Origin of the sequence: Thalassospira profundimaris (assembly GCF_003326795.1) — a bacterium.
Classification (GTDB): domain Bacteria; phylum Pseudomonadota; class Alphaproteobacteria; order Rhodospirillales; family Thalassospiraceae; genus Thalassospira; species Thalassospira profundimaris_C.
In genome coordinates this window covers 57098-114768 of sequence record NZ_JPWI01000012.1, presented here as the reverse complement: position 1 = coordinate 114768, position 57671 = coordinate 57098, and the positions used below count along the sequence as shown (strand labels likewise).

Sequence of the window (57671 nt, the reverse complement as noted above, 5' to 3'; positions counted from 1 at the left end):
CAAGCACTCCGGCCATCGAAGACCGTGCGGTCTATATTTCCGCCAGTGCCGGGAATGCCGATGATTACTATGTCAGCGCCTTTAACGCGTCGGGCAAGATCCTGTTTGAACAGGCTCTGCCGGGGCGTGGTCATGATATCGGTTTGCGCCCGAACCATGTTGATGTGGCAGCGGTCGAACGTCGCCCGGGTCTTTACGGCCTGATCCTTGATCGTCATACCGGCGAAGTCCGCGCCAAGCTGCATTGCCCGGAAGATCGCCGGTTTTATGGTCATGCGATTTATTCCAACGATGGACGTTTTCTTTACATCACCGAAAACGATTTTGATCATGCGCGTGGCGTTGTTTCGGTCTGGGATGCCAAGGATGGCTATCGCCGGGTGGCCGAATTTGACAGTTATGGCACCGGCCCGCATGAATTGCATCTGATGCCCGGTGGCGAACAGCTTGTGATTGCCAATGGCGGGCTTCACACCCATCCCGATTTCGACGGTCGTACGCCGCTTAACATTGATTCCATGGAACCCAACCTGTCGATCATTGATCGCCGCACCGGCGAGCTGATCCATCAGACGGCGCTCAAACATGACTGGCATCAATTGTCGATCCGCCACCTTGATGTCTCAGCCAATGGCACGATTGCCGCAGGCTTCCAGTATCAGGGCGAGATTAATGATCAGGTCCCGCTTGTCGGTGTCTGGCAACCGGGCAAGGAAATCCGCCCGATCGAGGCACCTGACAATGTGCAATATCGCATGCGCCAATATTGCGGGTCTGTGCGCTTTGATGCGTCTGGTCAGGTCTTTGGCATTTCCTGCCCGCGTGGCGGGCTTGTCACATTCTGGGATGCTAAAACCAATGACTTCCTGACCCATATCGCGGCCCCGGATGGCTGTGGTCTTGCGGCAACGGACCGCCCCGGCGAATTTGTCGGCACCAGCGGCCTTGGTAATGGCTGGCGCATGGATGCGATTCGCCGTAAGCGCGTTGAATTGCCCGACGCTTCTCATAAATCGCTGCATTGGGACAATCATTTGCGGCGCATAAGCACCTGATATCCCGATCCTTGAAACCCGATAAAACCCGCACATATGTTGTGGATTCTATGCTTTCCAGGGCTTTAAAACCGCAGAAAACCGGCAGATTAACCAACTGTTTTTGTAGGGATAATTTGGCAACACCGTCATCAACCAAAAATCTTGCGCAAATGAGAACGATTTTCACTTGCGTTCCAATTTTCCCTCGCCTATAACAGGTCTCGACACAGCCCGCGAATGCAACCCATTCGCATTTTGTCCCCAAAATGGCTTGTCTCTCAACCTACGGGTCCTCTCTCCCCGTAGGCCTCTCAAGGTGGTAAAGCGGTGGTTATCGATGCGGGAAACGATAACCGCCGCTTTCTCTTTTCCGGATATCTTTATCTTTGGCAAACGGCACGCAATAGCGCCACGCCCCTGAACCTGTAAGGTTGCAGGGTGATCGCCGTTCTAGCTGCCTTGTGACAGTTTCATGCCTGCGGTTTGCAGCGCATTCTTGTAAAGCTGATAATTCTCGCGGGCATCTTCCTTGGGGGCGACGATACAGACGGTCGCAGCACAGATACCCTTGCGGTCATAGACCGGTGCCGCAAAGCAATGGGTGAAGGTATCAACGATGCTGTCAAACGAGAAAAACCGATCAATATGCGCCTTGCGGATTTCCGCGATATAGGCGTCAACATCCATCCGGGTGCCATCAGGAAGAATGAAATCTTCTTCGGGGATCAGGTCCCGAATTTCATCGTCACTCAGATGGCCCAGCAACAAGCGGCCCGATGCGGTCCAGGGAATGGATGTGCGTTGCCCGACATCGGCCTTGATGCGAAACGGACGGCTGCCTTCGCGCTGCAGGGCGACGGTGTACTTGCCGCCATCAAGCATACAGAACTGCGACGTTTCCTTGGTGCTGGCGGTGATTTCATCAAGCACCGTGGCGGCCTGACGGGTCAGGTCGAAATAGTCGCTATAGGCCAGTCCGAGGAAATAGACACGACGCCCGAGGAAAACCGATCCGTTCGCATCGGTAACCTCAAGCATACCGTGATCCAGCAAAGTGCCGATCAGGTCATAGATCGTAGATGTTGGCGCACCAAGCGCCTGGGCGATTTCAGCGGGACGCTGGGAGGTTCTGACATCACGCAGATGATCAAGAATATCAAACGCACGATCAATGCCGCGCGCACGTTTACGTGTCTGACCTTCTTTCATAACCCCCATCGCCCCGCTTAAATCATGTCTTATTATTCAACTAGCTTATGCCTTACGAAAGGCAATGCAGTCGACCTCAACTTTGCAATCAACCACCATTGAGGATTGAACACATGCACGCGCCGGGGGATTTTCGCCAAAATATTCTTCGAAAACGCCGTTGAAGCTCCAGAAATCCCGGGCATCGTCAAGCCATACGCCGATGCGCATGATATCGGCCTTGTCATAGCCGGCATCCTCGACAATCTTCAGCATGTTCTCGATCGCGATGTGCGATTGCTGGACAATCCCGGTGCCGACGACTTCGCCGTCACGCATCGGTGTCTGTCCTGAGACATAAAGCCAGCCGTCGGCTTCTGTGGCCTTGGCAAATGGCAGTGTTTTCTGCCCGCTGCCTTTGCCTTCGCCAACGCCATGTCTTTTAATGCTCATAAATGATCTCCTGATTCAGATTTCGGAATTTGCAAGGAAGCCCTGCAGTCGTTCGGTTTTGGGCGCACCAAAAATCTCGTCGGGGGTGCCTTCTTCGTGAATGCGCCCCTGATGCATGAAAACGACCTTGGTCGAAACGTCGCGCGCAAAGCGCATTTCATGCGTCACCAGCAACATGGTCATCCCCTCAACCGCCAGATCGCGCACCACGGCAAGAACCTCGGCAACCAGTTCGGGATCAAGGGCGGATGTTACTTCGTCAAACAGCATGATCTGCGGGTTCATGGCGATGGCGCGTGCAATTGCGACACGTTGCTGCTGCCCGCCGGAAAGCTGACCGGGATAATGATCGCTGCGTGCAGCCATGCCCACACGTTCAAGCCACTTTTGGGCAACTTCACGTGCTTCGTCCTTTGGCATGTTTTTGGTCTTGATCAGACCCAGCATCACGTTTCGGATGGCCGTCATATGCGGAAACAGATTGAACTGCTGGAACGCCATGCCGGTCATCGAACGCTGGCGGGCCACTTCGCGTTCCGGCAAACGGCGGCGTTGCCCGGCACCATCTTCGCGATAGCCGATTTTTTGACCGGCAAGCTCGATCGACCCTTTTTCGAAGTCTTCAAGCAGGTTCACACAGCGCAGAAGTGTTGTTTTGCCAGAACCGGAAGACCCGATCAGGGAAACAACGTCGCCCTGCTGCATCGTAAGATCGATACCTTTGAGAACCTCGAGTTCACCAAAACTCTTGTGAAGACCGGAAATAGTCAGAATTGGGGACATGATAGCCTCATTAAGGGATCGAAATGCGACGCTCGACAGCACGGCCGGCTTGCTCGATCACGAAGTTCAAAAGGAAATAGACAAAGCCTGCGAACAGATAGAATTCGAGACTGAGATATGTACGCGCAATCACCTGCTGGGTAGCCAGCAACAGCTCGACCACACCGATGATCGACAGCAATGTCGATGCCTTGACGATCTCGGTTGCGGTATTCACCCAGGTTGGCAAAATCTGGCGCAAGGCCTGTGGCAGCAGGACATAGACAAAGGTCTGCATAAAGGTCAGGCCGATTGATTTGGCCGCCTCGGTCTGTCCGACCGCAATCGCCGACAACGCCCCGCGCACAATTTCACCGACATGGGACGAACAAAACAGCGTCAGCGCCAGCACCCCTGCCTGAAATGCTGTCAGGTCAACACCGACCACCGACAGAACGTAAAAGCAGGCAAGGATCAGAACGAAAACAGGCGTCCCGCGCAGAAAGTCGATATAGAGCCGCACGATAAAGCGCAGCCAGCGCTGCCCGTATGTCATTGCCAAACCAACAAACACGCCCAGAATGGTGCCAAGCACAACCGACGAGACCGATATCAGAATTGTGTCGCCAAGCCCGTCCAGCAGGTTCATCCGGGCATTCCACAACTCTGTAAAGAAAAGAGAGAAATTCACCTGAAACCCTTTCAACGAGGAACAGCAAGACGCTGTTCAAGACGGCGCAACAGCCACGCGATCACATAGCAAGCCACGACATAAATCATCGACGCCACCATCCAGGTTTCAATCACCCGGAAGCTTTCGACATTGATCTTGCGGGCATAGAAAGTCAGATCGGGCACCGCAATTGCCGCCGCCAGCGAGGTATCCTTGAACAGGGAAATGAAGTTGTTCGAAAGCGATGGCAAAACGTTACGGAACATCACCGGAATGATGATGTTGGTCTTGATCTTGAATTCGGTCAGACCAATCGCCAGTCCGGCTTCACGCAAGCCTTTTGGCAAGGCAACAAGCCCCGACCGGAATACCTCGGCCAGATAGGCACCGGCATAAATCGACAGCGTGAAGATAAAGGATGAAATCTTGTCGAGTGCGATGCCCAATTGCGGCAGGGCAAAATAGCAAAACAGGATCAGCACAAGGATCGGGGTATTGCGGATTGCGGAGACATATCCCCCCGCAATCCAGCGCAAAATCTTGTGGCGGGACAGCATCCCGAAAGCAGCAAGAAGACCAATCAAGCAGCCGATCGCAATCGACACAATGGCAAGAAACAGTCCCAGACCAAGTCCCTGAGCCAGAAGTTCCCAATTGCGCCAGATGACGTCAAAATTGAAATCGTAATTCAAAACAGTTCTTTCAGGATGCTGAACGCGTTACTTGTACTCGACAGGGAAGCCGATTTTCGGCACGGCCAGTTCTTCACCGAACCAGGTCTTGAAGCTTTCAGCATAGAACGGGAACTCAACGCCGGTCATGCCTTCATGAAGAACGGTGTTAACAAAGTTCAGCCAACGCTGATCACCCGGTTTAACGCCACAGGAATAGCTCTGCGGGTTCCAGGCGTAACCTGCATCCTCGTAACGGCCCGGGTTCTGAACCATGAACCAGCGCAAGGCCGACTGATCGGTTGCGGCGGCTTCTGCACGGCCTGAATTCAGGGCCTGATACATCAGATCAACGCTGTCATACTGGTCGACTTCTGCTTCCGGCAGGGCCGCATGGACCATTTCTTCGGCATAGACGTTCTGAAGAACCGCCACGGTCACATCATCACCGGCTGCTTTCAGCGCGTCATAGTCGGCATAGTCGCCATTTGCCATCAAAAGCAGGCCAACGCCTTCGCGATAGTAAGGAATGGTGAATTCGATCTGCTGGGCACGTTCGGCGGTGACGGTCATGAACTGGCAGGACAGGTCAACCTTGTCGGTTACCAGGTTCGGAATACGGGCATCACCAGACTGCTGAACATACTGGATTTTATCCGGGTCACCGAACAGCGCCTTTGCGACAAGACGGCCCATGTCAACGTCAAAACCCTTGAGCGTGTTGTCGCTGTCCATGAAGTGCCAGGGCGGGTTGGTCGAACCGGTCCCCAGAACAAGATAACCACGATCAAGCACTTCCTGAAGCTTGCTTGCTTCCTGTGCCATGGCAGAACCGGCAGCAGCCGTCATCACCGTCGCAACGGCGAGCGTTTTAATAAAAGTCATCTTTTGTCTCCGCGTTTTAATGAGCCACACATGCTGGGTAGTTTCTTAAATTCCGTTATAGCGGAATTGATACCGTTGTTTCGGATTTAAACTAGCAGCGTTTTTTAACGGGAGTCAATTTCGTTTTGCCCCGCCCGCGCCTTCCCGTGAAAATCTCGGACATACAGACAAAGAAAATGCCGCCGTCTGCATCCACAGACTGGCGGCATTTTCCTTTATTCATCCCTGTTCGAACCAGTCTCTGAAACCGGTAGAAATCAGAGGATTACAGCATCTGACTATCTCGCTTTGCGCAAGGCGACCAGAAGCCTCAGACTGTTGATCGTGACCAGAACGGTCGCACCGGTATCGGCCAGAACCGCCAGCCACAATCCCGTCAACCCCGTGATCGAGGTCACCAGAAAGACTGCCTTAAGCCCCAGCGCAATCGTGATGTTCTCGCGAATGACACGGCGTGCCGCACGCGATAGCTTGACCAGATTGACCACATCGCCAAGACGATCCTTGACCGCAACCGCATCGGCGGCCTCAAGTGCGATATCCGTTCCCCCACCAATCGCGATCCCGACATCAGCAACCTTTAGCGCCGGGGCATCATTAATCCCGTCACCAACCATCGCCACCGGGCCAGAGCGTTTGGGATCGTCGCGCAGGGCCGAAAGCGCGTTAAGCTTGTCTTCGGGCATCAATTCCGCACGGTAATCCATGCCCAGTTCAGCAGCCATCCGCCTGGCAACACGGGTGGCATCCCCGGTCAACATTACAGGTGTAATGTTAAGCCTGTTAAGGTCGGCAAGGGCGGCCTTGGCATCCGGGCGCGCCACATCACGCAGCGCCAGAGCACCAATGACCATACCATCCTTGAGGATCACGACCGCCGTGCTGCCTTCTTCCTCTTGCGCTGCAAGCCAGTCAGCAATCTCGCCATCAGGCGTTACGCCAAGACGGGTTGCCGCCCCCACCTGATAGATCACACCGTCAATCTTGCCTTCCACCCCTGCTCCGGCAATGGTTCTGGCATTGTCGATCACCGGCAGTTCAAGGTTCCGGTTTTCCGCGGCCTGCACCACAGCACGGGCCAGAGGATGGGACGTCACGGTTTCAAGTGCCGCAGCAATGGTCAGAAGACCGTTCTCGCCATACCCATCCGTGGTCTTGATCGCCGCAAGTTTCGGTTTGCCTTCGGTCAGGGTCCCGGTCTTGTCAAACGCCATGGTGCGAACCGCCCCGATCAGCTCAAGCCCGGCACCGCCCTTGACCAGAAGTCCGATCCGGGTGGCACGCGCCAATGCGGATGTCACCGCCGCCGGAGTCGAAATCACCAGCGCACAGGGGCAACCGATCAGCAATAATGCCAAACCACGATAAATCCACTCATCCCATGACTGGCCAAACACAACCGGCGGAATAACAACTGTCGCCGCCGCCAGCGCCATGATGATCGGGGTATAGATGCGGGCAAATTTGGCAACAAACCGTTCTACCGGTGCCTTGTGTTTTTCGCTTTGCTCGACCAGTTCGATCACGCGATCAAGCATGGTTTGCCCGGCTGCGCGGGTCACTGCCATCCGAACCGGACTGTCGGTGACGATGGCACCGGCAAAGACTTCGTCACCTTCCTTGCGATAGACCGGAACAGACTCCCCCGTCAGGTGGCTGTTGTCGACCTCGGCCGCGCCGGAGGCAATCACCCCATCAGCCGGAATACGTTCACCCGGACGGATTTCGACGAGATCGTTTTGCGCCAGTTGTGCGGGGGAAACGGTTTCGAAGCCGCCATCACGCACCAGACGTGCCTGTTCAGGTGCCAGCTTCATCAGGGCCTTGACGCCACTTCGCGCCCGCCCGGCCGCAACACCTTCAAGCCGTTCACCGATGGCAAACAGCAAAACAACCATCCCGGCTTCAAGACTTTCGCCAATGGCCACGGCCCCGATAACCGCAACCGACATCAAAAGTTCGATCGAGAAGATGGCCCCACTTTGTGCAAGCCGCAGCGCCTTCTTCATCACCGGCACAGCCGCAAGGATCGAGGCAATTGACATCGCATAGGGTGACGTTGCCGGCACCAGCGCACCGGTCGCCCCGCCCAGCAGCAGGAAGATAGCGGCAAAGGCGATTTCGTCATTCTCTGAAGACCATGGCGCATACCAGCGCGCTTTTTGCGCGTCGACCGGATTGCCATCCTGACCGAGAGGGCCTTGGTCCTGGCCGGACTTGGCATCGGAGCAACTGCTTGCCCCGCAGCAAGAAGCTTTTGCCAAAGTGTCCATGCTGCCCGGAACCGGCTTTTCCTGTGCCGGATAGCCAAGTTTGGTCAGCATGGTTGTGATGCTGTTGCGGCTGTCGGTGTGGGCATCATCAATGCCCAGAGTTACGGTTTCGCGCATCATCGACACATCCACGCAAGACACACCGTCAACTTTGCCCAGTGCGGTTTCGATCTTTGCCACGCAGGAGCCGCAATCCATACCAGAAACCTGCCAGTGGTAATGACTTACAGCGCCACCCTTTTTAGCAACGATATCGCGCAAGACTGCATCTTCGTCCGCATTGACCGGAAGGGACACAGAGATCCCCTGACCGTCACCGGTAATGCCGTGATCGGGAACTGCCTTGTTCAAGGCATCTATCAGGCTTTCCCGACACCGTCCGCAATTGCCGATCGCCGGAATATCGTCCCATTTTGCAACGAAGGACATTTAGTCACCTCATAAAGATCAAATTTCTGTTCATATGTTATATTCAAACTAGGATTCATATGTTGGTCTGTCAAGAATATTCAAATGATGATTTGAATATCAAAATCGCACATGCCCGTTGCCCGGCTTTGACACCAACATAGACACTGGTAAACCCAGTCAAACAGCTGAACTACAAACGAAAAAGATCAGTCGTGGGTGACATGCGCAAAAACATCGCGCACCACGCGCGAAATATGCTCGTCATCAATCTGATAAAAAATATGCCGTCCGCGCCGCTCGGACGCCAGAATCCGCTGATCGCGTAAATGACGCAGATGATGGCTGCAAAGCGATTGCGACATGTTGGTCGCATCTGCCAGTTCGCTCACCGTTTGCGGTTTTTCCATACAGCGCAGAACCAGTTGCAAGCGCCCGGCATCCCCCAGAAGCGAAAAGATTTTTGCTGCCGCCTCGATATGGGGCAAAGACAAATCCGCTCCCACCGCGCGCGATGCATCGCGCGTTACGGCCTCACCCTGTTCGGTGCTCAGGCCAAGACGGGCCGCAGTGTCGCATTCCTGACAGTCATTTTCTGCGCGCGATGACACGGGCTTGGCGATCGGGGAACTGGTTTTGCTTTCTGACATGGCCTTTATTTTCCATGCCTGCCCGGCCATGGCAAGGGGAACGATCCACTTATGCCAGCATTCTTACACCGAATGCCCCCGAATACGGTTTTCACATTGACTCATTTCGATAATTTATTCATGTTTTACATGAATTTTGTAAATCAATTCGAGAATACCCACATTCAGGAGCCCCACAAATGACGACCGCAACTAAACCTGATACCCTTCAAAACGTGCGTCGCCTCAGTACCGTTCTGTATTGGGGATGTGCGCTTGCCATCATCTTCCAGTTTCTTGTCGTTCCGATCATCTGGTATGTGCCGGGCTGGATTGAAACCAGCAGCAGTCAGATGACCGTCAGCATTGCCGATCTTCATGCTCTTTCCGGCTGGCAGAAATACGCCACCATGCTGGTCATGATGATCCCTTCCCTGATCATGGCTTACGGGCTCAATCATCTGCGCAAGATGTTCAGGGCCTTTTCCCGTGACATCATTTTCCAGCCCGCGCCAATCAGGCACCTTAAGGTCTTTGGTGTCGCGCTTTTGGTGCAAACACTGGCAAAACCGCTGACCGGGGCTGTGACATCGGTTCTGGCGACCTTCCATCGTCCGGCGGGTGAAAGAATGTTGTCGATCGGGCTTGGTAATGCCGAGGCCAGCACCCTTTTCCTTGGCGCTCTGATTATTGTGATTGCCTGGGTTCTTGGCGAAGCAGCCCGGATCGACGATGAAAACCGGAGCTTTGTCTGATGGGGATTGTTGTCCGACTTGATGTGATGCTTGCCACCCGCAAGATGAAGTCCAAGGATCTTGCCGCCCGGATCGGCATCAGCGAACAGAATCTGTCGCTTTTGAAATCGGGCAAGGTACGCGGCGTGCGGTTTGAAACCCTTGCCGCGATCTGCAAGGAACTGGAATGCCAACCCGGCGACCTTCTGGAATTTGAAGACGACACCTGAACCCTACACAGCGCAGCAAGCGCACGGCATATTCCCCTCGCCCCTGATCCAACCATGCAGTTTCCGACGTAAGTCGATTAATGAAACAGCATGGTTGGATACCTGGTGACGTACGAACTTTTCACTCTATTGCTTAATGCGCTGATCTGCCTTGGCCTGCCATGGATTTATAACTACGCCTATGCCAAGCAACCCGGTGTTGGTGGCAAACGCCTTATGGGCAATCGCGATATGTTGCCCGAACGTACCGGCATTGCCGCGCGTGGCCTTCGCGCCCATCAGAACCAGCTTGAAAATCTGGTTCCCTTTGCGATTATCGTCTTTAGTGCACACGCCATCGACATTTCCAACACGGTCACAATTATTTGCGCCACCCTTTTCCTGATCGCCCGGATTGCACATGCCGGGTTTTACATTGCCGGTATTACCCGACTGCCGGGCGTCAATGGCGTACGATCCATCGCCTATTTCATCAGCCTGTTCTCGATGCTGGTCTATGCCGCCCAATTGTTTTGGCATTAGAGCCTAACCCGTACTTGCCGCCTGAAGAATGTTTTGCCTAAATGACATCAAGCGATGGCAACATGTCGCACAAACAGCAAAACACTTCAGGAGAGGACGCAATAGATGTCAAAGAAGATCGCCCTGGTCACCGGTGCTGCACGCGGAATTGGACTGGCCACCGCCAAACTGTTTATCGCCCAAGGCTGGCAAGTCGCGATGATCGACCGTGACGGGGATGAATTGCTCAGTGCCTCTGCCGATCTTTCCGATGCCAAACCGTTTATCTTTGATGTCTCGGTTCCCGAACAGGTCGATCAAATGATCGCCGATGTGCTTGCGGCATTCGGCCAGATTGATGCGGTGGTCAATAATGCCGGGGTTGCCGACTTCCTGCCGGTCGAAGAAACCAGCTTTGCCACCTGGCGCCGGATCATGGAAACCAACCTTGATGGCGTCTTCCTTGTCTCTCAGGCCGCTATTCCGGCGTTGAAGCAAACCAAGGGGGCGATTGTCAATATCGGCTCGATCTCGGGCCTTCGCGCATCAACCCTTCGTGTGGCCTATGGCACATCAAAGGCCGCAGTCATTCACATGACCAAACAACAGGCCGCCGAACTTGGCGAATATGGCATTCGCGCCAACTGCGTCTGTCCCGGCCCGGTCAAAACCAAACTCGCCATGGCGGTACATTCGCCTGAAATCATCTCGGCCTATCTTGATGCTATGCCGCTTGGCCGATACGGCACCGAAAATGAAATCGCCGAAGTCATCCATTTCCTGTGCTCGGACAAGGCAAGCTTCGTGACCGGTCAGATCGTTGCCGCAGATGGCGGGTTCGAGACAACCGGTGTCGGCCTGCCTGCGCTCCGCCGAAAGTAAGAGCATGAAACCATGCGCCCGCTTCGCCTGATCATCGCATTGACCGCAACATTGGCCCTGTCATCCTGCTTGACCTTCAACTGGCAACGCAGTGTCCAACAGGTCCTGTCAAATGCGTGTAACTCCACAGGCGATTGCGGGTCGGATGGGCCAGAGACCAAATAGATAAACCGAGCAGCTTAAATGCTACCGATATACAAATCCCGATCAACGGCCGTGCGATAAGCGTTCTTGAAGCCCCGAACACCCCATTCGCGATCATCCAGATCGTCGAAACGCTGGCTAAGGCTTAATTTCCAACCACTAAAATCAGCATTGACATATGTTCGGTGCGGCAAAAATGAAGACATGAGCAACACACTTCCGGCGCTGATAACCGGCACGGTTGCTTCCGCCTCTTCAAAGACAGAAGCGTCCAGAACATAAGCCGAGCCTGTTTGCTCCCCTTTGAGCAGGCCTTCTTTGTGGCGACCAGACAAGACCTCGACACCGTGTGCCTCTGGGCCAGAGTCAGCAAGGTTCACCCAGCAGATTACGCTTCGGTGGGAGGATCCCATTGATGGATAGTCTTGATGGTAGGGAAGTCCGTATCCATTACCCGTCATGTTATTTGACGTATAGTGGCTCACCAGCGGCCCACATTTTACCGCAGTGGAAATGCCTGCAACTTTTGATATAGCTTCGACAAATTCTTCCGAGCAAAAAATACTCGCCACGAACGGGTGATCCGCGAACCTCTTAATCAGTTCCCGATTTAACTGAGCATCATCCGTGAACTTAGGCAAGAATTGCTGATTAAACAATTCTTTGGCCTCAGAAATCTTGTTCTGAACAAAAGGCAATTCCAGAACGGCCCAGCCATTGGAATCAAACGCATTCATATCGGTGTTCAATTGATCCCCCATCCTTATGCCCTTACCAAGGTATAATTATATTCTGTAAAGTAGTTTTGAACCCGCTTACGGGACTCGACCTTAAAACCATACTCCAAGATGGTCTCAAGCGCTTTGACACTGTCAGGCTCCACCTCGGAAACTTCGAAGAAAATCCGCTTCAGTTTCGGAGAACTGAGCGTTTCCTTCATCCCCTCGATCAAAGCCTTTTCGGCTCCGTCAACGTCAATCTTGATGTCCGTAGGTTGAACGTTTTCCAAGCGGCAGAATTCATCCATCGTCAGAGTAAGAACTCGCTGTTCATACTCTGGTTCGAATACGAGCTTACCGTCGCGGGCTTTACTTTGCCCCAAAATCTTCTCGTGAGCCGCAGCTTCAAAGCGACGGATGAACATTGTGTCCACGGCAAACCTGTTCGACAAACCGATATTTACTGCATTGAACTTTTTGGCAACTTTTGAAAAGTTCAAATATCCATTGGTATTGAGAATATTGAAATTGGTTACTTCAGGTTCAAAGCAATAGGTTTTCTTTCCTCGAATAGCTGCATAAATCGCGAAAACACCTGTGCTAGCGCCAACATCAAAATAAACACCATCGTCATCAATCGCTTCGATAAAATCGAGCAGTTCGGGTTCAATATATTCTTGCCCATAGGATTGCCACAAAGCACGCAGGTTTGGTGTGTAAAACTTGATCTCATGACCTCTGACTGAGGCGGTGTTTATCGCCAGATCCTCGGATATCCCGAGTACTCTTTCAAATGTCTCACTACCGACGAAAGTTTCGAGATCAACCTTCTCCACCAGAGGCTCAAGAACCTCACCATTTTTTGTGCGGTATTCGAATTCTTCGATGACGGCGATTTCGCGCTCTGAGGGAACACTAATTGCGGCTTTACGCTTTTCTCTCTCTAGGCTTTTGAGTTCAAGCTCAAGACGCTCGATCTCCTTACGCAACTCGTCGATTTTGACTTCGTTATTCATTTTTGTTCCCTGCACTAACTAGCTAGCATACAACCATCGAAGTATTATCAACAAAAACAGCATAAAAGATTCTGATGTTGTCTTAGTTGATAATAAGCATGTTTATGCAATGTGAAACATCGTTGCTACCCTGATTTGCACTGACGCATGAAATAATCAGGCTGATAAACTATCCAATATTAAATTTCGCACCAATGACTAAGATCAATTGCCTAAACTAAAGATTCATTCCCACTCGATGGTTTCCGGTGGGCTTGAAGTGAGGTCGTAGGTCGCGCCGTTAATGCCGTTGAATTGTTTGATGACGCGGCTTGGGGCTACGACCAAATAGTTATGCCAGACACGCATAAAAGCGTGCGGTCATTCCATCACCAACGATCAAGGCTCACGGCATATAGTCCATAGCCGATCAGACAAACTTTATACCCGGTGCCTGTTGCTATTCTGTGCAATAGACACGCGCAAACAATTCCATGATGTTATCGATATAAACCTTACGAGGATGGCGATTATCTTCGTCAAATGGATCGGGATAGACCTCCTTGACCAGCTCATATGACGGAAAATAATAAACCTGATCGTGTTTCTGGCTTATGAGATCATCGAGTGCAATGCGTAAAATGGATTTCGACACTGTATTTGCCGAAATACAATTGATGTCACGGAATGTCGCCATTAACGGAATGGGCGACAATGTAAAGATTATTTTACAGCCCGGTATATAACGATCCCGCAACTCGACGATCTTTTGCAAATTTTCGCGATTTTCGTCTACGGTCGTTAGCCTGAACCCGTGTCGGTCGCCGTCAAAATTGTCCTTCGGGATAGAACGCCAGAATGCTCTTCCGGAAGCCTTGTCAAACCACACTTCGGAAAGGCCCACGGTAATGATCAGCGTTTCCGTTTTCATCAGAAGCTTTTCTGTCGCTTCCCTGACATTCTCGTCTGGCAGCACAATTTCTTTGTTCTCCCCAAACCACAGGCCTTCCTCAAGGCTCTTGTTCTCAAGGGCCCATTCAAGTTGCTCAAGGATCGCAAAGGTGTTTACCAGTCCCTCTCCAAACCGGATGATATGGGAATTAAGACTGAGCTTCTTGCCGAGAACATTGTAGCCGTTGCTGATCAGCCACTTGGAGATATTTTGCGCAAAGCAACTGCCAAAGGCGGTCACAACTGTTGACTTGTCGATGAATGCTGCGGGCGGTTCATAGCCTTTGATAATGAACCGCTTAAAGGCACTGTTTGCATCCAGCATCTTTTTCGAAGGAATAAAGTTCGTCGACTGACCGCGATACCAGCTCCCGTTGAAGGTCTGGAGATCTTCATCCGACTTTACTCTGATGATGCCATCGCTTGCCGCATGAAATGAAAAGTCCTCATCCGTCATATGACTTCTCGCACCCTGTAATGTTTCCCGATTACACGTAACCCAGCTTACTCCAACCGGCTTAAAACTGTGTTTCGCCCGCAAATTCGTCCAAACAGGGTACCGCGCATTCCCAAGCAAGCCTAGTCACACCAACCTATTGCGAGGTAAGTGAACAAGTCGTTGTCACGGGCAGCCTATCATTGGGCCGCAAATTCTTGTTACTGCCTGTTCACAGCCGAACGGATATTCAAAACAAAAACGGCGCATCCACTGGACGCGCCGTTTGGTGTTTCCGATATCGGAAAACTTATTCCCACTCGATGGTTCCCGGTGGTTTGGATGTGAAGTCATAGGTGACACGGTTGATGCCATTGACTTCATTGATGATGCGGTTGGCGATGCGGCCAAGCAGTTCCGGCGGGAACGCATAGAAGTCTGCGGTCATGCCATCGGTCGAGGTCACGGCACGAAGCGCACAAGCATAGTCATAGGTACGACCATCGCCCATCACACCAACGGTGCGAACCGGCAGCAGCACGGCAAATGCCTGCCAGATGGCGTCATAAAGACCGGCATTGCGGATTTCTTCGAGATAGATCGCATCAGCCTTGCGCAGAATATCAAGCTTTTCGCGCGTGATCGGCTGGCCCGGAATACGGATCGCAAGACCCGGTCCAGGGAACGGATGACGACCAACAAAGCTGTCAGGCAGGCCAAGTTCACGACCAAGGTCACGGACCTCGTCCTTGAACAGTTCACGAAGCGGTTCCACCAGCTTCATGTTCATGCGTTCCGGAAGACCACCAACATTGTGGTGTGATTTGATGGTGACCGACGGGCCTCCGGTGAAGGACACACTTTCGATCACATCCGGATAAAGCGTTCCCTGTGCCAGGAAGTCTGCACCACCAATTTTCTTGGCTTCTTCTTCAAAGGTTTCGATGAAGAGGCGGCCAATGGTTTTGCGTTTTACTTCCGGATCGGTTTCGCCTTCGATGGCACCGATAAAGGTATCGGACGCATCAACATGGACCAGCGGGATGTTGTAATGGTCACGGAACAGCGAAACGACCTGATCTGCCTCGCCCGAGCGCATGAAACCATGATCAACAAACACGCAGGTCAGCTGATCGCCAATCGCTTCGTGGATCAGAACCGCGGTGACGGAGCTGTCAACACCGCCCGACAGACCACAGATGACCTTGCCGTCACCGACCTGTTTGCGGATTTTCTCAATCGCGTCGTCCTTATAGGCATTCATCGTCCAGTCGCCAGAGCAACCGGCAACGCCATGCGTAAAGTTCTTAAGGAGCTGCGCGCCATGCGGGGTATGGACCACTTCCGGGTGGAACTGAACCGCATAGAATTTCTTTTCGTCATTGGCGATGGCGGCAAACGGTGCGCCTTCGGATTTGCCAACTACGCGGAAACCATCAGGAAGCGCATCAACGCGGTCGCCGTGGCTCATCCAGACCTGTTCGCGTGCACCAGCCGCCCACACACCGGTGAACAGCGCGCAATCTTCGATCACGTCGACAAAGGCACGACCGAATTCACGATGATCGGATGTCGCGACCTTGCCGCCAAGCTGGTTGACCATGGTCTGCTGACCATAGCAAATACCCAGAACAGGCACGCCCAGCTCAAACACCTTGGTCGGTGCTGACGGTGCCTTGTCCCAATGGACAGACGCCGGGCCACCCGAAAGGATCACGGCCTTGGGGGCATATTCATCAAGGAACGCATCCGAGATGTTATTAAAAGGATGGATCTCGCTATAGACACCGCTTTCACGCACGCGACGTGCAATCAGCTGGGTGACCTGGGATCCGAAATCAATAATCAGCACGCGATCAGTCATCGGGCCGTATCTCCGTCGAAGATGGGGTTGCGCCGTACATACGCCAAACCATCGAGATGGGCAACCCGGCGCAGGTGGTCACCCAACGATGCATTCAAAAAACTTTTGCCCTTAGCCCAGGCATTTGGAGGAGATTGCGGCGTTTTTGCGCGCAATTCCCCCTGAAAACCCCACAATTGGTCCCTTTTTCCTTCGCAATGGGCGCGCATTATCCCAATCAACGGAACGCGGGAAACAACGCGTCCGACCATGAGCAACGCACTTTTGATCAATGCAAGGGACACGAAATCATGAGCACTTCCAAAGGTAGTAAAATCGCACTCGCTGTCGCTGGTCTTATTCTGGTTGCCGGTACAGCAACCGCAATCGCAATGACCCAGAAGGACGGCGGTTCCGCCCTGCCGATCTTTGGCACTGAAGAAAGCGCACCGGCCGAGAAGTCCGAAACCATGACCCCGGCCGAACCGAGTGCCGAAATCGGCGAAAGCCTGAAGACCGGCCCGGATGCCCAGGATGACGACATTCCGGGCATGAACAATCTTGAGAATTCCGAAGGTTTGGACAAGCCGACTACCATCTTTGATGGCGCGACCGAAAAAGCCGAGTAACCGGTTTTCCGTCGATATCGGGCCAACACCCGAAAGGCCGTGGCACCGGCAATTTGCAGAAGAGTCCATCAACGCAATATTGCGTTCACGGTGAAACAAAACTGGCCCTGCGAGGATCGCTCGCAGGGCCTTTTTCTTTGCAGGCAGATTAAGGGCAGCAAAGGTTTTGGTCTGGTTTCCATATGCCTTGGCCGCCATTGCCATTACTTTACCTTGCCTTTGGCCGTACGTTCGAACACCGCCACAAAGAACCCGTCCGTGCCATGAACATTTGGCGACAGGCGCAGCCAGGGCTTGTCCTTGCCGCCCGGAACCGGAACGGATTTCGGTGCATCGGGCCAGATTTCGCTGATCGGAACCGGTCGGAAATCCTTGCGATCGCGCATAAAGGTTTCAATCAGGCGTTCGTTTTCTTCGGGCATGATCGAGCAGGTCGCATAAATCAGACGACCGCCCTTGGTGACCTTTGCGGCACCGGCCTTAAGGATCTTGCTCTGCTGACCCATAAGGGTGCGCAGGTCGCGCTGACCGATACGCCAGCGCAAAGCCGGGTTACGACGCAACGTTCCAAGACCGGAACAGGGCACATCCAGCAACACGCGGTCAAAGAAACCGGATTTGTTACGCAACCAGCTGTCACGTTCATCGGCAATGATGCGCTGCTGGATGCAATCGCCCGCACCGGCGCGGCGTGCACGCTTGCGGGCATTATCCAGTCGGCCACCATGGGTATCACAGGCAAGAATACGCCCCTTGCCGCGCATGTCTGCCGCAAGACCAAGCGTTTTGCCGCCACCGCCGGCACACATATCAAGCACGGTCATGCCCGGTTTGGCATCGACCAGCTTGACGCAAATCTGTGATGCTTCGTCCTGAATTTCGATCAGGCCGTCTTTATAGGCCGCCGTGACCAGCATATTCAGACCAAGTGGCAGACGCAGACCATTGGGTGCAAACGGGGTACGCTCGATATCCTTGATGCCGTCTGCTTTAAGCGACTTGATGGCATCTTCGACCGTGCCGCGCAGACGGTTGACGCGAAGATCAAGTTTGGCCGGCTGGTTATAGGCCGCCATCTCCGCCGTAAGGTTTTCGTGATGAAGCTTCATCAGTTCGGCATAAAGCCATTTCGGCAGCTCGGTTTTAACCGCACCGGGCTGGGCATCATGATCAAGGGTCTTGTCAGACAGCTTGTTGATCAGGTGCTTTTCATTCGGGTGCAGGGTTTCCGGGCAGAATTGCTCGCCACAGAACCGATCGGCGATTTCGGCAGTTTTCAGGCCATCATGCAACACCAGATCAGCGATCATGCGTGCGCGGCCATCCTGAAACTCGTATCCGACTTCTGCCAGCCACCAGCCCAGACGGGCCTGATGACGGATCAGGTTATAGAAACGTTCGCTGATTTCACGGCGATCGCCACCGCCGATATAACGGCGTGATCCGAAATAACCGGACACAACGCGGTCTGCGTCGTCTCGGGTATGGGTCCAACCGTCGTAAAGTTCAATGACGGCCGCGATACGTGCACCGGGTTTCAAAGCGAATTTCCAACCTGTTTTGCGGGTGTTACTGCTGCTTCGGATATGGGAAGCGCAAACACGCCTTGCGATAAATACGATAAAAAAGACGATGACGGCAGGAAAGCCTGCCGTCACCCGAATTCTTGCGCCGCTCTTATCATGGCTTGGTCCATTCGCCAACAGCGTCAAACGCAAGGCAGCCAAGCCAATCAAGAAGCGAAGCGTTCCGTCTAGCTGCCCGGACGATAGTTCGGGGCTTCGCGGGTGATGGTCACATCATGGGCGTGGCTTTCGCGCAGGCCCGCATTGGTGATGCGAACAAACTCGGCACGTTCACGGAAATCGGCAAGCGTTGCCGAACCGGTATAACCCATGGACGCCTTAAGACCGCCGACCAGCTGATGAATGATCTGGCCTGCCGGACCTTTGTAAGGAACGCGGCCTTCGATGCCTTCGGGAACCAGTTTCAGGTTATCCTGAACATCCTGCTGGAAGTAACGGTCAGCCGAGCCACGTGCCATCGCACCAACCGACCCCATACCACGATAGGATTTGTACGAACGGCCCTGATACAGGATGACTTCGCCCGGTGCTTCGTCCGTACCGGCCAGAAGCGAGCCAACCATGCAGGTGCTCGCACCCGCTGCCATTGCCTTGGCGATGTCCCCCGAGAACTTGATCCCGCCATCTGCGATAATCGGAATATCAAGGGTATGGGCCATTTCGGCACAATCCATCACAGCCGTAAGCTGCGGAACGCCAACACCGGCAACAATACGGGTGGTGCAAATCGAGCCCGGACCGATACCGACCTTGACGGCATCTGCACCGGCTTCGGCCAATGCCTTTACCGCAGCAGCGGTTGCAACGTTACCTGCAATGATCTGGGTGTCGCCGACTTTTGACTTGATCTGTTCAACCGCCTTGATCACGCCAGCCGAGTGGCCATGGGCAGTATCAATGACCAGAATATCAACACCGGCTTCGACCAGAGCCGTAGCACGTTCAAAGCCTGCTTCGCCAACGCCGGTTGCCGCAGCAACACGCAGGCGACCGCTTTCGTCCTTACAGGCATTCGGGTGCAGCTTGGCTTTCTCGATGTCCTTGACCGTAATCAGGCCGGTGCAACGATAGGCGTCGTCAACAACCAGAAGCTTTTCGATACGGTGCTGATGCAGAAGTTTCTTGGCTTCGGCGGTGTCGACATTCTCGGTTACCGTTACCAGACCTTCGTGGGTCATCAGTTCGGAAACCGGCTGTGCGCGGTTCGAAGCGAAACGAACATCACGGTTGGTCAGAATACCGACCAGTTTGTTCGAACCACGTTCAACAACCGGAATACCGGAAATGTGGTTCACATCCATAAGATCAAGCGCATCTGCCAGCGTCTGGTCCGGGTGGATGGTGATCGGGTTAACAACCATGCCCGATTCGAATTTCTTTACACGGCGAACTTCTTCGGCCTGCTGAGCGATATCGAGGTTCTTGTGAATAACCCCCATGCCGCCATGCTGCGCCATTACAATCGCCATTGCACTTTCGGTTACGGTATCCATAGCCGAGGAAAGCAGCGGGATTTTCAGGTCAATCTTCTTGGTAATGCGGGTATTGGTCTGCACCTGAGCAGGCAGCACTTCGGATGCTGCGGGTTTGATCAAAACGTCGTCAAACGTCAGGGCTTCTACAATGCGGGTCATCTGGCCACCTCGTTAATCTGAGTTGGCGCGGAATTTATACATGTTATGCCCCAAATGCCAAGTTTTCCGCGCCCATAACAGCCCTGTGATTTTATTGATGCTTTATTTTGCGCATTCCGTTAGAAACTGGTCGATGGGACTGCTGTCAGGCTGGTCAGTCACATTGTTCTGATTAAACAATAGCCATCACCCCGAATTTCCAGACATAAAATCCGGTTTCGCCATGCGCACAAGACTTGCGCGGAACCTCAACTATGCCTGCTTGGCGGTTTCTTTCGCACGGTCATCAAGAACCTGGCTGATAAAGTTCCGAACGTCACCATCAAGTGATTCTGCACGCCCTAACAGGCCTGTCGCCTCGTTATGCAGCGTGACCAGAACTTCACGGGAATCATTCGTTCCCGAAGCAACATGTCCGACACTGGTGACAATATCACGCATGCGGCAGACAGCTTGCTCGATACGATTGCTGATCTCGTTCACCGCGTCGGTTTGCTCACGCGTTGCGTTGGCAACAAGGCGCGCACCATCATCGATTTCGTTAATCTTTTCACTGATATCTCGAACAAAGGCCACCGCTTCGCGGGTCATTTCCTGCATCTCGCCGATTTCACGAATGACTTCTTCGGCGGCATGACTGGACTGATTGGCAAGGTTTTTGACCTCGGACGCAACAACCGCAAATCCCTTGCCAGCTTCGCCTGCGCGCGCAGCCTCGATCGTTGCATTCAGCGCCAGAAGGTTCGTTTGTTCGGCAACATCGGTAATCAATTCGACAACGCCGGTTACGCGTGTTGCCAATGCATCAAGACGTTCCATATGTTCGGCGGCTGAACGGGCCCGTTCGACTGCGGTTTCAGACAAGGTCGCCGAACCGTCAATCTGGCTCCCGATTTGCTGGATCGACCCACTGAACTGCTCGGTAGCCGTTGCTATCCCGTCAAGTGCAGCACTGCTTTCTTCGGCCGCCTTTCGCATCTCGGCAGCCTGATCGGCAATTCTGGTGACATTTTGCGACAGGAAGTCTGAATTTGAACTCAGGCTTCGCGCACTGTTGGACAAATCACCAACAACAAGTTTGAGATCATCACCAATCCGCCCTGCACTGCTGCGGAACGTTTTGGTCTGAACATCCATAATCTCGAGTGCGCTATTGACCTTCTCGGCATAGCCGACCAGATCACCGCGCAATCCGCGCGGAACGATCTTGCGGTAATAGTCGCCTCTCGACGCACAGTTCATTGCCGCTGCGGCTTCCTTGGTAAAGGCCTCGGTCAGATCAAGCAGCTGGTTGACCGCATTTTGCATGTTTGCAAGCTTGCCGCGCTTTTGACGATTGGAAATGCGGGCATCCATGTTGCCATCTGCAGCAGCAAGAACGGTATCGCACAATTCATCAAGATAACGCTGCTGGCGATAGATGGTCAGCCCCCCCGACACACAGCAAACCGTCAGCAATCCGCCAAGCACCGGGATCGCATAGGCCATGAGTTCAGGAACTGCGAACACAGACGAAACTGTCAAAAGCCCAAGGCACCAGCACACCGCCAGCACCAATCGCAGGTTAGAGAGTGAAAACAAATTGATCATAATCGATGCCTGCTTCCCCCAAAAGCTTGCCGACCATCGCGGTTCCCCGCGCCATTCCATCTTTGCGATTTCGTTCTTTTGCTTCTTCTTCGCAAAGGGCCGCATATAGCGGAATGACTTTTTCAATTGCATCGCGTCGCGGAACACGACGGTTGGAATGATACCCGATGATTTTGCCCTGCGGCCCGAAGGTCGGCGTCACGTTGGCCAGAACCCAGTAATGGTCGCCGTTCGAGCAACGATTGATGACATAGGCAAAGATCTCGCGCCCGGCCTCGATGGTCTGCCACAACAACGAAAAGACACATCTTGGCATATCGGGATGGCGGATAATGCTGTGGGGCTGACCAAGGATATCTCGTTCGTGATATCCAGCCACCCGCAGAAACACATCATTCGCATAAGTGATCCGACCTTTAAGATCGGTTTTTGACACAATAATTTCGTCTTCGTCGAAATGACGTTCGACGCCGGTCAAGAACAGACTGTCTTGTTTCATCAGACACACCCCACTCTAAGGACCGTCCCCGAACGGCCCCTATTTCCCACAATCATTACGTTGCAGATTTAACTGCAACTATAACCTGTAAAGTCTGCGAGCTGGTTTGATGTAGCGCAAGCGAAAACGATTATTTGATTTTCCCGTTTCAATATCGAATGACGGCAAAATCAGTACCTATTCAACAGGTGACCATCCATCACCTTCGCCAACTTCAGCATTCTTGATATCGTCTTCGGCATTGTTCTGACCACGGAAACCGGTTGCGATCAGATAGGCCTCCGGGCTTTCGGGACGCGATGCCGGTGGCTTGGCATGTTTGGTGACACGGAAGTTCTTTTTCACACGATCAAGAAGATCGTTTTCCGTGCCGCCCTTGAACACCTTGGCAATAAAGATGCCGCCCGGCGCCAGAACTTCTTCGGCAAACAAAAGCGCATGTTCAACCAGATCAATGATCCGGATGTGATCGGTCTGACGATGCCCGGTGGTTTCGGGCGACATGTCGGAAATCACCGCATCAACCGGGCCATCAAGGGCGCGTTTGATCATGTTGGGTGCTTCGGGATCAAGGAAGTCGGCCTGCAAACAGGTCGCCCCCGACAGGCCTTCCCATTCGAGAATATCAAGACCAACAACCTGACCACGCCCCTGTTTGGAGCCGACCATGTCAATGGCGACCTGCGTCCAGCCACCTGGTGCGGCACCAAGGTCAACAATACGCATGCCCGGACGGAGCAAGTCGAACTGGTTGTTGATTTCAATCAGCTTGAAAGCCGCACGCGACCGATAGCCAAGGCGCTTGGCTTCCTGAACGTAAGGATCATTGAGCTGACGATCAAGCCAGCGCGTCGATGACAGTTTCCGTCCCTTGGCACTTTTGACACGTGTACGCAGACCACGCCGCGCACCGGTATCAATGGCTGCAATGGCCGAACCCTTGCGGCGGCGCTGCCCGCCTTTTCCGCTGCGATTTTCGCTCATGATCTTTCCTGAACTGAATTCTGTTTTGGCCAATGACCTGTCGGGACGTTCTCGTCTGACCGATCAGGATGTGGCCGGAATATGCGACACTGTATGACGGCGTGCGTCGCACGGGTCAATAGCATGACCATCCGCACGCATCAAATCGACCAAAATACCTTCGCGCAGGCCCCGATCAGCGACCTTGAGTGTCGCCAAAGGCCAGATATCGCGAATCGCGGCGAAAATCGCAGCGCCCGCATCCATCAATTCTGCACGCTGATTACCGATGCAGGGATGGCCCTTGCGTTTGTCGGCTTCCATCCGGAGCAGAAGCTCGGTCACGCGTTCGGCATCATCAAAGCGCAATTCCGATCCGTCGACCTTGTGACGCTCATAACGTTCAAGACCAAGCGCAATGCCGCAGAACGTCGTTACAGTGCCCGACGTACCGACCATCTGCACCTTGTCGTCATCAAGCATGTCAGTGCAGCAATTGCGCTTGGCAAATTCTTCAAGACGCTGACGGATTTCGGTACGCATGGCCTCAAACCGTTCGCGCCGTTCCTCAACCGAGGCATAGCGTTCGGTCAGGCACAAGACACCGCAAGGCATCGAAAGCGTTTCAATGCACTGGGTCTTCCCCGTGCTATCGACCTTGATCCAGCATATTTCCGTACTGCCACCGCCAATATCAAACACCACGGCATAGGGGCGCTCATCAAGAAGGGCCGAGCAGGCCTGAAGTGCCAGACGGCTTTCTTCATCGGGATTGATGATATCAAGGGTAATGCCGGTTTCGTCCTGAACACGACGGACGAATTCGTCCCGGTTATTGGCCGTGCGGCAGGCCTCGGTCGCAACAGCACGCAACCGTGCGCCCGGATGGCGACGCAATTTCTTGGCACAGACACGCAGCGCATCAATCGCGCGTTCCATCGCCGCTTCGCACAGATATCCCTTTTCGCGCACGCCCTCTCCCAGCCGGACAACGCGTGAAAACGCATCAATCACCTTGAACCCGTCATTACACGGACGCGCAACCAGAAGCCGGCAGTTCGAACTGCCAAGATCAATCGCCGCATAAAGCGGGGCGGTGATGCAATCGACCATGCGCGCAGGTTTGCCGCGCTCGCCGGGCACCTGAACGGCCTGGCCGGGTTTTGGCATTGCGGGTTTCTCGGGCACATCAAGCACCGCATGGTCACCCATGGCAGCGCCGCCTGCGGGGCTTTCTGCCCTGTGCGAGTTGCTATGGGGATCAACCTGCTTCACCTTCTGAGAACCTGCCTTTTGTTATCTGCCTAATCTGTATCGGGGATCATCAAGACATTTATATGACGATCCTGCGAATCAGCTATATGAGTGTAACGACAATCCCCGACAAGGCAAATCCCGTATGCAGTAATCGCATGGTTGAACAAATCGAAACAAAAAAGGGGTTGCCAAAACCGGGCGGGTTTAATACATAGCGCCCCACGCCATGACACATCGCGTGTCGGGTGGACCAAGTTTTCTTGGGGAATAGGTTAATGGTAGACCCGCGGACTCTGACTCCGCTAGTCCTGGTTCGAGTCCAGGTTCCCCAGCCAACTTTGCCGGACGTCGCAATGGCCCGAACATTGCGCATGACATGCGGTCCGGGATATAAATAACGCACAGCAAGATACTGCTGGGGAATAGGTTAATGGTAGACCCGCGGACTCTGACTCCGCTAGTCCTGGTTCGAGTCCAGGTTCCCCAGCCACTCTGCCCTTCCTAGACACATCCCTTGATATCCTGACATTCTCACGCTGGCGTTTGCGCATGAACAGCTGTTCATTGTAAAGCTTGGGGGTTATTGCATTTTTCAGGAGACGGAAGATGGATCGCGTCACAGGCGGCTGCCTTTGCGGCAAGGTTCGGATTGAGGCAACCAGTACCCCCTACCGGGTGGGGTTGTGCCATTGCCTGGATTGCCGCAAGCACCATGGTGCGCTGTTTCATGCCTCTGCCATTTTTCCGCAAAACGCAGTAACCGTCACCGGCAACACCAGTTCATTTGAAGGACGGCATTTTTGTCCGACCTGCGGCTCGTCGATTTACGGCCACAGTGACGACGAGATCGAAATCAATCTGGGTATCTTTGACGCGCCAGACCAGTTTGCCCCGACATATGAACTCTGGACCATCCGGCGTGAAGGATGGCTCCCCTCCTTCCCGCTCAAGCACAGCTACGAAAAAGACCGGCCATCGTCGCGCCGTAACGAGGATTAGGGTGCAGGTAGTCTAGCTGCACAAATGACAGGGCGGTGATGACTGATCAGACTTGCCACCCGCCGGTTCCGCCAGATCTGTTACAAACCGGATGCCTGCATCTGTAATCAGGATGTCGACCGGTATGTCATATTGGTGTGGTTTGATGTCCTCGATGCCGGTCGCCTCGAACCCGATCCCGACCACCAAAGGCTTGCGGGGCATGATCGCAAGAGTGCGGTCAAAAAAACCACCACCATAACCCAACCGGTACCCTGCCCGGTCGAACCCGACCAGTGGCGCCAACAGTACATGAACAGGAACTTCGTCACTGTTTTGCGGTTCGGGAATCCTGGCATATCCCGGTGCCATTTCACTGTCACGCGTCCAGTTATGAAATACCATCGGCTTGTCCTTGCCCGATACCACTGGCAAGGCAGCATTGCCGCCGCTATCAAGATGGCTTTCAATAACCGGGCGCAGATCAATCTCGTTCTGGATTGGCCAGTAGAAGCCGACAGTGGCCTTGGGGCGCTCTAAAAGGAAAGCCTTGAAACTGGATCGTACCAGGTCCGAAAGATGCCGGTGCGTTTCCGCATCCAGTGTCGCGCGCCAATCGAGCAACACCCGCCTGATGGCTTGTCGCCACTCGGACTGGCTTTTTTCATCCTCGGATGACGGTGGGGCGGGAAGATCAAGGCTCATGGACGTTACACACTGTTTTCGGGTTTCTCGGAACGGAAAGCCTACAGCAAAACCCCATAAACGCATAACGCGCCGGGAGCCCGGCGCGTTAACGGTTGTCAGCAAAAAAGCTGCAAGCCAGATAGAAAATTAGAGAATGGCGAGTTCTTCTGCCGACATGCGGCCATTGCGACCTTCAATCAGCTCAAACTGAATCTTCTGCCCTTCATCAAGTCCCTGCAGACCAGCACGCTGAACAGCGGTGATGTGCACGAATGCATCTTTTCCGCCTTCGTCCGGGGTGATGAAGCCATAACCCTTGGTCGCATTGAACCACTTAACCGTTCCGGTAGCCATATCCGTAGTCGTCCTTAGTTTAGTAAGCGCACCCCCGAAGAAGGAGATGCTAGAAAGAGTCCCTGCACCACACCCATAAAGAGCACAATTACTTTCAACTTGAAGGCAACCATGCACATGAAAGATGCACTGCATCGTTTCAACAATTACGCGAATTTCGGGCTTAGTGCAATGGATTCATGTATGAAGTTCGATTTTCGGCATCGGATATTCGCTGTCGATCATGTAATTTCCTATGGTTGAAAATTCAAAACCACTCAACACCCATAGATAAAACCGCGGCAACCGGGAATGTCCATAATGGCTCCAGCCTGCGACACTCGTTTGGAAAAATCTGCCCCATCCATTCCAGGCCCATGATCAATAGGACATGAACTGAAGCAGCAATTGATGACTTCCGGGAAGATTTTCAACACGTTCACGTTCGGTGTCCATGCGCCTGTCAAAGCTCGACAGAAAGCTGCGATTTTCCGGCGTATCATGGCATTGCAATGTCAGCACAACGACATGAACCGGCGGGAATGGCATTTGCTCGATAAGCGGGTCTTCGTCAAACAATCCGGCATGCGCAACAAGTACGTCAATCCTCCCAACCCTGACCAGTTCAGCGCCCTGCCTGATGGTACGTAACCCATACCATTCAATCGGTTGAGCAAAGGGCATTTCGAGCTTTGGCAAGGTTGCAAGATATCCTACCGTAATCACATTGCGATCCAGCAAGCTATCTCCGGTCCGTCCGAATATTACCAGTTCGAACAGAACATCATGTCGGGAAATGATCGTTCCTTCGAGCGCCCGGTATCCTTCGGCGACAATACAATCAAGGTTTCCCTGATTATAAAGGCTCATCATCCGGTCGAACGGCATACCATCATGCCAGTCCATATCTGGCGACGCCACCAGGACATTGTAAAACCGGGCTTGCTGCGAGGACAATGTCGAAAGCCATGTCGGCGTTACATGCACGACATTTCCGACCCTGATATGCGCGCGGTTTGCGCCTGACGGCGCAGGTTCTGACGCCATCGTGGTTGTGATCGAGAACACACCACAAACAATGACCACAATTGTCAAAGCAACAGTGCGGAACGACAAGATCAACACCATGACACCACCATGAAGGTAAACTCCCGACAGGGATAACATGTGGCATTCTATATCTTTCAGTTCAAGAAGCCGTTATCTCGTAATGCCTTAACGGCCTCTTTAAAAATGAATGTCTGATTTTGTCATGATTTGTTCGACGGTTTCACGTGACATTGCCCTACAATTAGATGGATTATGGAACAATGAATCCAGAATGCGTCGAAACGGCGCATGCACGAGCGCAAAAACATCAGATCATAAGATGCAATAAAGACGAACCGGGACACCGAAAATACTGAATGGGAACGACTTTCGGATCGGAATAGATCAAGTGACAGCGACAACCAAGATCGCAAACCCGCGTGATATCGCGCATACTGTCATGGCGCTGATAAATGAACTTAACCTGCAGCCAACGCCACAGGTTTATCACGTGTTTTATAGCTACGTTTCAGATGAAATTCCCGAACTGTGCCAGCTCCTCAAGGTCCTGATCAAAAACACACAGGAACTCGATGAAGAAACCGTTTTTCGGATTTATCACAAATATCTTGGCTCACATGCGATGGAACAGCACATCAATCAGGGTGTCGAAGGTCTGCAGGCCGCCGTCGAACGTGTCGAGGAAGCAGTTCATTCCGTGATGCGGGATACAGAACTGTTCTGTGATGAATTTGACAGCGCATCCCAAAAGCTTTCATCCGATGATATCACCCTTGATGATGCACGCTCTGTCAGCCGCGATCTTTCGGGGACATCTCAAAAGGCACGAGAATGCTATGGATCATTCAATGGCAGTCTTGACGAATATCACAAGGAAGTGCGCCGGGTACGTAACGAACTTGAACTGGTGCGGCGCGATGCCCTGACCGATACACTGACCGGCATTGCCAACCGCAAGAATTTCGACAATTCGCTGCGTGATGCCGTGACCACCACAATGGAAACCGGGGCACCATTATCGTTACTGATGATCGATATCGATCATTTCAAAGAGTTCAATGACAATTTCGGACATCGGGCTGGTGACGGGGTTCTGAAAGCCGTCGCCCGGGTTCTCGTCAGTTCGACCAAAGGGGCGGACACCGTTGCGCGCTATGGCGGCGAGGAATTCGCCGTGATTTTGCCCAATACCACGAAAGAGAATTCTGAAAAGCTGGCAAACAAACTCCGGGAAAACGTCTCGACACAGCGCATTATAAACAAGAAAACAGGCAAGGATTTCGGTAAGTTAACCGTTTCTATTGGCTTGACGTCCTACCAACTAGGGGAGAATATACTTGAGTTTGTTGACCGCGCAGACAAAGCCCTTTATCTCGCGAAACAGGATGGCAGGAACACCTGCGTTCCGCAGTAATTCAGTGGTATAAGGCATCAATGCAGTCGTTTCCGGCGACAAAATCTCTGACACAAGAGAAAACCGGAACGAAGAACAAGCAGGTAGACATCGAGCCAACACACGTGTCCTGACAAGTCGAAATGACAGGTTCGAGCCACTTACAATCGACCCTGTAATGCACAACATAGAAGTGCAAAGGCTTTGCGGGGCGGAGCAACCGAATGAAGACACCTAAGACCGAACGCAAGATCGAGCTTGAACACAAGATCTTCAAAACGTTCGACGAATGCCACTTCCAGAAGTCTGATATCTCAGACGAAGCTCTCTTTGTCCTTAAAATGGCAGAGGGATCTGTCGTTTCATTGCCTTTGCGCGCCATTTGCCGCGAATTCGACATTGACCCTGATTCCAAGGATGGCGACCTCATCAGCCTGATCGACCAGGCCCTGAATTTCGTTAGTGTGTTGCGCCCCGGCGACAATCTGCCACTGGAAGTTCTAACTGGCGAAGCATCATGGGAAGTCGACGAGGAAAATCAGGCAATCGCCTATAACCGTATCACCATGCAGCTCGTGACCTGGATGTCAGGAAGTGAAGAACTCATTACTGACCCGGACGAGCTGATGCAGATCGCCGAAGATCCGAACACCAAGAAAAAGATCAACCAGGCCTTTGACGAGGTTGCCGAGAAACTCGGGTTTGGCAAGGAAAACCGCGAGGAAGTCGTCAATCTTGTCCATCAGGTTGCCGACGAGTTGTCCTATATCGAAACGCTGCGCGTACGGTATCGCAAAATCCTGACGGTCGATCGCAAGATGCAGGAACTTCGCCGCATCTATGCCCATGAAAAAGGCGTTCTTGAGACCGTCACGCAGGCCATCCGGCTGCTGGATGACGCCAAAAGGAAGTTCGAAAACACCTTTGACGAGCTTGATGCCAATACCGGTGAAATCATGTCGGTTCTGCGTAACTTCACGTCACAGCGCCAATATATCCGTAGCAAGCGAGACGATCTTTACAAGCGCCTGCGCGCCTGGCAACCGCTGATTATTCAGTGGGAAGAACTTGAACTTGAACGTGGCCCGCAGGCGGTGCGCCTGGTCAAGGATACATACCAGTTCCTTGCACCACGCTTCATGAAGGTCAAGGAATGGCTGCTGATCACCAAGATGCAGGACGGCGTGTCGGAACAACACAGCTTCAAAAATGAAGATGAACGCATGGGCGCGCTCAAAGGCAAAATGATGCAGTGGTAAACACCACCCTCATCCTGCCCGGCGAATGTATAAAAGGCGCGAACTTACCGTTCGCGCCTTTTATCCTTGAAGCATGTCGCAGGAATACCGGGAAAACTTCGGATCAGTCACCACTCATGGTGATTTTCAACGCCACATGATCGTCAATCACCGTGATTGATTTTGCGGACTGCGCGGGCACCGGGACTTTCCGATCAATACAATAGGCAATCATCGCCGCAGCAAGTTCCGCCCCCGATGTCGGCACAATGGTCTTTCCACCCTCGTCCGAGGTAATCGTCATGCGGGCGATAACGTCCTTTGATCTTTGAATTTCAAAACTGCTGATATGCCCGGCTGGCAATGCTTTGCCAGTCCTTCGACCATGCGCCAAAAGTGCCTTGATCAATTCGCCATCTTCAAAAACGATACAGCGTATCTCGCGCATAGCCAAATATCCCACAACAGTTGTTTGATTACATATGATTACACTGCATCCAAAAAACAAACTTCAACTTTGTCTTATGGATGCCAGTCAATATCTGAGACCAAACAGGAAGCTGTTCTCAACTGCTCGCAAGCCAGACACCGACCCCGATCATCAGGGTACCGGCGACCCGGTTCAAGACCCGGACATTGCCGCTTTTTTCAAGGAAACGACGTAAGGAGCGGCCGCCAGTTGCATAAAGCGTCATGCAAATCAGTTCGGTCACCAGAATGATCGCGACCAGAACCGAAAGCTGCGGGGCAATGGCATGCTGCAGGCTGATGAAGGGAGGCAACAGAGAAATCATGAACGCCCAACCCTTCGGATTGGCAATTGCCGTAACAAAGCCCTGCGTGATCAGACTGCCTGCCGTTGCGGTTTTCGCCCCTTCGACTTCGGCCGAAAGGGCCATGCGCCCGCGTGAACGCCACATCTGGATACCAAGCCAGGCCAGATAGGCCCCGCCAACATACTTGAAGACAGCAAATACCGCCGGATATTGCAACATCACGGTGGCAACCCCCAGTGCGGATGCCACGACAACAATGCCAACGCCGACCAGTTCACCTGCCATCATCCAAAGCGTACGGCGCAATCCGATGGTCATGCCAAGTGTTAACGCAAGGGTCATGCACATACCCGGCGTGATTGACACAAAAAATGCCGTCGGGATAAAGGCCCCGATCAAGGACAGACTGACCATGAATAGTTCCTGTGGCTGCAGTGGTGCGCGATTCTGATGGTCATTCTGTGGGGCACGACCAGATCAGGACAAAACCACTACCCGATATCCGAAATTCCGACCAGCATCTTTTTGGTATAGCGGAAATACCAACATATGCGCGCGCAGCGATCATCGAAAACCGGCATCAGCACCTTGAAAACAGGCCGATATCGTAGCTGTTTTCGGCACCCTCGCTAAATTCCACCCTAAAAAGACACGAAAAGGTACAAAAATTACTTGACCCGAACCGGTCGTCCGACGAAATTGGGGCATCGCCAGCGATGACTGGCACCAAAGCCAATTGATGAAGACCGATGACCGCAGACATTTGCAACATTGATGCATATGCCGACCGCGCCGAAGCAAAAGCTTTCGGTGGCGTTGTGCTGTCTGCCCTAAACCTTCTACTCGGTCTTATTGGTCTCGCAGCCCTAGGCTCGCTACGACTTACTCGCCCCTGAGCGAAACATGACGGCCCGGATCACAGGACATATAGTCGATCCATTTGCCGCAGCTCAGGGGAATAAAGTCGCGCCAGACGGCCCGCACTCCTTCCAGACAGAATTTATATACCGGGCAATGCCCGTTTGATCAGGAAACAAGACAATGGCTAGTGCAAACGACAATCGCGTCATCATTTTCGACACCACCCTGCGTGACGGGGAACAATCCCCGGGTGCATCGATGACGCTTGATGAGAAGCTGCGCGTTGCGCACGCTCTGGCAGAATTGAAGGTCGATGTTATCGAAGCGGGCTTTGCCATTGCATCAAATGGTGATTTCCAGTCCGTCAACGAAATTGCCAAACAGGTCAAAGGCCCGACCATCTGTTCGTTGGCCCGTGCAGCCAAAGGCGACATTGAACGTGCTGCCGAAGCACTGGAACCAGCCGAAAACAAACGCATCCACACTTTCATCTCCACCAGCCCGCTGCATATGAAATACAAATTGCAGATGGAACCGGAACGCGTTCTGGAAAAAGTCATTGAAAGTGTCACGCTGGCACGCAAATTCACCGATGACGTCGAATGGTCGGCAGAAGACGGTTCGCGCACCGAACATGACTTCCTGTGCCGCTGTGTCGAAGCTGCCATTGATGCAGGCGCAACCACGATCAACATCCCGGATACTGTTGGCTACACCACACCGACCGAATATGCCGATCTGATGACCATGCTGTTTAACCGCGTGCCGAACATCGACAAGGCAATCCTGTCGGTTCATTGCCATAACGATTTGGGCATGGCTGTTGCCAACTCTATCTCGGCAGTCAATGCCGGTGCCCGTCAGATTGAATGCACCATCAACGGCCTGGGCGAACGTGCCGGCAATGCCGCACTCGAAGAAATTGTGATGGCAATCAATACCCGCAATGATGCCTTCCCCTTCACCACGGGCATCGACACCACCAAGATCATGAATGCATCGCGTCTGGTTTCGGCCGTGTCGGGCTTTGTGGTTCAGCCGAACAAGGCGATTGTTGGTGCCAATGCCTTCGCCCACGAAAGCGGCATCCATCAGGACGGTTTCCTGAAAAACTCCGAGACCTATGAAATCATGAAGCCGGAAACCATTGGCCTGAACAAATCAAGCCTGGTTATGGGCAAGCATTCCGGTCGCCATGCCTTCCGCGAGAAGCTCAAGGAATTGGGCTTTGCCGATCTGGGGGACAATGCGATTGAAGACGCTTTTGCCCGCTTCAAGGATCTGGCCGACAAAAAGAAAGAAGTCTATGACGACGATATCGTTGCACTGGTCGATGACGGCATGCGCGATAACGAACATATCAAGTTTGTTGGTCTGACGGTTACCTGTGGCTCCAAGGGTCCGCAGACAGCCGAACTGGAACTGAGCGTTGATGGCGAAGTTCGCTCCGCCAAAACCACCGGCGACGGGCCCATTGATGCGACTTTCAATGCAATCAAGGCAATCTATCCGCATGACTGGCGTCTGAAACTCTATCAGGTGCATGCTGTGACCGAGGGCACCGATGCCCAGGGCACCGTAACGGTCAAGCTTGATGGCGAGGACCGCACGGTGGTTGGCAATGCATCGGATACCGATACCGTTGTCGCATCCTGCATGGCCTATGTGACCGCCGTAAACAAACTGATCGAGAAAAGCAAAAAAACCGCCCCTGATGCCATGGCATCCTGATCAGGTTTCTTGAACTTCTTAATGTAAAGGGGCGGCCTTCGGGTCGCCCTTTTTAATTGACTGTGCCGTGCGCGATCCAAATGACCTATTTGAACTGGTCAACCAGATGATCGATAAACAATCGCACACGTTTGGGAAGCTGGCGGCGGCTTGGCATCACGATATAAAGGGCAAGAGCCTCCAGCTCGACCGGGCATGTGATCTGAACCAACTTACCCTTGGCAACATCATCCGCACAGCCACTGATGGGCAGGATTGCCGCAAGCGCGCCCTTGGCGGCAAGACTGCGCGCCAGTTCAAAATTCCCGGTACGAATTGGCGGCTCGGACAATTCAAGCCCCGGATCACTTACCGATTGCAGGACATTGGCATGATCCAGAATGGGCAAGGCGGGCGTTGTCCCCTTTGACCACATATCGTCCGGAAACGTTCCCGGACGGGCAAAAAGCCCCATCGGTTCAAACCGCAGGCGCCGCGCAATCAAGCCATCGCGGCCCGGATGACGCCCGCGCAAGGCAATGTCATAGTTCTCGCCCACCAGATCAACAGTCTGGTCACTGACATTGACCACAAATCTGACATCCGGGTAATTGGCGCGAAATGATGTGATCTGCTCAGCCAAAAGCATTTTGGGATAATCGACCGGCACCGAGATCCGGATTTGTCCGGATGGCACTGCATATTGGGACAGATCCGCCTCGCCTTCCTGCAACAGGGCAACGGCCGCACGGCAATGATCAAGATAGCGTTGCCCGTCATCGGTCAAGGACACCTGTCGCGTGGTTCGATGCAACAGGCGCACGGCAAGATGCTCCTCCAATGCTGCGACGCGCGCCGTCACCGTAGAACGCGGGACCGATAACCGGCGCGCCGCAGCGGCAAAGCTGCCTGCGTCTGCAACCTCGATGAATGTCTGGATTTGTGAAAAGTTCATCGCGATATTTCACCTCAACCGCGATCCATTGTCCATTTTTTTCAGTTTATTCATCCAACATTATCCGTCTTTATTGGATGAACACTTCATTTGTAAGGTGCCGCATCATTTGTTTCGATCCAAAGAGGTGCCTGATGAAAAGACGTGACTTCATGTTATCCGGCCTTGGTGGCCTTGGCGGCATTGCCGCAGCGGCAACGATTGCCCACACAGCGGGGGCCAACACCCCGTCACGGGCACCAGCCGCCCCACGCCTTGCAATTTCCTGGCTGGGTGGTGCAACCATGCTGATCAAGTTTGACGACTTTACGATCCTGACCGACCCGACCTTTGGCGAGGGTAAGGAAGCCTATTTCATGCCCGATCCGAATGCGATGTTCGACCTGAAAACCGGACCCACGCCACGTTTTCATGCCCGGAACACACCATTCCCCGGCGTTGATGTTTCGTCCATCGACTTGATGATGCTCAGTCACCTGCACGAGGACCATTTCGATCAGAAAGCCGAGGCAACGATCCCCAAAACACTTTCTACCATCTTGCCGCCGGCGGACGCAGACAAGCTGGGCACCAAGGGATTTACCAACCAGATCCCCCTTGATTGGGGCGTCAGCAAAACGATCGCGACCGACAATGGAAAGATCAGTATCAGGGCGATCCCTGCCCATCATTCAGCCAATCCGCAAGTCAGTGCCATGCTTGGCAAGGGAAACGGCTATTGGCTGCGGTTTGAATCCGGCAACTGGAAAAAAGACGTCTACTGGACCGGCGATACATTCGCCACAGAGGAAGTGCTTGCGAGCATTCGCCGCATTGGACAGCCCGATATTCTGATCCCGCATATGGGTGCGGTTGGCGCCACCGGCCCGCTTGGCCTGATCAGCATGGGCGCAAAGGAGGTTCTTGAACTGGCAGGCCTGCTGGGGAACCCGAACGTTCTTCCGATCCATCATTCAACCTTCCCGCTTTACCTTGAGCCGGCTTCACATCTGATTGCGCAAGCGGACGTCGCGCATGACCGAATTGATCTGATCGCCGAGGGCAGCACCATCGAATATATCTAACCCTTGGTCGAACACCCACACCCCTTTCGTGTAAATAGCCCCCAACCACCCGATGTGGTAGGATTACGGATATTTGCGAAAGGGGTTTGACCATGACCGGACCAAACACGCCTGACCGTACCGCAACGATTTTCCTTATTGTTGGTATGATGCTGTGCCTGACCTTTGGCATTGTGTTGATCCCGGCACACTCGGCTGCACAAACGCCTGCGGCAGTGTCGGTTACGATCCCGTCCCTTCCCTATCCGCTAAGCGGTCTGCGCAAGCGCCTGATTGATCAGGGCAAAGCGGTCCCCGATGTCGATGTCACCCTGCAATCCAGCATTCCGGCGCAATATTACGGCCCATCCGAAGACATGCCGGGTTCTGCAAACAAACACGCTGCAATCGTTGCTCTTCCCGATTGCGACGACCACTTTCCGCTAGACTGGATAACAACTTTGCAAACGGCGGGGATCAGTGTTCTTCTGATCTCGCCGGGGCAAGCCCATCCGGCACAGGATTATTGTGGTGGGGGACAGCTTCAAAACCCCAAACACGGTTTGTCATTCTGGGCGTTTGATGCGCTCAGTGCGCTTGACTATCTTGCCAGCCAAAAAGATATCGACCCGGATCGCATTGCCGTTTTCGGTTATGGCTACGGTGCGGGTGCGGCACAACTCGCAATCTATCGCGATGGCCATGCCAAACATTACACCAACCGGTTTCGCACGCTGATCGGGTTGCGTCCGCAATGCATGTCGGAAATGAACAATTTCGTCCCCAGTCTTTTGATCGGGGTCAGAAACGATCCGTTCAATCCACCTTCCTGGTGTAAATGGCGGATGGATCGCGACCTGACAGATGACCGGGCGCCGGTGCGCTTCGAGATGGTCGAAAGCGGCGAAATAATTGAAAAACAAGCGACTCGCAAAGAGCTGAAAATAGAAACAGGGTCTCCAACAATCGCACTTGTGACCAATTTCCTTGCTGAAACCGGATTTACAGAAAAACAGCGACAAAATTGAATTAATCCGCCAAGACCATATTCCTGATCATGTTTTTCCACCCTTATTTCAGGAAAATTACGCGCCTTAATTATTCCTCAATCCCCTGCGCAGATTATTCGTGCATCGGCTTGTTCCTTGCGCTATCAAAGCCGGTACATTCGTATTCAAGATTTTACTATTAACCGGGGCATAGGGCAGGAATGTTTTCCAAGCTTCTTGGGGTTTTATCCTCCGACATGGCGGTGGATCTGGGCACCGCGAACACACTGGTTTACGTTAAAGGACGCGGCATCGTCCTGAACGAACCATCCGTGGTGGCCATTACCGACGAAAAAGGCAAAAAACAGGTCCTTGCAGTTGGTGAAGAAGCCAAGCAAATGCTCGGTCGTACCCCGGGGTACATTCAGGCGATCCGCCCGTTGCGTGACGGTGTTATTGCGGAATTCCACATCGCCGAAGAGATGATCAAGCACTTCATCCGCAAGGTCCATAACCGTCGCAACTTCGCGAGCCCGGAAGTCATTATCTGCGTACCTTCCGGTTCGACCGCAGTTGAACGCCGCGCCATTCAGGAAAGCGCTGAAAGCGCTGGCGCGCGCAAGGTCTGGTTGATTGACGAACCGATGGCAGCTGCCATTGGCGCGGGTCTTCCCGTCACCGAGCCGACCGGCTCGATGGTTGTTGATATTGGCGGCGGCACCACCGAGGTCGCTGTTCTGTCGCTGGGCGGTATCGTCTATGCACGTTCGGTCCGCGTTGGCGGCGACAAGATGGACGAGGCGATCATCGCCTATATCCGTCGCACCCATAACCTTCTGGTCGGCGAAAGCACCGCCGAACGTATCAAGAAGGAAATCGGTTCGGCCTGTGCTCCTGATGATGGTGATGGTGCAACGGTTGAAATCCGTGGCCGTGACCTGATGAATGGTGTTCCTAAAGAACTTCTGATCTCTGAACGCCAGATCGCAGAAAGCCTTGCAGAACCGGTCTCAGCCATTATCGAGGCTGTAAAGGTCGCCCTTGAGCAGACCCCGCCGGAACTGGCAGCAGATATCGTCGACAAGGGCATTGTCCTGACCGGCGGTGGTGCAATGCTTGGCAATCTTGACTATGTCCTGCGTCACGCAACCGGTCTTCCGGTTTCGATCGCAGACGATCCTCTTTCCTGTGTTGCGCTCGGTACCGGTCGCGCACTCGAAGAGAAAAAGATGCTTCGCAACGTTCTGCACACTGCATACTAAAATTTGACGATAAAAGTCATCACCGGGTCGTATCCACACTGGACGCGACTCGGTGATTTCGTTATGGTTGAATATCCCGTTCGGGATTTGAGACGACCTTTTGGGAAATTGCGGGGAATACATTGGCACAGCATGGCGGTCCGCAGCAGCGAATCTTTTCGCCGTTACGCACGGCGCTTCACCGCTTCGCTTTTATATTGCTGATCTTTACGGCTTTCGGACTGATGCTTCTGGGCAAGGCTGATACAGTTCTGATCGAACGTATCCGTGCCGCATCTGCCGATCTTGTATCCCCGGTCATGAATGTCATTTCCCGTCCTGCGGCCAGCATCAATGAACTGACCGACAAGATTTACAATCTTGCCCATCTTTACGAAGAAAACGAACGCCTGCGCCGAGAAAACCAGCAGCTGCTGGCCTGGCAGCAGGCAGCGCGCAATCTGTCGCATGAAAATGTTCGTCTTCGTGAACTTGCGCGTTACACCAATCCGCCTGCCCTGCATCTGGTCACCTCGCGGGTGATTGCTGACATGGGTGGCGCTTATGCGCACAGTGTTATGATATCAGCCGGATCGCGTGATGGCGTTGCCAAGGGGCAAGCCGTTATTTCTGATGAAGGGCTGGTTGGCCGCGTTGCAGAGGCCGGTTATCAGGCATCGCGTGTTCTTCTGATCACGGACATCAACTCGCGCGTACCGGTCATTGTTGAAAACTCGCGTGATCGCGCATTCCTGTCGGGTGACAACACCAACCGTCCGCTTCTGACTTTCCTGACCGCGGATGCGGCTGTCGCACCTGGGGATCGCATTCTGACATCGGGTCATGGTGGCGCCTTCCCGCCGGGTATCCCGATTGGCGTTGTCTCATCGGTTTCGGAAAATGCAGTGCGCGTCGCCCCATTGTTCCGCCGTCATCAGCTGGAATATCTGCGCGTTGCCGATTACGGCCTTCAGGGCATTCTGAGCGAAAAACGCATCCGCGAAAGCCAGTCTCCGGTCAACCATAACGATACCCAGCTCTCACCTGACATTCCCATGGGTGTTGGGGTGGTACCGGAAAATGCGCCTGCAACATCGAACGCTCCTTCAAACGGGGCGACCCCGTGAAACCCGGCGTCTGGCATCGACTGGACGTTGTCGCGCGTGGCCTTTTTCCAGCTTTCAGCGTTTTCGTCCTTTTACTGATCAACCTGCTTCCTGTCAGTGTTCCGTTGCTGGCAACCGCGTCACCGGCCCTCGCCCTGATGGCCGTATTCTACTGGTCGGTGAACAGACCTGATCTTTTGACAGCCGTTGCCGCCTTCCTGCTTGGCCTGCTTCAGGATCTTTTGATGGGGCTGCCGCTTGGTGTCAGTTCACTTGTCCTGCTTTTGGTACAGACCGGATCGGCCAGTCAGGGACGTTTTTTCCATAACAAGCCATTTAGTGTGATGTGGTGGGGTTTTGCCCTCGTGGCGATCCCGGCATTTCTGGTGCAATGGCTTCTAAGCTCAGCACTGATCGAGGCCTTTTTGCCCATAAAGGCAACCATAATCAGTTATGTCCTGACGGCAGTTCTGTTTCCCATTGTTGCCTGGGCGCTGGCCCGTGCACAAAACAGCCTTCTGCGCTATGTGTAGGACAGCAGGCTAGCTTTGAAACCCTGTGCAAAATTGATGTTTTGGCAACGCCTATCGGATATGCTTGAACAAGATGGTTTCCAAGTTCTGCCAACCGGGATAAAACGGGCAGAAATCTGCAGTTTCTAACTGTAACGACGCGTCTAAAAGACAGGTATTCTTCGCCCATGTGGCATCGCGACTCAGACAGATTCAGAATGTTCACCCGACGCGCCCTTATGCTCGGTGCTGGCAAGGGTGTTTTGCTGACCGGTCTGGCTGCAAGGATGTATTACCTGCAGGTGCTTGAAAGCGACCGCTACCGCACGCTGGCCGATGAAAACCGTATCTCGCATCGATTATTGCCACCACCGCGCGGATTGGTCACCGACCGATTTGGTGAACCGCTTGCGATCAATCGTCAGAACTATCACATCATGATCGTGCGCGAACAAACACCCGACGTGCGTCGCACACTTGAAATCCTTGACCAGATTATCGAACTTGGCCCTGACACGATTGAACGTGTTGAACGGGATGTTGCACGTCGCCGTTCCTTTGTACCTGTCACAGTGCGTGACAATCTGACATGGGATGAAGTCGCGCGTGTCGGGGTAAATGCCCCTGACCTGCCCGGTCTGATCATTGATGCCGGACGGTCGCGCGATTATCCCGAAGGACCGCATCTGGCCCATACGCTGGGTTATGTTGCCGCTGTATCGGAAAAGGAACTGACTGGCGATCCGTTGCTGGAACTGCCGGGCTTTACCATCGGCAAAAGTGGCGTTGAAAAGGTCTACGATCTTGCACTGCGCGGGACAGCTGGCACCAGCCAGGTCGAGGTTAACGCACTTGGCCGTGTGATCCGCGAACTTGAACGCGAAGAAGGCGATAGTGGCAACACGGTTGTCATGACGCTTGATCTCGAATTGCAACGCTACGCCAATCAGCGTCTTTCGGATCAGGAAAGTGCATCGGCCGTCGTCATGGATATCCATAATGGCGAGGTTCTCGCCCTGGCATCGCACCCGACATATGATCCGAACGCCTTTACCAACGGTATTTCGCACAAACTCTGGAACAGTCTGGTCAATAACCCCTATGCGCCGCTGTCAAACAAGGCGGTGAACGGGACCTATGCACCGGGGTCGACCTTCAAGATGTGTGTCGCACTTGCAGGGCTTGAAGCCGGGATCATTTCACCGAACCAGAAGTTCTTCTGTAACGGGTATCTTGATCTGGGCAATGCCCGTTTCCATTGCTGGAAACGCGGTGGCCACGGCTGGATGAACATGCATGACTCGCTCAAGCATTCCTGCGATGTCTATTACTATGAAATATCGCAGAAAATCGGTATCGACCGGATTGCTGCCATGGCTCACAAGCTTGGTCTGGGCGAAGAGACCGGCATTGATCTGCCGAATGAACGAAGCGGCCTGATCCCGACCAAGGACTGGAAAGAAATCCAGCTTGGCAAGCGCTGGCAGGGCGGTGAAACCCTGATTGCCTCGATTGGTCAGGGCTATGTTCTGGCTACGCCACTGCAGCTCTGCACCATGACCGCGCGATTGGCATCGGGCAAGGCCGTCAAACCGCATCTGACACGTGATCACGTGACACCTGATGGTGTATCCAGTCGCGAAGCCGAAGAATTCCCCGAACTTCAGGTCAGCCGCGCCAACCTTGCGCGTATTCGCGACAGCATGAACGGCGTGACCAACGAGATACGCGGCACAGGTTATGGTGCGCGCATCAAGACCGAGGGTATGGAAATGGCGGGCAAAAGTGGCACCAGCCAGGTCCGCCGTATTACGATGCGTGAACGTCAGACGACCGGTGTTCTGGGCAATGATGAATTGCCATGGAAATATCGCGACCATGCATTGTTTGTTGCCTTCGCACCGGTTGATAACCCGCGCTATGCCTGTAGTGTCGTGGTGGAGCATGGTGGCGGTGGTTCGGGTGTTGCCGGACCAATTGTTCGTGACCTTTTGCAAAAGGCACAGGAACTTCAATCTGCGCGTCAGGGTATCTCGGCTGCCAACCTGCCCAACAGTGCGCAATTGCGGCCACGCACAGCCCAAAACAACGAGAATGAGGGCTGATCCATGGCCATGAGCAAATATCGCATTGGTGAAGATCCCGATTACGTTCCGATTGGACGCCGTCTTCTATTGTTGAACTGGACGCTGGTTCTGTTGATTGCCGCCCTGTCCGGGATCGGCTTTGCCATGCTTTATTCCGCTGCCAACGGATCGCTCCAGCCTTGGGCCGAACGTCAGATGATGCGCTTTGCTGTAGGCGCAGTTCTGATGATTGTCATTGCGGTCACCGATATTCGGGTTTGGCTGAAACTTGCGTATTTCTCTTACTTTGTGGCGCTTGTGCTTTTGGTTGGTGTCGAAATCAAGGGCGATATCGGCATGGGCGCACAGCGCTGGATCAATCTTGGTTTCTTCCAGCTGCAACCGTCAGAACTTATGAAAATCTCGCTGGTGCTTGCTCTGGCCCGCTATTTCCATGGGCTGACGGTCGAGGATACCGGGCGTATCACACTCCTGATCCCGCCTCTTTTGATGGTTCTGGCACCAGCGGCACTTGTTCTGCGCCAGCCGGATCTGGGAACGGCCTTGCTGCTGATCGCCGGTGGAGGTGTTATTTTCTGGCTGGCCGGAGTTCGCATGTGGAAATTTGCGCTTATTCTGGGCAGTGCCCTTGCCGCAATTCCGATTGGCTGGCAGTTTCTGCGCGATTATCAGAAGAACCGCGTTCTGACCTTCCTTAACCCCGAAAATGATCCGCTGGGCGCCGGCTATCACATTACCCAGTCAAAGATCGCATTAGGTTCCGGGGGATTATTTGGCAAAGGTTTCATGCTGGGTTCGCAAAGTCATCTGAATTTCCTGCCTGAAAAGCAGACCGACTTTATCTTTACCATGCTGGGCGAGGAATTCGGGCTGGTTGGCGGGCTTGCCCTGCTTGCACTTTATGCGCTTGTCATTACCTATGGCTATATCATTGCCCTTCGCTGCCGGAACCAGTTCGGACGACTGGTCGCGATCGGGGTGACATCGACCTTCTTCCTCTATGTCTTTATCAATATCGCAATGGTAATGGGCCTGATACCGGTTGTCGGCGTTCCGCTGCCGCTTGTGTCCTATGGTGGCACGGTGATGATGACCATTCTGGTCAGTTTTGGTCTGTTGATGAGTGTATCAATTCACCGCGATATCCGCATTTCCCGTCAGGGGAATGACGACGGGCGCAACTGATATCAACCGGCAGTCAGGCCTCCGAATAGTCCGGGATTTGCCTGAAGTCGCATTGTTTACAGCGATTTCGGCCATTTTCCTTGGCCTCATAAAGCGCGCGATCAGCCAGAGAATACATAACACTGGAAATATCGCTGTTTTCCCAGTCCTTGAGGCTTTGGATATACCCGCGGATATCTGCATCAAACAATTTCAAGCTTTGGGTGGACGGCAATCCGGCTACACCAAAACTCGCGGTAAATGAAACAACATTTCCCCCGAACGACACCGATGCATTTTCAAAGGCCACGCGCAGTCGCTCTGCCAGTTTAAGTGCCCCAGCAATTTCTTCCCCCGGAAGCAAGACAGCGAACTCCTCGCCACCCATACGCGCAGGAAGATCAATCTCGCGCACGGTTGCCCGCATGATCCTGGATAACTCAACCAGAACCGCGTCGCCGGTCTGATGGCCATAGGTATCGTTAATGGACTTGAAACGGTCAATATCAAGCAGGATGATTGATACTGGTGTATCGCGACGACGCCATGTTGAAACAGCTTCTTCAAAACGGGCAAGATATGATCGCCGGTTGGGCAAGCTTGTAAGTGAGTCGGTTGATGCCTGCACTTCAAGCTTTTGCATGGCCTCTTTCAGCTCGTCGGTGCGTTCAGCAACCCTGGCTTCAAGATTGACATTGGCATCCATCAACTCATCGCGCGCCTTGCGCAACTGACCAATCTGTCTCCGGATGACGCCAAAAAGTCCTACCGTCACAGATCCCAATAACTGAATTTCGTCGTCATACCTGTGATATGGCGGCATTTCCAAGGGCCGCGTGTCATCTGACGGGTCGGACCGGACCAGATAGTTCGCCAACTGCACCAACGGGCGCGATAAAATATAATAGCTCAGCGCGGCAAACATGAAGGCCATCACGACAGCAAGCACCATTGTTGTCAGAAATGACCATGACAACCTTGACATAAAGGCGCTTGTAAAAACCTGGGGATTGTAAACGACAACCATTTCGCCAACAGTGGCTGCGGGCCTTTGTTCGGGGTCTCGAACCGGCACAATAACGGTTTGAATGCCACCATACATTCTATCCCCCCACAGGCTGGTCGGAATTTCACCGGCAGGGCGCTCTCTGTCAAAAAAGATACCGTGTTCGGCATTGAGCAAGGTGACCCGCTGAATGGAACGCTGGTTCATCATGCCGCGTGCCATCACGTCCGCGAGTTCTCTGTCACGCCGAAGAAGCGACTGAACAGCCACAGGCACGTTGGACGACGTAACCCTTTGATTGCTTTGGTGGTAAATTTCCGCAAGCCATTGATAATCGTGATAACCGCGTAGCACAACGATTATCAAACCGAGCCCAAGGGCGAGAAGCATCGAATATTTAAGCTGACGGGCAGCAATTGTACTCCCCAGCTTCAAACCGGCCAGCATATCGTTATGCGTTTCGTCCAACTTCTTTGGCAAGCCAGCTTCCCTCATTCGCTTAAGGTCGTTCTTTTTCGGACGCTTTTGCTTTTTATTGGCGGTGGCTCTGCGTCAAAAGTCCGAACTGATATTCGGACCGGGTGGGTGAATTGACAAGACTAAACCGGGAGAAATCTATTTTATTCCAATCCCGTGAAAACAGAACATCGCCAAACTCGGGCAGGTTTGCACGCGTAACAGCTTCCATTCTGAAAGTTATTTCGGGAGTGTCTTTCAAAATTGCAACATCGTTAATATAGTCATGCAACAGCACCATGACCCAGGCCCCGGCAAAGAAATGTCCGCCATGGGTTAATGTCATCTGATTATTCAGGACAGCTGCCAGCCCCTCTCTGGACCAGTTCAGACCACCAATGACAACATCCTGTCCCGGTATTTTTCCAGCAGCTTCAAGTGCCGCAATCGCACCCAGAGCAATATTGTCATTGGCGGCCCAAACCGCATCTATACATCCACCGCGCTTTAACCAGGCCTCTGTCTGTCGATAAGCCTCGTCATACGACCAGTTGGCGACCAGCCGGCGCTGTTCATCAAGGACAGGATAGCGGCTTAGGGCATGATCAAGTCCGGTAAGACGTTCCAGTGAGGCTGGCGTTTTCCGGTCACCCGCAATCGACAACAGACACAGTTTCCCTGGCAACTGATCAGCGTTAACCGCACGTGCGCCGTCAATCAGGGATTTTGCAATATCATAGCCTGCCCGTTCGTTATCGGGGGTCAGGGTCAGGATCCAGTTTTTTATGTCTTTGCGCGGCCGACCATACGTGTCTTTTTGTTCCTCGGTCAGGTCATTGAGCAACATGATCACAGGTATGCCGCGCTGTTCTGCCTCCAGCACAATACGGGTTCCCTGCTGATACTCGTTCACGGCGATAATGAAGTCAGGCGGCGGTTGAAGCGCAAATGCCTTTTGCGCACTTTCAACCATCATTTTCCAGTCCCGGTCGCTGTCAAACACGATCAGTTCGTAGCCAAACTGATCGGCAGCAGCCTGCATGGTATCGCGGACATCCTTCCAGAAGCCGCGATCACCATATCCCGGATTGATAAAGGCCACACGAATATGGTCCGGCTGGCTTTCGTTTTGGTCTGCGCGGGCCTGAATCGATGCCATGGCAAAGAACAGTCCGCCCCCAAACAGACACAAAAAAATCCCGCGCAATTCTCGTTCCCCGACGAAACACCATCCAAGGCCAAGTAAAAATTTCAGCCATCCATACGACCGGATAGTGAATTTCGCCTCAAAGGTCAATCAGACTGCGCAAGTTTACTTTAGAAAATCCATAATATTCACTGATTTGCCACATGCCACCGCTCTAAATCCAAGTGAACCTACTGAATTATATTATCTTTCTTTGAGGCACAACATAACCGCGCAAACAAGGATTTACCTCATCTGATACTTGCAGCCGTTGCTGGATTGTTGATCAGATTGCGTTCAGCCTGATGCAGGCAACCGGATTTATGGCGCGCCGGACTGGGCGCGGCTCAGAGCCCGCGCGAGCTCTTCATTGCTCATATTGGCGCGATCTTCAATCCCTTGCTGTTGTGCAAGATGATAAAGGTCATCCCGGCGCCATTTGTTATAGTTCGGCTTTTTATAAGGTCGGAACGCAGACGTTTCCCGTTCTGAATTTCCAGAGAGTTTGTTCAAGCTCGCCACTCTTGCCTCCTTTATGGGACGGTCACAAGCAATCCCGGCACATTTCTCTCCCCCACCTGTAATAGTGCCGTCATATTTCATTTAGGTGGGTTTACTGAAATTTCTATTCCCCACTCGACGATTTTACAGGTTTTTCTCGGGAAATATCTGATTACAAATGAAAAATAACTAGTGGTGGCAAGACAGCCCCACTCAAACAATTACACTTTGTCATCAATTTAATGTTGAATTGTCATTTTTACTATTTGCCCTGAAAAATCTCTGCTAGCATCGCTGCAAACAAACACACATCAGGGATAAGTCTCATGGCACTGCATTTTGAACGCCAGGAACTGGCAAACCGCCGCGCCCGCACAATTGAAAAGCTCGAAAAAAAAGGGCTGGACGGGTTGTTGATGTTCCGTCAGGAAAGCATGTTTTACCTGACCGGATATGACACATTCGGTTATGTGTTCTTCCAGTGCCTTTATCTGGGCGTTGATGGTCGCGTCGCGCTGATCACCCGCGCCCCGGATTTGCGGCAGGCACAACATACCTCGGACATTGAAGATATTCGCATCTGGGTCGATGGCCCGAATGTCAATCCGGCCTTCCAGCTGCGTGACATGCTTGCCGAATTCGGCTGTTCCGGCAAGAAACTCGGCGTCGAGTATGAGGCCTATGGCCTGACGGCAGCCAATGGCAAAAAGCTCGAAACTGCCCTTGATGGTTTCTGTTCGCTTGAAGATGCTTCCGGACTGGTGTCCGAACTGCGCGTTGTCAAAAGTGCCGCTGAACTTGATTACATCCGCAAGGCCGCCGAACTGGCCGATGACGCATGGGATGCTGCCCTTGATACGGTCCATGCCGGTGCCTTTGAGGGCGATATTCTTGCCGCCATGCAAGGTGCCATTTTCTCGGGTGGTGGCGATTATCCGGGTAATGAATTCATTATCGGGGCCGGGCGGGATGCCCTTCTGTGCCGGTATTTCACAGGCCGCAAACATATTGGCGAAACCGACCAGATCACGCTGGAATGGGCCGGTGCATATCGCCACTACCATGCGGCAATGATGCGCACGATCCCGGTTGGCAAGGCCCTGCCGCGTCATATCGAAATGCACAAGGTTGCAACTGATGCGCTGGTCGCCTGCCGCGAGGCGCTCCGCCCCGGTGAGCCAATTGGCAAGGTCTTTGATGCCTATGCCCGGGTATGTGATCAGGCGGGGATGCAGGCCCACCGGCTTAATGCCTGCGGTTATTCAATGGGAACGACCTTTGCACCGAACTGGATGGACTGGCCAATGTTCTATCATGGCAATCCGGTCATTGCCGAACCCGGTATGGTATTCTTCCTGCACATGATCCTGATGGATAGTGAAACCGGGATCGCAATGTGTCCGGGCCATTCGGTGATTGTCACCGAGACCGGCAATGAAAGCGTTTCCCGCCACAGCGTCGATCTGATCACACGTTGATCTTGAATATCACAAGGACAACCAGTTCTGGTTGTCCTTGCTTTCTGGCACCCGGCCAAAAGAACCGATCAGCTTAATTCCGCCATCATGGCCGCAACGCTGTCTTCCACCAGCTTGTCGAGTTCGGCAATGCGGGCATGAAGCCCATCCCCGTATGTCCCGTCATATTTTTCCAGATCACGTGCCGCATCCGCCAGTTTAAGGGCCGCCATATTGGCCGCCATACCCTTTATGGTGTGGGCTGCCCGATACAATGTTTCGGCATCACTGTTATTTGCAGCCTCGATCAGTCGGCTGCGTTCTTCCTGGTAGGAAGCAGGTAACAGACCAACCAGCATTGCAAATTGCTCCTTGCCTACTGCGGAACAAATCTCTGCAAACCGGTCCTTATCGATCAAATCCATACCTGCCTCTTTTTTTATCGGGCACCAGAAACACACAGCAACCGCAGCGCTTCTTTGCTCCACCAGCAATCTTTGGAATATTAACCGACACTGTTGCCAGAACAAAGCTCCAGAACAGCATTGGCCCAATCCACCGTCTTTACATCAATGTCCTGCATGTGCCGGTATTTTTCGAACTGGCTGGCAATCAGAACCAGACGTTTTTCAAATGCCGGGGGCTGTTCAAGGCTTAAAAGTTCCTCGGCAAGTGGATCAAATGCCGCGTTCTGGAATTCAAGAGACAGGCTGATCCGGGGTTCGGTCGCATGTATGCTCGCCCGGCTTCCCCAGTGATATAAATCCTGTCGCCAGCCCATCACCGCACCCGGCCCCGCCGGAAGTGCCCTGACATCCTGTAAGACAACATCTTCCGGCTTGGCGACCGGCGTCTCATAACGCCTTTCAAAAGAACGCGGCAAGACATACATGCACCCGTTATAAGGCGTCGCGTTGCTCAGCGGCACCCATAGCGACAGGCTGATCAACATGTCATCACCAATCGCACTTTCGCCCTGATAGTCGCGATGGGGCGGCCAGCCCCGCCCGCCATCTGCCGGATTGACATGCCATGCCCAAAAATGCGGAAGCAACGCGATCCGGTCACCAAGGAAGTGACTAAGCAACGGTCGAAGACGCTGAAAAACCTGCCATGCCTCGTCATAAAGGTAAATCATCGCCGGTGACAGGTCATTGGCCACAAGGGTTTCGATCCCCTGACGCAGCTTGGCGAGTACATCGGTGGGAAGAACATCTTCAATCAGGAAATACCCCTCGTCCCAAAAACGGTCCGAAAGTGCACCACCATCAAATCCGCCATTCCCCGCTCCAATTTCCTCGATCTTTGCAAGGGCATCGGTTGCTTCCGAAATCGATAACTGCGGATTAAGCTGCTGCCAGGATACGGGCAGAATGGCGTTTTTCGGTGTGATCATCGACAAATGTCCGGTATTGAAGATGGCCGGACGATACGCAGCACGGATCGCATTGGCAAGTCCCGTTCGATCATGGCAAAACGTCCCGGAATTAAGACTTTGCGCCTTAAAAATCAGGTTTGGCACATCAATGGTATCGAGCAACACCCCGCATCAGCCACAAGCTCCGATCAATCATGGCGGGGCGATAGATGCCGCTTCACGGAAATACGGCATCCCCGCTGAAGACTGGCTTGATCTGTCAACCGGGATCAATCCGGTGGGCTATCCCGTCACCGATATTGCCACCGCCCATTGGCAACGTTTGCCATTAGCGTCCGAGCTTGATCGCTTGAAACGTGCAGCTTGCGATTATTATGGTGTCCCTGCACCGGATTACATGGTCTGTGCACCGGGCACACAGGCGCTTATTCAAACCATCCCTTTCTGGATCAGGGACCGGATCGACATATCAAAGGTTCACATCATGGGGCCAACCTATGGCGAACATGCCCGGTGCTGGACACGGGCCGGGCATGACTGCGCCCCCCATGAAACGGCATCCGGTGACCGTTTTGATGCGACCAAGGAAATCCTGCGATCTGCGGCCCCCGGCACCATTGTAATCATTGTTAACCCCAACAATCCGGATGGCGGCATCCTGCCCCCGTCTGAAATCGCGGCGCTCTCCGAACTTGCCAAGCAGGCGCGAAGCTTTCTGATCGTTGATGAAGCTTTCATGGATTGTCAGCCGGACCAATCGATCTGTCCGATGATTGGTGACTTGCCCAACACGCTTGTCCTGCGTTCATTTGGCAAGTTTTTCGGGTTGGCCGGGGTCCGGTTGGGATGCGTTGTTATGGCACCCGACCTTGCCGCTGGTTTGTCCGAACGGATCGGGCCGTGGGCCATTCCGGGCCCGACCATTGAAATTGCCAGGCGCGCCTTCGGGGATCAAACCTGGCAGAACCAAACCCGGTCCCGATTGGCAAGCGACGCTGTGCGACTGGATGATCTGATCGGCGCAAATTCGACCTTGACCCTTTCCGGGGCGACCGATCTGTTTCGCTATTACGATGGTGCGGATTGCGCAAAACTTGCCGACCATCTTGCCCGATATGGCATTCTGGTACGTCTGTTTGATCATGATCACAACAAGGTCCGCTTTGGCTTTCCCGGCACCGAGCCGGAATGGCAGCGTCTTGTCAGCGCACTTGATGACTGGAAAAGCCGGGATCACGCATAGCCACTTTTACAGGCCGTTATCTTCCCATGATTGCTTTTTGCGATAGATCGTTGACGGACTGACGCCAAGTGCATCGGCTGCCCGCGGGATTGATCCGCCACACCGTTCAATCGCCTCTTCAATCGCCTGCTTTTCGACCTGCCAAAGCGGCCGGATTTCAGAATATCCCAGTCCATTGTCGCTTAGCCCACGGGGGGCCATGCCGGTACGGTCACCCGATGCCGTGCCAACACCGACAAGTTGGCTGTTTTTTCCCGTCTGATGGTTTTCGACAACCTTTCGCATCTGGCGCGCACCGGCCAGAAAGGCCAATGCCTCGGGGTCGCCTTCCCACAACCGGCCAGTCCCGCCTGTTTCGCGCGAGACCACAGGATGGGGTGGCGGGGCCTCGATCGTCGCGGATCCGAAATGGTCATCCTCGGTACCGCTATTAACCGGGCGCGGCACCATCGAAAGGGTAACTTCCGTCCCGTTATTGAGAACAACGATGTTACGGATGATGTTCTGAAGCTGGCGGATATTCCCCGGCCAGGTATAGCGTGCAAACAGGGCCGAGACTTCGGGGCTGAACTTTTCGAAATCACGCCCTTCTTCGCGGGTATAGCGTTGCAGATAAAAATTGGCGATCTGCAGGATATCGTTATCGCGATCACGCAAGGGCGGCATATGAAGCGGGATCACATGCAGACGGTAGTAAAGGTCTTCGCGGAACCGTCCGGTGCGCACTTCTTCAAGCGGGTCACGGTTGGTTGCGCACACAAACCGGACGTCCACGGTTTCAAGCGAACTGCCACCAACCTTCTGGAATGTTCCGGTCTGAATGAAACGCAGAAGTTTGGTCTGAAGATCCAGATCCATCTCGCAGATTTCATCAAGAAACAGCGTTCCACCCTCGGCCCGATGGGCCGCACCCTCGCGATCAGAAACGGCACCGGTAAACGCCCCTTTGACGTGACCGAAAATCTCGCTTTCCATAAGGTCTTTGGGAATGGCACCACAGTTAAGAGGAATGAACGGCGCCTTTGCACGTTCGGATCGGCGGTGAATGGCTTCGGCTGCCAGCTCCTTGCCCGTCCCGGACTCTCCGGTGATAAAGACGGTCGCTCGGCTTGGCGCGGCATTTTCGATAATGCGATAGATGTCGCGCATGTTTTCCGAACCGCCAATGATGTCGAAATACATCTTGTCGGTTTCTGTTTCGACCAAATCTGTGTTCGGGCTGTTGGAAATTGATGGCATTCCAGCCAGTGCCTTGGTCACGGTTTCGCGCAATTTATCTGCTGTGAACGGTTTAAGCAGAAAATCCCAGGCTCCTTCACGCATGGCCTCGACCGCGACATTGACCGACCCGTGGGCCGTAATCACCACAACTTTGCAATCAGGACTAATCTGTGCGGCGGCGCGCAACACCTCGCGACCGTCCATATCGGGCAAAACAAGGTCAAGAACCATGGCATCAGGCGGATTTTGGTTCATACGTTCTATGGCATCTGCGCCCGTCACGACATGATCAACCAGATGACCATCCGCACGCAGGTAGTCCTGATACACCCGCGCAAGCGATAATGTATCCTCAACAATTACAATGCGTGCCTGCTCTGGCATTTTCTGGTTCATGTCCCGATATAGCCACTATAGCCCAGCATACTGATAGCGCCGTGCCCGTCACAACGTCTAACATTCTTGCAGTGGCATCCTAAAGCATACACAATCAGACTTAGGTTAAAAAAGGTATAGTTTTTACGACGTTACCCGCTGCCAGGAGTATCAATTTTGAACTACAAGACAGAATGCGCCAATGGGACCACGACAGTCGAACTTGGTGGACGCTTTACATTTGGTGACCATTCCAGTTTTCGCAAACTGATTGAAGAAATCCGGACCCACGGATCAAGCACCTATGTTCTGGATGTCGCTGCGGTGGAATTCATTGATTCGGCTGGCCTGGGGATGTTGCTTCTCGCCCGAGACGAAGGCGAAAAGACCAATACCACAGTCATCATTCGTGGCGCACAGGGACAGGTCAAACGCATGCTTGAAGTCGCCCGGTTTGATACCTTGTTCAAGCTTGAGAACTAATCCATGACCGCTGGCAGAGAAAGCCGCATGAACCCGTCCATCGCCGTTGCCCAATCGCTTGCCCTTGATGATGTGGATGCGTTTATCGCCAGCGGTGCTATTTGGGAAATGCCCGAAAACCGCTCTGTCAGATATACATTTGGTCAGACACCTGAGGATTTTTCCCACAGCAATCATTTCTCTGCCTGTCTGGTCCCCCCTGACGCCAGCCGCGAATGGCTTGGCGCACTGACCAGACTGAATTGCGACGTCTTTGTCGAATGTTCCCGCGAGATAGATCTTGCCGATATTGCCCCTTTGATCAAGCAACAGGGTGGCAACAAGAACACCCTGTCCATATGCCTGTCGACGCGAAGCGCCTATTACCTGCCCGTCGCCCGGAAATTTGTAACCGCACTACGCCATCGGGAACTCATTGGCGAAAAGATCGCCCCGACAGTCGAGATGGCTGTGCAGGAAGCCTTTGCCAACTCTCTTGTTCACGGCAATCTGGAACTCGACACCAGCGGCCATCTGTCGATGGACAGCTTTACCGAACTGGGGGAAGAAACCAAACGTCGCCTTGCATCTGGCAAACATGGCGGACGGGCCATACTGCTGACCGCACGCAAGCGTAAAAACGGCCATATCGTTATTTCAATCAACGATCAGGGAAATGGCTTCACACCACCTGCCGACTCCTGCCCAACCAATGTGGCAGGGCGCAAAACGACCTTCGGACGAGGACTACCATTAATCAGAAGCCTTTGCCATGCGGTGAATTTCTCCCGTGACGGACGAAGCATAGAACTTGAATTTGATCAGGAAGGCACTGAATTCCCGTCCTCATCGACGCCTACAAATGCCCGACTGACAAGCCAGCCGGTTCACGAAACCGATGTCGATATTCGCAATCCTCAGAACGCGATCATTCTGATTGCCGATGACACATTGCTGTCACGCGAAATCATCGCGTCCTACCTGCGTGCAGAAGGCTTTACCAACCTTGCATTTGCCAAGGACGGTGAGGATGCCATCGCACAGGTCCGGAAACACAATCCCGATCTGATCATTCTCGACATCATCATGCCGAAACTCGATGGTTATGGTGTCTGCAAGGCGCTGCGTGCCAATCCGGATTTTGCCGAAACCCCGATCATCGCCCAGACAGCGCTTGAGGAAAATGAGGGCCGCACACGGATTTTCGATGATGGCGCGACCGACCTGATCCTTAAACCGCTCAACAAGGCGGAACTGATTGCACGTACCCGCATTCACCTTGAAAACCGCCTGCTGGTCAAACAGCTTCAGGCATATCAGGAAAGAACCCGGTCCGAACTGACCCTTGCCCGCGACATGCAGGAAAACCTCAACCCGGCGCCTGAAAACTATCGCGGCACCGGACTTGATTACGGATTACGGATCAGCGCCACCTTCCAGATGTCATCCGAGCTGGGCGGTGACATGTGGGGACTGGTGCCAATTGATGAACATCGGCTCGGTGTTTACATTGTTGACTTTGCCGGTCATGGCCTGGGTGCAGCATTGAACACTTTCCGTCTGCACTCCCTGATCTGGTCCGATCAGCTTCGCGACCGTGAACCCGGTGACTATCTTGAAAACCTTAACCGCCATCTCAAGGGCCTTTTGCCCGTCGGGCAATATGCCACCATGCTATACGGGGTCATTGACCGGGTTCGGGGCAAGTTCACCTATGCCAGTGCTGCCTGTACGTCACCGATCCTTGGCAACAGCCTCACAGGGCAAGCGCGCTATCTTGACGGGTCGGGTGTTCCACTGGGTGTCATTCGTGATGCACGCTATGAAACGCGAGAAGTCAGCTTTACGGCCGCCAGCTTCCTGCTGCTTTATAGCGATGCGCTGATTGAAACCACACTTGATGATGGGCAGTTCCTTAGCGAGGACAAGTTGCTTACAATGCTGCGTGAAACCATCATCGAAAACCGCAAGGAAATTGATCTGGCAGCCCAGATTGCCGATCAGTTCATGGATCGCGCCCCGGCCAAACTTTCAGATGATTTTACGATTGTGTCCCTGCAATCAACACCGATCCCCTGCGCAATCTAGCCAGGTCGAACCGGTCTTCAGGAATGATAGCGCGCCCGTCCGACGCTTGACTGGATCAGATCGCCAAACGGTTCAGCCTCACCCCAGACAAACTGGGTGCGATCAACTGTTGGCTCGGGACGTTCACGGATCACGATGTCACGTTTGGATTGCAGACGCCCGGCAATCACGGTCCGCACCAGATTTGCCAGTCCCTTGCGCGCACCGGCATGATCAGGTTCCGCTGCAAGAACCGCCCCCAATTGATCAAGTGCCCGCATCTTGTCACGGCACCCGAGAAGATCGGCGGCAAGAACCCGCAATTCTCGCGCATCGGGTCGCAGGCTGATCGCAATTTCAAGATGTTCCAGTCCGGTTTCCCGGCGACCGGTTTGAAGATAAACCCGCGTCAGGCCCAGATGTGTAGATGCGTCAAGATCATCAAGCAGCAAAGCCCGCCCAAACGCATTCAGGGCCAAATCCCCCAGACCGAGGTCAAGCAATACATGCCCAAGAACCCGAAGCCGGGCTGGCTGACTTGGCAGACCATCAATCAGGTCACGTAATCGCGCACGAATTTCCGGCGCAAGATCAATCTCGCCTACAAATGCGATATGCTGTGACTGCGAAACCTGTGTCTGCGACGACATTGCCAGATGCCCCGTTCCCGCCAAAAATCGGGATCGGCAGTCAGTTTTGACTGAAATTTGAGATCCCGCGTGAAACAGATTAACGCCATCTGGTTGCGGGAAGATTAACCGGGTCGTCTCAAAAGTCGTTTGGCATCTTTATAAATGCCCGGTATCGGCGCCGTCAGGATTTAAGGCTGTCAGATAAAGGCATCAGGTATGGTTCGGGCGCGGGCCTGGCAAAGAAATAACCCTGCATCAAACAGCCACCAAGTACGGTGATCTCGTCGCGTTGATGTTCGGTTTCGATACCTTCAAGGACACAATCGATCCCAAGATTTGCACACATGTCGATCACGGTTTTGACAATCCGGCGGCTGCGTTCATTGCCGGGAAGCGGCGTGATAAAGCTGCGATCAACCTTAAGCACATCAAATTCCAGCTCATGGACGTAACGCAAACTGGAATAGCCGATCCCAAAATCATCAAGGGCAATACGCGCACCATGTTCACGCAAATATCTAATGCTGGTCCGTGCAGCGGCAAAATCACGCAGAAAGGCCGTTTCGGTGACTTCAAATGTCAGTCTGGCCGGGTCAAGTTTGCGGTTTCTGATCTGTTCGATCAGCCATTCAACCGTGTCAGACAAAACAATGTCACGAGCTGACAGGTTAAAAGATACCGCAACCGAATTCGGCCAGTGCATCATATCGGCCAAAAGTTTTTCAAACAGAACTCTGGTCAGAAGGTTCACCTGACCGGTTTTCTCTGCCACCGGGAAAAATGTCCCCGGCGACACCCGTCCCATCAGGACACTGTCCCAACGTGCCAGTGCTTCGACCGAAACAACGTTACCCGACTTCACATCAAAGACCGGTTGATAATGAAGGGTAAGTTCTTTTGAAAGGTCGGCTTTGCGCAAAGCCTGCTCAATCTGGGAATCATGCCGGATCAATGTTTCATGATGGGCCGCAAATAACACCGGTTCACCCGGGCAGTTCTTCTTGGCGTGATACAGGGCGAAATCGGCGCGCTCGAACAATCCATTCGAACTGCGTGCAACATTGGGGTAAGTCGCAAAACCCAAGGATGCAGAGACCTGAACTGTAATCGTACTCAGCGTAAAAGGCTGATTAAGTGCCTTACAAAGATGATGACCAAGCTCGATCAGCTCGATTGCATCCCCCTGTTTGGTCAAAACGGCACCAAACTCGTCCCCGCCCAGTCTGGCAAGAAGCGTATCCTCACCAAGTATCCGCCGCAATCTTTCACCGGCCTGCATCAAAAGCTCGTCCCCGGCCGGATGTCCATGGACGTCATTGACCGGCTTGAACCCGTCGAGATCGATCATCGCAACAGCAAATGTCTTCTCTGGCTCCGACCTTTTGACCATTTCATCAAGATGAGTGAAAAACGCCCGTCGGTTTGAAAGACCGGTCAACGGATCAATCAGGGCAAGAGCTTCGTTTTGGCGGGAAAGCTCGATTGTTGTCTGATGCTGTTCTTCAAGATCAAGCTGGGTATCAATGAGTCCGGCAAAATTGGCATAGAAGCTTCGAATGATCTGGATGATCATCACCGAAACCAGCGCCATATTGACCGCGATCGCGACATAGACCTCGTTGCCGCTCAATCCGAAGAACATCACAAAGGTGCCAAGCACAATCACCACGACAAGCATTGCAGCAGGCGGAAAGTTCACCAGACAGAAGATACAACCAACAACCGTGATCGAGATGAAATAGGCGACATGCCCCTGTTGATAGGCATCGCCATAATCGAACATTGTAATCGCCCAAGCGGTAAACAGAACCGAAACCGTCGCAGCAAGCACCCTTATCCGGCGCAAATGACCCAGACATACACTGATATCATCAATGTCGACTCTTGCCCGGCTCCAGGCTATTGCGCGGGCGATGCACACAGTCCCCAGAACGATCACTGCGTAGACCGTCAGCCAGTCCGGTGCATCACCATAATGCGTATAAGCCAGTGCCACCGCATTGGCGAGCAACAGCATGTAAAGTACAGGAATTTGGCGTGACAATGCCTGGACCTGCGCACGGATCAGCTCCGGTTTTTCAGTTTGGATCTTGAAGATATCGGCAACATGTTGCCAGAACTTGCCGACTGCCACGAATCAGGAACCCAATACATTCATTGTCATAGCGAAATACTACACACAATTTATATTAGACAACATACCCTGATCTGCCCATGCGCTGCAAACGCACAAATTTCAACGCATATTGGCGATGACACATCCGGCCCCGGCACAGAATTGGAAAATTCGCGCAGCCTTTCTATTCCGTGGTTTTTTGTTTTTGCCTGACGGGGTTCCTGTTGCGGGTCTTGGCACCTTTTGCTGCCTCTGCCCTGTGTGCAGCGCCGAGAGCCATATGGGCAAACTTCATGAGTTGATCGGTGGCATCGAACCATTCGCCCGGCACTTCGAAATAGGACAGGTGCGCGCGTCCCGACGGCACAAGAAACGGCTCCATTCCCATGGCTTCATAGGTTTCGCTGGTTTGCGCATCGCCTTTGAAATAGGCCACATCATCGAAAATGATCGCAAAGAACAAGCCGTTGCAATAAAGCCCGAAGCCGCCAAACATCCGCTTCGCCCGAATGTTTCCCAGCGGGGACAGAAGTTCCGCGAAGGTCAGAACAAACTCGTTATCGACCGATGCCATTGAGTATCTCCCCCTCGACGCCCTCGGAAATCAGATAGTCCCGCAATGAACGCCCCGGCACGGGTCGGTATTTGTTGGTGGAAATTTCCATACCGCGAATACGATCGGCACGGAAAACCCGAAAGGCCTCGCGCAACTCGCACCAGCACGCCAGCAACCATGTGCTACCGAAAAACAGCATTCCCAAAGGCCAGACACGTCGTCTGGTTTCATCGCCCTTGGCATCGGTATAGTCGATATCAATCAGGTTACGTTCCCGAATGGCACGTCTGAGGTCTGGCATCGAAATCGCGATTGGTTCC

56 protein-coding genes and 2 tRNA genes (2 of these 58 running past the window's edge) are annotated in these 57671 nt (G+C 53.3%); 23 read left to right on the top strand and 35 right to left on the bottom strand.

The window, feature by feature from the left end; translation table 11 throughout:
• A protein-coding gene (locus TH30_RS17125) for a DUF1513 domain-containing protein (RefSeq protein ID WP_114099306.1) crosses the window boundary here: on the top strand, nt 1–1055 show its 3' portion. Its footprint begins 85 nt before the window's first position; 1055 of the gene's 1140 nt are visible here — the last part of the coding sequence; its start codon lies off the left edge, out of view; the stop codon is at nt 1053–1055.
• A 432-nt stretch (nt 1056–1487) separates the two neighbouring features.
• Here TH30_RS17125 and TH30_RS17120 read toward each other — a convergent pair whose 3' ends face one another.
• The 8 genes from TH30_RS17120 to TH30_RS17085 form a co-directional block, all read right to left on the bottom strand.
• On the bottom strand, nt 1488–2246 hold the full coding sequence (locus TH30_RS17120) for an IclR family transcriptional regulator (protein ID WP_114099305.1): 759 nt from the start codon (nt 2244–2246) through the stop codon (nt 1488–1490).
• A gap of 45 nt (nt 2247–2291) precedes the next feature.
• Nucleotides 2292–2678 (bottom strand): RidA family protein, encoded by a 387-nt coding sequence (locus TH30_RS17115; protein ID WP_114099304.1) that lies wholly within the window; start codon nt 2676–2678, stop codon nt 2292–2294.
• A 15-nt stretch (nt 2679–2693) separates the two neighbouring features.
• Nucleotides 2694–3461 carry an amino acid ABC transporter ATP-binding protein gene (locus TH30_RS17110; RefSeq protein ID WP_114099303.1) on the bottom strand — a complete coding sequence of 256 codons (768 nt, stop codon included), beginning with the start codon at nt 3459–3461 and terminating at the stop codon, nt 2694–2696.
• Between the two features lie 10 nt (nt 3462–3471).
• Nucleotides 3472–4089: an amino acid ABC transporter permease gene (locus tag TH30_RS17105; RefSeq protein ID WP_258548770.1), complete on the bottom strand. Its 618-nt coding sequence runs from the start codon at nt 4087–4089 to the stop codon at nt 3472–3474.
• A 53-nt stretch (nt 4090–4142) separates the two neighbouring features.
• Nucleotides 4143–4805 carry an amino acid ABC transporter permease gene (locus tag TH30_RS17100; protein WP_114099302.1) on the bottom strand — a complete coding sequence of 221 codons (663 nt, stop codon included), beginning with the start codon at nt 4803–4805 and terminating at the stop codon, nt 4143–4145.
• A 27-nt stretch (nt 4806–4832) separates the two neighbouring features.
• Nucleotides 4833–5669: a transporter substrate-binding domain-containing protein gene (locus TH30_RS17095; RefSeq protein ID WP_114099301.1), complete on the bottom strand. Its 837-nt coding sequence runs from the start codon at nt 5667–5669 to the stop codon at nt 4833–4835.
• Nucleotides 5670–5947: 278 nt separating this feature from the next.
• Nucleotides 5948–8371, bottom strand: coding sequence for a heavy metal translocating P-type ATPase (locus tag TH30_RS17090; RefSeq protein ID WP_114099300.1), 2424 nt, complete (start codon nt 8369–8371; stop codon nt 5948–5950).
• A 188-nt stretch (nt 8372–8559) separates the two neighbouring features.
• Nucleotides 8560–9000 carry an ArsR/SmtB family transcription factor gene (locus tag TH30_RS17085; protein WP_114099364.1) on the bottom strand — a complete coding sequence of 147 codons (441 nt, stop codon included), beginning with the start codon at nt 8998–9000 and terminating at the stop codon, nt 8560–8562.
• Nucleotides 9001–9179: 179 nt separating this feature from the next.
• Here TH30_RS17085 and TH30_RS17080 point away from each other — a divergent pair, with 179 nt between their 5' ends.
• The 4 genes from TH30_RS17080 to TH30_RS17065 all read left to right on the top strand — a co-directional run bounded on the left by TH30_RS17080 (nt 9180) and on the right by TH30_RS17065 (nt 11326).
• Complete coding sequence (locus TH30_RS17080; protein WP_114099299.1) at nt 9180–9734, top strand: DUF2975 domain-containing protein; 555 nt, start codon at nt 9180–9182, stop codon at nt 9732–9734.
• A complete protein-coding gene (locus tag TH30_RS17075) occupies nt 9734–9943 on the top strand; it encodes a helix-turn-helix domain-containing protein (protein ID WP_114099298.1) in 210 nt (69 codons plus the stop codon). Before TH30_RS17080 ends, TH30_RS17075 begins: the two co-directional genes overlap by 1 nt.
• Nucleotides 9944–10048: 105 nt before the next feature.
• Nucleotides 10049–10465, top strand: a complete 417-nt coding sequence (locus TH30_RS17070; RefSeq protein WP_114099363.1) for an MAPEG family protein — start codon at nt 10049–10051, stop codon at nt 10463–10465.
• Between the two features lie 105 nt (nt 10466–10570).
• Complete coding sequence (locus TH30_RS17065; protein WP_114099297.1) at nt 10571–11326, top strand: SDR family NAD(P)-dependent oxidoreductase; 756 nt, start codon at nt 10571–10573, stop codon at nt 11324–11326.
• Nucleotides 11327–11505: 179 nt separating this feature from the next.
• Here TH30_RS17065 and TH30_RS17060 read toward each other — a convergent pair whose 3' ends face one another.
• The 5 genes from TH30_RS17060 to guaA all read right to left on the bottom strand — a co-directional run bounded on the left by TH30_RS17060 (nt 11506) and on the right by guaA (nt 16435).
• Nucleotides 11506–12219, bottom strand: a complete 714-nt coding sequence (locus TH30_RS17060; protein WP_181850364.1) for a phytanoyl-CoA dioxygenase family protein — start codon at nt 12217–12219, stop codon at nt 11506–11508.
• A 14-nt stretch (nt 12220–12233) separates the two neighbouring features.
• The gene (locus tag TH30_RS17055; RefSeq protein ID WP_114099295.1) at nt 12234–13205 is read right to left on the bottom strand and encodes an FkbM family methyltransferase; all 972 of its coding nucleotides are present in this window, start codon (nt 13203–13205) and stop codon (nt 12234–12236) included.
• 225 nt (nt 13206–13430) lie between these two features.
• On the bottom strand, nt 13431–13553 hold the full coding sequence (locus TH30_RS22660; protein ID WP_114099294.1) for a GMP synthase (glutamine-hydrolyzing): 123 nt from the start codon (nt 13551–13553) through the stop codon (nt 13431–13433).
• A gap of 91 nt (nt 13554–13644) precedes the next feature.
• Complete coding sequence (locus TH30_RS17045; protein WP_147252035.1) at nt 13645–14712, bottom strand: GSCFA domain-containing protein; 1068 nt, start codon at nt 14710–14712, stop codon at nt 13645–13647.
• Between the two features lie 169 nt (nt 14713–14881).
• Nucleotides 14882–16435 (bottom strand): glutamine-hydrolyzing GMP synthase, encoded by a 1554-nt coding sequence (gene guaA, locus TH30_RS17040; RefSeq protein WP_114099292.1) that lies wholly within the window; start codon nt 16433–16435, stop codon nt 14882–14884.
• Between the two features lie 290 nt (nt 16436–16725).
• On the opposite strand from guaA, the gene TH30_RS17035 reads away from it, so the two are divergent.
• The gene (locus TH30_RS17035) at nt 16726–17043 is read left to right on the top strand and encodes a hypothetical protein (protein ID WP_147252033.1); all 318 of its coding nucleotides are present in this window, start codon (nt 16726–16728) and stop codon (nt 17041–17043) included.
• Nucleotides 17044–17246: 203 nt separating this feature from the next.
• Here TH30_RS17035 and TH30_RS17030 read toward each other — a convergent pair whose 3' ends face one another.
• The 6 genes from TH30_RS17030 to TH30_RS17005 all read right to left on the bottom strand — a co-directional run bounded on the left by TH30_RS17030 (nt 17247) and on the right by TH30_RS17005 (nt 24590).
• Nucleotides 17247–18584: an RsmB/NOP family class I SAM-dependent RNA methyltransferase gene (locus TH30_RS17030; RefSeq protein ID WP_114099362.1), complete on the bottom strand. Its 1338-nt coding sequence runs from the start codon at nt 18582–18584 to the stop codon at nt 17247–17249.
• A 212-nt stretch (nt 18585–18796) separates the two neighbouring features.
• Nucleotides 18797–20263: an IMP dehydrogenase gene (guaB, locus tag TH30_RS17025; protein ID WP_114099290.1), complete on the bottom strand. Its 1467-nt coding sequence runs from the start codon at nt 20261–20263 to the stop codon at nt 18797–18799.
• A gap of 252 nt (nt 20264–20515) precedes the next feature.
• On the bottom strand, nt 20516–21853 hold the full coding sequence (locus tag TH30_RS17020) for a methyl-accepting chemotaxis protein (RefSeq protein WP_181850362.1): 1338 nt from the start codon (nt 21851–21853) through the stop codon (nt 20516–20518).
• Complete coding sequence (locus TH30_RS17015; protein ID WP_114099288.1) at nt 21828–22352, bottom strand: PAS domain-containing protein; 525 nt, start codon at nt 22350–22352, stop codon at nt 21828–21830. The genes TH30_RS17020 and TH30_RS17015 overlap by 26 nt, the downstream gene beginning before the upstream one ends.
• Nucleotides 22353–22529: 177 nt before the next feature.
• A complete protein-coding gene (locus TH30_RS17010; protein WP_114099287.1) occupies nt 22530–23336 on the bottom strand; it encodes an RlmE family RNA methyltransferase in 807 nt (268 codons plus the stop codon).
• Between the two features lie 63 nt (nt 23337–23399).
• On the bottom strand, nt 23400–24590 hold the full coding sequence (locus TH30_RS17005) for a Ppx/GppA phosphatase family protein (RefSeq protein ID WP_258548769.1): 1191 nt from the start codon (nt 24588–24590) through the stop codon (nt 23400–23402).
• A 243-nt stretch (nt 24591–24833) separates the two neighbouring features.
• On the opposite strand from TH30_RS17005, the gene TH30_RS17000 reads away from it, so the two are divergent.
• The 3 genes from TH30_RS17000 (at nt 24834) to TH30_RS16990 (ending at nt 25571) form a co-directional block, all read left to right on the top strand.
• A tRNA-Gln gene (locus TH30_RS17000) sits at nt 24834–24907 on the top strand.
• 81 nt (nt 24908–24988) lie between these two features.
• Nucleotides 24989–25062, top strand: a tRNA-Gln gene (locus TH30_RS16995).
• 116 nt (nt 25063–25178) lie between these two features.
• On the top strand, nt 25179–25571 hold the full coding sequence (locus TH30_RS16990; protein ID WP_114099286.1) for a GFA family protein: 393 nt from the start codon (nt 25179–25181) through the stop codon (nt 25569–25571).
• 12 nt (nt 25572–25583) lie between these two features.
• On the opposite strand, the gene TH30_RS16985 is transcribed toward TH30_RS16990, so the two are convergent.
• The 3 genes from TH30_RS16985 to TH30_RS16975 all read right to left on the bottom strand — a co-directional run bounded on the left by TH30_RS16985 (nt 25584) and on the right by TH30_RS16975 (nt 27737).
• The gene (locus tag TH30_RS16985) at nt 25584–26255 is read right to left on the bottom strand and encodes a 5-formyltetrahydrofolate cyclo-ligase (protein ID WP_114099285.1); all 672 of its coding nucleotides are present in this window, start codon (nt 26253–26255) and stop codon (nt 25584–25586) included.
• A gap of 129 nt (nt 26256–26384) precedes the next feature.
• A complete protein-coding gene (locus TH30_RS16980; RefSeq protein ID WP_008892097.1) occupies nt 26385–26591 on the bottom strand; it encodes a cold-shock protein in 207 nt (68 codons plus the stop codon).
• Between the two features lie 360 nt (nt 26592–26951).
• Nucleotides 26952–27737 (bottom strand): hypothetical protein, encoded by a 786-nt coding sequence (locus TH30_RS16975; protein WP_147252030.1) that lies wholly within the window; start codon nt 27735–27737, stop codon nt 26952–26954.
• Nucleotides 27738–28008: 271 nt separating this feature from the next.
• On the opposite strand from TH30_RS16975, the gene TH30_RS16970 reads away from it, so the two are divergent.
• Both TH30_RS16970 and TH30_RS16965 read left to right on the top strand, forming a co-directional pair.
• Nucleotides 28009–29034 (top strand): GGDEF domain-containing protein, encoded by a 1026-nt coding sequence (locus TH30_RS16970; RefSeq protein WP_114099283.1) that lies wholly within the window; start codon nt 28009–28011, stop codon nt 29032–29034.
• Between the two features lie 203 nt (nt 29035–29237).
• A complete protein-coding gene (locus TH30_RS16965) occupies nt 29238–30272 on the top strand; it encodes a hypothetical protein (RefSeq protein WP_114099282.1) in 1035 nt (344 codons plus the stop codon).
• Nucleotides 30273–30375: 103 nt separating this feature from the next.
• On the opposite strand, the gene TH30_RS16960 is transcribed toward TH30_RS16965, so the two are convergent.
• Both TH30_RS16960 and TH30_RS16955 read right to left on the bottom strand, forming a co-directional pair.
• Nucleotides 30376–30699, bottom strand: coding sequence for a hypothetical protein (locus TH30_RS16960; RefSeq protein ID WP_114099281.1), 324 nt, complete (start codon nt 30697–30699; stop codon nt 30376–30378).
• Between the two features lie 118 nt (nt 30700–30817).
• Nucleotides 30818–31441 (bottom strand): LysE family translocator, encoded by a 624-nt coding sequence (locus tag TH30_RS16955; protein ID WP_114099280.1) that lies wholly within the window; start codon nt 31439–31441, stop codon nt 30818–30820.
• 627 nt (nt 31442–32068) lie between these two features.
• Between TH30_RS16955 and TH30_RS16950 the strand changes: the two genes are divergently transcribed.
• A complete protein-coding gene (locus TH30_RS16950) occupies nt 32069–33619 on the top strand; it encodes a 2-isopropylmalate synthase (protein WP_114099279.1) in 1551 nt (516 codons plus the stop codon).
• A gap of 85 nt (nt 33620–33704) precedes the next feature.
• Here TH30_RS16950 and TH30_RS16945 read toward each other — a convergent pair whose 3' ends face one another.
• Nucleotides 33705–34553 carry a LysR family transcriptional regulator gene (locus TH30_RS16945; protein WP_114099278.1) on the bottom strand — a complete coding sequence of 283 codons (849 nt, stop codon included), beginning with the start codon at nt 34551–34553 and terminating at the stop codon, nt 33705–33707.
• A 134-nt stretch (nt 34554–34687) separates the two neighbouring features.
• Here TH30_RS16945 and TH30_RS16940 point away from each other — a divergent pair, with 134 nt between their 5' ends.
• From TH30_RS16940 to rodA, 7 genes are all read left to right on the top strand, one after another.
• Nucleotides 34688–35617 carry an MBL fold metallo-hydrolase gene (locus tag TH30_RS16940; RefSeq protein ID WP_181850359.1) on the top strand — a complete coding sequence of 310 codons (930 nt, stop codon included), beginning with the start codon at nt 34688–34690 and terminating at the stop codon, nt 35615–35617.
• Nucleotides 35618–35709: 92 nt separating this feature from the next.
• The gene (locus TH30_RS16935; protein WP_114099276.1) at nt 35710–36624 is read left to right on the top strand and encodes an alpha/beta hydrolase family protein; all 915 of its coding nucleotides are present in this window, start codon (nt 35710–35712) and stop codon (nt 36622–36624) included.
• 182 nt (nt 36625–36806) lie between these two features.
• Nucleotides 36807–37847, top strand: a complete 1041-nt coding sequence (locus tag TH30_RS16930) for a rod shape-determining protein (RefSeq protein ID WP_008892088.1) — start codon at nt 36807–36809, stop codon at nt 37845–37847.
• 122 nt (nt 37848–37969) lie between these two features.
• Entirely contained in the window at nt 37970–38953 is a 984-nt protein-coding gene (gene mreC, locus TH30_RS16925; RefSeq protein ID WP_114099275.1) for a rod shape-determining protein MreC, read from the top strand.
• Nucleotides 38950–39465, top strand: coding sequence for a rod shape-determining protein MreD (mreD, locus tag TH30_RS16920; protein ID WP_114099274.1), 516 nt, complete (start codon nt 38950–38952; stop codon nt 39463–39465). Before mreC ends, mreD begins: the two co-directional genes overlap by 4 nt.
• A 167-nt stretch (nt 39466–39632) precedes the next feature.
• Nucleotides 39633–41549: a penicillin-binding protein 2 gene (mrdA, locus tag TH30_RS16915; RefSeq protein ID WP_114099273.1), complete on the top strand. Its 1917-nt coding sequence runs from the start codon at nt 39633–39635 to the stop codon at nt 41547–41549.
• Between the two features lie 3 nt (nt 41550–41552).
• Complete coding sequence (gene rodA / locus TH30_RS16910) at nt 41553–42716, top strand: rod shape-determining protein RodA (protein WP_114099272.1); 1164 nt, start codon at nt 41553–41555, stop codon at nt 42714–42716.
• Nucleotides 42717–42729: 13 nt separating this feature from the next.
• Here the strand turns inward: rodA and TH30_RS16905 are convergent, their stop codons facing one another.
• The 3 genes from TH30_RS16905 to TH30_RS16895 all read right to left on the bottom strand — a co-directional run bounded on the left by TH30_RS16905 (nt 42730) and on the right by TH30_RS16895 (nt 45865).
• Nucleotides 42730–44181 (bottom strand): GGDEF domain-containing protein, encoded by a 1452-nt coding sequence (locus tag TH30_RS16905; protein ID WP_114099360.1) that lies wholly within the window; start codon nt 44179–44181, stop codon nt 42730–42732.
• Between the two features lie 52 nt (nt 44182–44233).
• A complete protein-coding gene (locus TH30_RS16900) occupies nt 44234–45316 on the bottom strand; it encodes an ABC transporter substrate-binding protein (RefSeq protein ID WP_114099359.1) in 1083 nt (360 codons plus the stop codon).
• A gap of 348 nt (nt 45317–45664) precedes the next feature.
• Complete coding sequence (locus TH30_RS16895; RefSeq protein WP_114099358.1) at nt 45665–45865, bottom strand: hypothetical protein; 201 nt, start codon at nt 45863–45865, stop codon at nt 45665–45667.
• Between the two features lie 305 nt (nt 45866–46170).
• On the opposite strand from TH30_RS16895, the gene TH30_RS16890 reads away from it, so the two are divergent.
• Nucleotides 46171–47322 (top strand): M24 family metallopeptidase, encoded by a 1152-nt coding sequence (locus TH30_RS16890; RefSeq protein ID WP_114099271.1) that lies wholly within the window; start codon nt 46171–46173, stop codon nt 47320–47322.
• Between the two features lie 68 nt (nt 47323–47390).
• Here TH30_RS16890 and TH30_RS16885 read toward each other — a convergent pair whose 3' ends face one another.
• Together TH30_RS16885 and TH30_RS16880 are read right to left on the bottom strand one after the other, a co-directional pair.
• Nucleotides 47391–47726, bottom strand: coding sequence for an Hpt domain-containing protein (locus TH30_RS16885; protein ID WP_114099270.1), 336 nt, complete (start codon nt 47724–47726; stop codon nt 47391–47393).
• 80 nt (nt 47727–47806) lie between these two features.
• Complete coding sequence (locus tag TH30_RS16880; RefSeq protein ID WP_258548767.1) at nt 47807–48841, bottom strand: phytanoyl-CoA dioxygenase family protein; 1035 nt, start codon at nt 48839–48841, stop codon at nt 47807–47809.
• Here TH30_RS16880 and cobD point away from each other — a divergent pair.
• Nucleotides 48828–49922: a threonine-phosphate decarboxylase CobD gene (gene cobD, locus TH30_RS16875; RefSeq protein WP_258548766.1), complete on the top strand. Its 1095-nt coding sequence runs from the start codon at nt 48828–48830 to the stop codon at nt 49920–49922. The genes TH30_RS16880 and cobD overlap by 14 nt on opposite strands.
• Before the next feature lie 6 nt (nt 49923–49928).
• Here the strand turns inward: cobD and TH30_RS16870 are convergent, their stop codons facing one another.
• Nucleotides 49929–51527, bottom strand: coding sequence for a sigma-54-dependent transcriptional regulator (locus tag TH30_RS16870; protein WP_114099356.1), 1599 nt, complete (start codon nt 51525–51527; stop codon nt 49929–49931).
• Between the two features lie 168 nt (nt 51528–51695).
• Here TH30_RS16870 and TH30_RS16865 point away from each other — a divergent pair, with 168 nt between their 5' ends.
• Nucleotides 51696–52001 carry an STAS domain-containing protein gene (locus TH30_RS16865; RefSeq protein WP_114099268.1) on the top strand — a complete coding sequence of 102 codons (306 nt, stop codon included), beginning with the start codon at nt 51696–51698 and terminating at the stop codon, nt 51999–52001.
• Between the two features lie 3 nt (nt 52002–52004).
• The gene (locus TH30_RS16860; RefSeq protein WP_114099267.1) at nt 52005–54068 is read left to right on the top strand and encodes a SpoIIE family protein phosphatase; all 2064 of its coding nucleotides are present in this window, start codon (nt 52005–52007) and stop codon (nt 54066–54068) included.
• Between the two features lie 17 nt (nt 54069–54085).
• Here TH30_RS16860 and TH30_RS16855 read toward each other — a convergent pair whose 3' ends face one another.
• The 4 genes from TH30_RS16855 to TH30_RS16840 all read right to left on the bottom strand — a co-directional run.
• Nucleotides 54086–54697, bottom strand: coding sequence for a hypothetical protein (locus TH30_RS16855; RefSeq protein WP_114099266.1), 612 nt, complete (start codon nt 54695–54697; stop codon nt 54086–54088).
• Between the two features lie 163 nt (nt 54698–54860).
• Nucleotides 54861–56813: a putative bifunctional diguanylate cyclase/phosphodiesterase gene (locus TH30_RS16850; RefSeq protein ID WP_114099265.1), complete on the bottom strand. Its 1953-nt coding sequence runs from the start codon at nt 56811–56813 to the stop codon at nt 54861–54863.
• A 166-nt stretch (nt 56814–56979) separates the two neighbouring features.
• A complete protein-coding gene (locus TH30_RS16845) occupies nt 56980–57369 on the bottom strand; it encodes a TfoX/Sxy family protein (protein WP_114099264.1) in 390 nt (129 codons plus the stop codon).
• Nucleotides 57353–57671 carry the end of a helix-turn-helix transcriptional regulator gene (locus tag TH30_RS16840; RefSeq protein WP_114099263.1) on the bottom strand. It continues 386 nt past the right edge of the window, so the window shows 319 of its 705 coding nt (coding positions 387–705); its start codon lies beyond the right edge, outside the window — the gene reads right to left on this strand; its stop codon occupies nt 57353–57355. The genes TH30_RS16845 and TH30_RS16840 overlap by 17 nt, the downstream gene beginning before the upstream one ends.

What these genes read in the sequence shown, in the direction of transcription:
- mrdA (WP_114099273.1), top strand. Translation starts at nt 39,633, where the DNA reads ATGTGGCATCGCGACTCAGACAGATTCAGAATGTTCACCCGACGCGCC.
- TH30_RS16990 (WP_114099286.1), top strand. Translation starts at nt 25,179, where the DNA reads ATGGATCGCGTCACAGGCGGCTGCCTTTGCGGCAAGGTTCGGATTGAG.
- TH30_RS16885 (WP_114099270.1), bottom strand. Translation starts at nt 47,726, where the DNA reads ATGGATTTGATCGATAAGGACCGGTTTGCAGAGATTTGTTCCGCAGTA.
- TH30_RS17085 (WP_114099364.1), bottom strand. Translation starts at nt 9,000, where the DNA reads ATGTCAGAAAGCAAAACCAGTTCCCCGATCGCCAAGCCCGTGTCATCG.
- TH30_RS17020 (WP_181850362.1), bottom strand. Translation starts at nt 21,853, where the DNA reads ATGATCAATTTGTTTTCACTCTCTAACCTGCGATTGGTGCTGGCGGTG.
- TH30_RS17090 (WP_114099300.1), bottom strand. Translation starts at nt 8,371, where the DNA reads ATGTCCTTCGTTGCAAAATGGGACGATATTCCGGCGATCGGCAATTGC.
- TH30_RS17110 (WP_114099303.1), bottom strand. Translation starts at nt 3,461, where the DNA reads ATGTCCCCAATTCTGACTATTTCCGGTCTTCACAAGAGTTTTGGTGAA.
- TH30_RS16935 (WP_114099276.1), top strand. Translation starts at nt 35,710, where the DNA reads ATGACCGGACCAAACACGCCTGACCGTACCGCAACGATTTTCCTTATT.
- TH30_RS17095 (WP_114099301.1), bottom strand. Translation starts at nt 5,669, where the DNA reads ATGACTTTTATTAAAACGCTCGCCGTTGCGACGGTGATGACGGCTGCT.
- TH30_RS16955 (WP_114099280.1), bottom strand. Translation starts at nt 31,441, where the DNA reads ATGGTCAGTCTGTCCTTGATCGGGGCCTTTATCCCGACGGCATTTTTT.
- TH30_RS22660 (WP_114099294.1), bottom strand. Translation starts at nt 13,553, where the DNA reads ATGCGTGTCTGGCATAACTATTTGGTCGTAGCCCCAAGCCGCGTCATC.
- TH30_RS16940 (WP_181850359.1), top strand. Translation starts at nt 34,688, where the DNA reads ATGAAAAGACGTGACTTCATGTTATCCGGCCTTGGTGGCCTTGGCGGC.
- TH30_RS16975 (WP_147252030.1), bottom strand. Translation starts at nt 27,737, where the DNA reads ATGTTATCCCTGTCGGGAGTTTACCTTCATGGTGGTGTCATGGTGTTG.
- TH30_RS16930 (WP_008892088.1), top strand. Translation starts at nt 36,807, where the DNA reads ATGTTTTCCAAGCTTCTTGGGGTTTTATCCTCCGACATGGCGGTGGAT.
- cobD (WP_258548766.1), top strand. Translation starts at nt 48,828, where the DNA reads ATGGTATCGAGCAACACCCCGCATCAGCCACAAGCTCCGATCAATCAT.
- TH30_RS17055 (WP_114099295.1), bottom strand. Translation starts at nt 13,205, where the DNA reads ATGAATAACGAAGTCAAAATCGACGAGTTGCGTAAGGAGATCGAGCGT.
- rodA (WP_114099272.1), top strand. Translation starts at nt 41,553, where the DNA reads ATGGCCATGAGCAAATATCGCATTGGTGAAGATCCCGATTACGTTCCG.
- TH30_RS16870 (WP_114099356.1), bottom strand. Translation starts at nt 51,527, where the DNA reads ATGCCAGAGCAGGCACGCATTGTAATTGTTGAGGATACATTATCGCTT.
- TH30_RS17080 (WP_114099299.1), top strand. Translation starts at nt 9,180, where the DNA reads ATGACGACCGCAACTAAACCTGATACCCTTCAAAACGTGCGTCGCCTC.
- TH30_RS17015 (WP_114099288.1), bottom strand. Translation starts at nt 22,352, where the DNA reads ATGAAACAAGACAGTCTGTTCTTGACCGGCGTCGAACGTCATTTCGAC.
- TH30_RS16960 (WP_114099281.1), bottom strand. Translation starts at nt 30,699, where the DNA reads ATGCGCGAGATACGCTGTATCGTTTTTGAAGATGGCGAATTGATCAAG.
- TH30_RS17115 (WP_114099304.1), bottom strand. Translation starts at nt 2,678, where the DNA reads ATGAGCATTAAAAGACATGGCGTTGGCGAAGGCAAAGGCAGCGGGCAG.
- TH30_RS16950 (WP_114099279.1), top strand. Translation starts at nt 32,069, where the DNA reads ATGGCTAGTGCAAACGACAATCGCGTCATCATTTTCGACACCACCCTG.
- guaB (WP_114099290.1), bottom strand. Translation starts at nt 20,263, where the DNA reads ATGACCCGCATTGTAGAAGCCCTGACGTTTGACGACGTTTTGATCAAA.
- TH30_RS17075 (WP_114099298.1), top strand. Translation starts at nt 9,734, where the DNA reads ATGGGGATTGTTGTCCGACTTGATGTGATGCTTGCCACCCGCAAGATG.
- TH30_RS16900 (WP_114099359.1), bottom strand. Translation starts at nt 45,316, where the DNA reads ATGGCATCGATTCAGGCCCGCGCAGACCAAAACGAAAGCCAGCCGGAC.
- TH30_RS16890 (WP_114099271.1), top strand. Translation starts at nt 46,171, where the DNA reads ATGGCACTGCATTTTGAACGCCAGGAACTGGCAAACCGCCGCGCCCGC.
- guaA (WP_114099292.1), bottom strand. Translation starts at nt 16,435, where the DNA reads ATGACTGATCGCGTGCTGATTATTGATTTCGGATCCCAGGTCACCCAG.
- TH30_RS17065 (WP_114099297.1), top strand. Translation starts at nt 10,571, where the DNA reads ATGTCAAAGAAGATCGCCCTGGTCACCGGTGCTGCACGCGGAATTGGA.
- TH30_RS16985 (WP_114099285.1), bottom strand. Translation starts at nt 26,255, where the DNA reads ATGAGCCTTGATCTTCCCGCCCCACCGTCATCCGAGGATGAAAAAAGC.
- TH30_RS16860 (WP_114099267.1), top strand. Translation starts at nt 52,005, where the DNA reads ATGACCGCTGGCAGAGAAAGCCGCATGAACCCGTCCATCGCCGTTGCC.
- TH30_RS16855 (WP_114099266.1), bottom strand. Translation starts at nt 54,697, where the DNA reads ATGTCGTCGCAGACACAGGTTTCGCAGTCACAGCATATCGCATTTGTA.
- TH30_RS16965 (WP_114099282.1), top strand. Translation starts at nt 29,238, where the DNA reads ATGAAGACACCTAAGACCGAACGCAAGATCGAGCTTGAACACAAGATC.
- TH30_RS17105 (WP_258548770.1), bottom strand. Translation starts at nt 4,089, where the DNA reads ATGAACCTGCTGGACGGGCTTGGCGACACAATTCTGATATCGGTCTCG.
- TH30_RS17035 (WP_147252033.1), top strand. Translation starts at nt 16,726, where the DNA reads ATGAGCACTTCCAAAGGTAGTAAAATCGCACTCGCTGTCGCTGGTCTT.
- TH30_RS17120 (WP_114099305.1), bottom strand. Translation starts at nt 2,246, where the DNA reads ATGAAAGAAGGTCAGACACGTAAACGTGCGCGCGGCATTGATCGTGCG.
- TH30_RS16980 (WP_008892097.1), bottom strand. Translation starts at nt 26,591, where the DNA reads ATGGCTACCGGAACGGTTAAGTGGTTCAATGCGACCAAGGGTTATGGC.
- TH30_RS16845 (WP_114099264.1), bottom strand. Translation starts at nt 57,369, where the DNA reads ATGGCATCGGTCGATAACGAGTTTGTTCTGACCTTCGCGGAACTTCTG.
- TH30_RS16945 (WP_114099278.1), bottom strand. Translation starts at nt 34,553, where the DNA reads ATGAACTTTTCACAAATCCAGACATTCATCGAGGTTGCAGACGCAGGC.
- TH30_RS17010 (WP_114099287.1), bottom strand. Translation starts at nt 23,336, where the DNA reads ATGAGCGAAAATCGCAGCGGAAAAGGCGGGCAGCGCCGCCGCAAGGGT.